47 protein-coding genes (1 of these 47 running past the window's edge) are annotated in these 57,671 nt (G+C 67.5%); 19 read left to right on the plus strand and 28 right to left on the minus strand.

Annotated features, from left to right (window positions below):
* The 5 genes from A5711_RS00115 to A5711_RS00135 all read right to left on the minus strand — a co-directional run.
* The coding region (locus A5711_RS00115) for a non-ribosomal peptide synthetase (protein ID WP_156744688.1) at positions 1-4,115 on the minus strand (4,115 nt) is incomplete at its 3' end.
* Complete coding sequence (gene mbtD, locus A5711_RS00120; protein WP_067942862.1) at positions 4,112-7,102, minus strand: mycobactin polyketide synthase MbtD; 2,991 nt, start codon at positions 7,100-7,102, stop codon at positions 4,112-4,114. The genes A5711_RS00115 and mbtD, both read right to left, overlap by 4 nt.
* Positions 7,102-8,418, minus strand: a complete 1,317-nt coding sequence (locus tag A5711_RS00125; RefSeq protein WP_197520717.1) for a polyketide synthase — start codon at positions 8,416-8,418, stop codon at positions 7,102-7,104. Before A5711_RS00125 ends, mbtD begins: the two co-directional genes overlap by 1 nt.
* The gene (locus A5711_RS00130) at positions 8,411-9,175 is read right to left on the minus strand and encodes a thioesterase II family protein (RefSeq protein ID WP_067942865.1); all 765 of its coding nucleotides are present in this window, start codon (positions 9,173-9,175) and stop codon (positions 8,411-8,413) included. Before A5711_RS00130 ends, A5711_RS00125 begins: the two co-directional genes overlap by 8 nt.
* On the minus strand, positions 9,172-12,684 hold the full coding sequence (locus tag A5711_RS00135; RefSeq protein WP_067942931.1) for a non-ribosomal peptide synthetase: 3,513 nt from the start codon (positions 12,682-12,684) through the stop codon (positions 9,172-9,174). The genes A5711_RS00130 and A5711_RS00135 overlap by 4 nt, the downstream gene beginning before the upstream one ends.
* Before the next feature lie 97 nt (positions 12,685-12,781).
* Between A5711_RS00135 and A5711_RS00140 the strand changes: the two genes are divergently transcribed.
* A complete protein-coding gene (locus tag A5711_RS00140; protein WP_067942866.1) occupies positions 12,782-14,434 on the plus strand; it encodes a (2,3-dihydroxybenzoyl)adenylate synthase in 1,653 nt (550 codons plus the stop codon).
* 2 nt (positions 14,435-14,436) lie between these two features.
* Here the strand turns inward: A5711_RS00140 and A5711_RS00145 are convergent, their stop codons facing one another.
* Both A5711_RS00145 and A5711_RS00150 read right to left on the minus strand, forming a co-directional pair.
* Complete coding sequence (locus A5711_RS00145; RefSeq protein ID WP_067942868.1) at positions 14,437-15,054, minus strand: TetR/AcrR family transcriptional regulator; 618 nt, start codon at positions 15,052-15,054, stop codon at positions 14,437-14,439.
* A gap of 88 nt (positions 15,055-15,142) precedes the next feature.
* Positions 15,143-15,889, minus strand: a complete 747-nt coding sequence (locus tag A5711_RS00150) for a maleylpyruvate isomerase family mycothiol-dependent enzyme (RefSeq protein WP_082975609.1) — start codon at positions 15,887-15,889, stop codon at positions 15,143-15,145.
* A gap of 891 nt (positions 15,890-16,780) precedes the next feature.
* Here A5711_RS00150 and A5711_RS00155 point away from each other — a divergent pair.
* From A5711_RS00155 to A5711_RS00190, 8 genes are all read left to right on the plus strand, one after another.
* Positions 16,781-18,172: a condensation domain-containing protein gene (locus A5711_RS00155; protein WP_067942870.1), complete on the plus strand. Its 1,392-nt coding sequence runs from the start codon at positions 16,781-16,783 to the stop codon at positions 18,170-18,172.
* A gap of 71 nt (positions 18,173-18,243) precedes the next feature.
* Positions 18,244-19,590, plus strand: coding sequence for a hypothetical protein (locus A5711_RS00160; RefSeq protein ID WP_067942936.1), 1,347 nt, complete (start codon positions 18,244-18,246; stop codon positions 19,588-19,590).
* On the plus strand, positions 19,590-20,840 hold the full coding sequence (locus A5711_RS00165) for a hypothetical protein (RefSeq protein WP_067942872.1): 1,251 nt from the start codon (positions 19,590-19,592) through the stop codon (positions 20,838-20,840). Before A5711_RS00160 ends, A5711_RS00165 begins: the two co-directional genes overlap by 1 nt.
* A 68-nt stretch (positions 20,841-20,908) precedes the next feature.
* The gene (locus A5711_RS00170; RefSeq protein ID WP_082975607.1) at positions 20,909-21,919 is read left to right on the plus strand and encodes an alpha/beta hydrolase; all 1,011 of its coding nucleotides are present in this window, start codon (positions 20,909-20,911) and stop codon (positions 21,917-21,919) included.
* A 3-nt stretch (positions 21,920-21,922) separates the two neighbouring features.
* Entirely contained in the window at positions 21,923-22,765 is an 843-nt protein-coding gene (locus A5711_RS00175; RefSeq protein ID WP_067942875.1) for an SDR family NAD(P)-dependent oxidoreductase, read from the plus strand.
* Positions 22,766-22,789: 24 nt separating this feature from the next.
* Complete coding sequence (locus tag A5711_RS00180) at positions 22,790-23,710, plus strand: reductase (protein WP_067942878.1); 921 nt, start codon at positions 22,790-22,792, stop codon at positions 23,708-23,710.
* Complete coding sequence (locus tag A5711_RS00185; RefSeq protein WP_067942880.1) at positions 23,707-25,209, plus strand: NAD(P)/FAD-dependent oxidoreductase; 1,503 nt, start codon at positions 23,707-23,709, stop codon at positions 25,207-25,209. Before A5711_RS00180 ends, A5711_RS00185 begins: the two co-directional genes overlap by 4 nt.
* A 3-nt stretch (positions 25,210-25,212) precedes the next feature.
* Positions 25,213-26,154, plus strand: a complete 942-nt coding sequence (locus A5711_RS00190) for a MerR family transcriptional regulator (RefSeq protein WP_067942882.1) — start codon at positions 25,213-25,215, stop codon at positions 26,152-26,154.
* On the opposite strand, the gene A5711_RS26665 is transcribed toward A5711_RS00190, so the two are convergent.
* The 3 genes from A5711_RS26665 to A5711_RS00200 all read right to left on the minus strand — a co-directional run bounded on the left by A5711_RS26665 (position 26,151) and on the right by A5711_RS00200 (position 29,056).
* Positions 26,151-26,339, minus strand: coding sequence for a hypothetical protein (locus A5711_RS26665; RefSeq protein ID WP_156768161.1), 189 nt, complete (start codon positions 26,337-26,339; stop codon positions 26,151-26,153). The genes A5711_RS00190 and A5711_RS26665 overlap by 4 nt on opposite strands.
* 179 nt (positions 26,340-26,518) lie before the next feature.
* On the minus strand, positions 26,519-27,535 hold the full coding sequence (locus A5711_RS00195) for an acyl-ACP desaturase (protein ID WP_067942883.1): 1,017 nt from the start codon (positions 27,533-27,535) through the stop codon (positions 26,519-26,521).
* Positions 27,536-27,703: 168 nt separating this feature from the next.
* Positions 27,704-29,056 (minus strand): salicylate synthase, encoded by a 1,353-nt coding sequence (locus A5711_RS00200; protein ID WP_067942885.1) that lies wholly within the window; start codon positions 29,054-29,056, stop codon positions 27,704-27,706.
* A gap of 433 nt (positions 29,057-29,489) precedes the next feature.
* Between A5711_RS00200 and A5711_RS00205 the strand changes: the two genes are divergently transcribed.
* The 3 genes from A5711_RS00205 to A5711_RS00215 all read left to right on the plus strand — a co-directional run bounded on the left by A5711_RS00205 (position 29,490) and on the right by A5711_RS00215 (position 32,670).
* Complete coding sequence (locus A5711_RS00205) at positions 29,490-29,702, plus strand: hypothetical protein (protein ID WP_067203288.1); 213 nt, start codon at positions 29,490-29,492, stop codon at positions 29,700-29,702.
* Positions 29,703-29,991: 289 nt separating this feature from the next.
* A complete protein-coding gene (locus A5711_RS00210) occupies positions 29,992-31,227 on the plus strand; it encodes a sodium-dependent bicarbonate transport family permease (RefSeq protein WP_067942887.1) in 1,236 nt (411 codons plus the stop codon).
* 225 nt (positions 31,228-31,452) lie between these two features.
* Positions 31,453-32,670 carry a sodium-dependent bicarbonate transport family permease gene (locus A5711_RS00215; RefSeq protein WP_067942889.1) on the plus strand — a complete coding sequence of 406 codons (1,218 nt, stop codon included), beginning with the start codon at positions 31,453-31,455 and terminating at the stop codon, positions 32,668-32,670.
* Positions 32,671-32,673: 3 nt separating this feature from the next.
* Here A5711_RS00215 and hemW read toward each other — a convergent pair whose 3' ends face one another.
* Complete coding sequence (gene hemW / locus A5711_RS00220) at positions 32,674-33,846, minus strand: radical SAM family heme chaperone HemW (protein ID WP_067942891.1); 1,173 nt, start codon at positions 33,844-33,846, stop codon at positions 32,674-32,676.
* Here hemW and A5711_RS27965 point away from each other — a divergent pair.
* From A5711_RS27965 to A5711_RS00230, 3 genes are all read left to right on the plus strand, one after another.
* Positions 33,845-34,108 (plus strand): Ms4527A family Cys-rich leader peptide, encoded by a 264-nt coding sequence (locus tag A5711_RS27965; protein WP_369806053.1) that lies wholly within the window; start codon positions 33,845-33,847, stop codon positions 34,106-34,108. The two genes, hemW and A5711_RS27965, sit on opposite strands and share 2 nt — an antisense overlap.
* A 108-nt stretch (positions 34,109-34,216) precedes the next feature.
* On the plus strand, positions 34,217-35,884 hold the full coding sequence (locus A5711_RS00225) for a nitrite/sulfite reductase (RefSeq protein ID WP_067942893.1): 1,668 nt from the start codon (positions 34,217-34,219) through the stop codon (positions 35,882-35,884).
* Entirely contained in the window at positions 35,881-36,624 is a 744-nt protein-coding gene (locus A5711_RS00230; protein ID WP_067942894.1) for a phosphoadenylyl-sulfate reductase, read from the plus strand. Before A5711_RS00225 ends, A5711_RS00230 begins: the two co-directional genes overlap by 4 nt.
* Before the next feature lie 12 nt (positions 36,625-36,636).
* On the opposite strand, the gene A5711_RS00235 is transcribed toward A5711_RS00230, so the two are convergent.
* The 5 genes from A5711_RS00235 to A5711_RS00255 all read right to left on the minus strand — a co-directional run bounded on the left by A5711_RS00235 (position 36,637) and on the right by A5711_RS00255 (position 40,997).
* Positions 36,637-37,731: a sulfate/molybdate ABC transporter ATP-binding protein gene (locus A5711_RS00235; protein WP_067942896.1), complete on the minus strand. Its 1,095-nt coding sequence runs from the start codon at positions 37,729-37,731 to the stop codon at positions 36,637-36,639.
* A 20-nt stretch (positions 37,732-37,751) separates the two neighbouring features.
* Positions 37,752-38,564, minus strand: a complete 813-nt coding sequence (gene cysW, locus A5711_RS00240; protein ID WP_067942898.1) for a sulfate ABC transporter permease subunit CysW — start codon at positions 38,562-38,564, stop codon at positions 37,752-37,754.
* A complete protein-coding gene (gene cysT / locus A5711_RS00245; protein ID WP_067942900.1) occupies positions 38,561-39,442 on the minus strand; it encodes a sulfate ABC transporter permease subunit CysT in 882 nt (293 codons plus the stop codon). The genes cysW and cysT overlap by 4 nt, the downstream gene beginning before the upstream one ends.
* Positions 39,439-40,470, minus strand: coding sequence for a sulfate ABC transporter substrate-binding protein (locus tag A5711_RS00250; RefSeq protein ID WP_067942902.1), 1,032 nt, complete (start codon positions 40,468-40,470; stop codon positions 39,439-39,441). Before A5711_RS00250 ends, cysT begins: the two co-directional genes overlap by 4 nt.
* Positions 40,471-40,802: 332 nt before the next feature.
* A complete protein-coding gene (locus tag A5711_RS00255; RefSeq protein WP_067942940.1) occupies positions 40,803-40,997 on the minus strand; it encodes a hypothetical protein in 195 nt (64 codons plus the stop codon).
* Between the two features lie 270 nt (positions 40,998-41,267).
* Here A5711_RS00255 and A5711_RS00260 point away from each other — a divergent pair, with 270 nt between their 5' ends.
* Positions 41,268-43,304 carry a glycoside hydrolase family 15 protein gene (locus A5711_RS00260; RefSeq protein WP_067942905.1) on the plus strand — a complete coding sequence of 679 codons (2,037 nt, stop codon included), beginning with the start codon at positions 41,268-41,270 and terminating at the stop codon, positions 43,302-43,304.
* Positions 43,305-43,314: 10 nt separating this feature from the next.
* On the opposite strand, the gene A5711_RS00265 is transcribed toward A5711_RS00260, so the two are convergent.
* From A5711_RS00265 to lepA, 4 genes are all read right to left on the minus strand, one after another.
* Positions 43,315-44,025, minus strand: coding sequence for a sensor domain-containing protein (locus A5711_RS00265; protein ID WP_197520718.1), 711 nt, complete (start codon positions 44,023-44,025; stop codon positions 43,315-43,317).
* A gap of 200 nt (positions 44,026-44,225) precedes the next feature.
* A complete protein-coding gene (locus A5711_RS00270) occupies positions 44,226-44,963 on the minus strand; it encodes a sensor domain-containing protein (protein ID WP_231987394.1) in 738 nt (245 codons plus the stop codon).
* Positions 44,964-45,001: 38 nt separating this feature from the next.
* Positions 45,002-45,721 carry a sensor domain-containing protein gene (locus A5711_RS00275; protein ID WP_067942942.1) on the minus strand — a complete coding sequence of 240 codons (720 nt, stop codon included), beginning with the start codon at positions 45,719-45,721 and terminating at the stop codon, positions 45,002-45,004.
* Positions 45,722-45,729: 8 nt separating this feature from the next.
* Positions 45,730-47,613, minus strand: coding sequence for a translation elongation factor 4 (gene lepA, locus A5711_RS00280; protein WP_067942910.1), 1,884 nt, complete (start codon positions 47,611-47,613; stop codon positions 45,730-45,732).
* 93 nt (positions 47,614-47,706) lie between these two features.
* On the opposite strand from lepA, the gene A5711_RS00285 reads away from it, so the two are divergent.
* Positions 47,707-48,306 (plus strand): type II toxin-antitoxin system PemK/MazF family toxin, encoded by a 600-nt coding sequence (locus A5711_RS00285; RefSeq protein WP_067942911.1) that lies wholly within the window; start codon positions 47,707-47,709, stop codon positions 48,304-48,306.
* A gap of 130 nt (positions 48,307-48,436) precedes the next feature.
* Here the strand turns inward: A5711_RS00285 and A5711_RS00290 are convergent, their stop codons facing one another.
* Positions 48,437-48,865 (minus strand): CBS domain-containing protein, encoded by a 429-nt coding sequence (locus tag A5711_RS00290; protein ID WP_066952803.1) that lies wholly within the window; start codon positions 48,863-48,865, stop codon positions 48,437-48,439.
* Between the two features lie 192 nt (positions 48,866-49,057).
* Here A5711_RS00290 and A5711_RS00295 point away from each other — a divergent pair, with 192 nt between their 5' ends.
* The gene (locus tag A5711_RS00295) at positions 49,058-49,897 is read left to right on the plus strand and encodes a ribonuclease Z (RefSeq protein ID WP_067942913.1); all 840 of its coding nucleotides are present in this window, start codon (positions 49,058-49,060) and stop codon (positions 49,895-49,897) included.
* 3 nt (positions 49,898-49,900) lie between these two features.
* On the opposite strand, the gene A5711_RS00300 is transcribed toward A5711_RS00295, so the two are convergent.
* From A5711_RS00300 to A5711_RS00315, 4 genes are read right to left on the minus strand one after another with little or no spacing between them, the layout of a single operon-like run.
* Entirely contained in the window at positions 49,901-50,575 is a 675-nt protein-coding gene (locus A5711_RS00300) for a hypothetical protein (protein WP_231971970.1), read from the minus strand.
* 25 nt (positions 50,576-50,600) lie between these two features.
* On the minus strand, positions 50,601-51,440 hold the full coding sequence (locus A5711_RS00305) for a transglutaminase family protein (RefSeq protein WP_067942915.1): 840 nt from the start codon (positions 51,438-51,440) through the stop codon (positions 50,601-50,603).
* Positions 51,440-52,417, minus strand: coding sequence for an alpha-E domain-containing protein (locus A5711_RS00310; protein ID WP_067942917.1), 978 nt, complete (start codon positions 52,415-52,417; stop codon positions 51,440-51,442). Before A5711_RS00310 ends, A5711_RS00305 begins: the two co-directional genes overlap by 1 nt.
* Positions 52,417-54,099, minus strand: a complete 1,683-nt coding sequence (locus tag A5711_RS00315; protein ID WP_067942918.1) for a circularly permuted type 2 ATP-grasp protein — start codon at positions 54,097-54,099, stop codon at positions 52,417-52,419. Before A5711_RS00315 ends, A5711_RS00310 begins: the two co-directional genes overlap by 1 nt.
* Positions 54,100-54,236: 137 nt before the next feature.
* On the opposite strand from A5711_RS00315, the gene rpsT reads away from it, so the two are divergent.
* Positions 54,237-54,497, plus strand: coding sequence for a 30S ribosomal protein S20 (gene rpsT / locus A5711_RS00320; protein ID WP_066952793.1), 261 nt, complete (start codon positions 54,237-54,239; stop codon positions 54,495-54,497).
* A 9-nt stretch (positions 54,498-54,506) separates the two neighbouring features.
* Here the strand turns inward: rpsT and holA are convergent, their stop codons facing one another.
* The 3 genes in view from holA to A5711_RS00335 are tightly spaced (at most 26 nt apart) and all read right to left on the minus strand, a layout consistent with a single transcriptional unit that may run on beyond the window.
* Positions 54,507-55,475, minus strand: a complete 969-nt coding sequence (gene holA / locus A5711_RS00325) for a DNA polymerase III subunit delta (RefSeq protein ID WP_067942920.1) — start codon at positions 55,473-55,475, stop codon at positions 54,507-54,509.
* Positions 55,476-55,501: 26 nt separating this feature from the next.
* On the minus strand, positions 55,502-57,094 hold the full coding sequence (locus tag A5711_RS00330; protein WP_067942922.1) for a ComEC/Rec2 family competence protein: 1,593 nt from the start codon (positions 57,092-57,094) through the stop codon (positions 55,502-55,504).
* A gap of 5 nt (positions 57,095-57,099) precedes the next feature.
* Positions 57,100-57,671, minus strand: partial view of a ComEA family DNA-binding protein gene (locus tag A5711_RS00335; protein ID WP_067942924.1) — the 3' portion only. It continues 280 nt past the right edge of the window; the window shows 572 of its 852 coding nt (coding positions 281-852); its start codon lies off the right edge, out of view — the gene reads right to left on this strand; it ends in the stop codon at positions 57,100-57,102.

Below are 57,671 nucleotides of genomic sequence, written 5' to 3' on the forward strand. Positions count from 1 at the left end.
ACCAGGATGTTGACGAAAAACCCGATCAGCTGGTCCAATTCGGCCTCGGTGCGCCCGGCGACCGGGGTGCCCAGCGGAATGTCCAGGCCACCGCCCGCCTTGTGCAGAACCACGGCGACCGCCGTTTGCAGCAGCATGAACTCGGTGATGCCCATCTCGCGCGACAACTCGGCGAGCTTGTGTCGGGTGGCCGCGTCGATACGGAAGTCGACCGATTCGCCCGCACCGCTGGGCACCGGTTGACGCGGGAAGTCGGGACGCATCCCGGTGTCCTCCGGCAGCCCGGCCAACTGCCGGGTCCAGTACTCCCGTTGCTCCGCGGCGACGGCGGACTCCTGGCCGCTCGCATCACCCAGGAATGCCCCCTGCCACGCCGCGAAGTCGGCGTACTGCACCCGCAACGGCGCCCAGGCCGGGGCTTCCCCGGCGCGCCGGGCCCGGTACGCGGTCATCACGTCGGCGAACAACACCCCCGCCGACCAGTGGTCGGAGGCGATGTGGTGGACGACCAGCGACAGCACGTGTTCGGCGGGGTCGTCGGCGGTGTCCAGCACCGCAACCCGGACCGGCAGCTCGCGGTCCAGCTCGAAGCAGTACCGGCGCTCGGCGTCCAGCTCCCGCTGCAGCCAGGCTTGATCGGGCCCGGTTGCGCGGCGCACGGAAACCTCACCCGCGGGTCCGACCACCTGGTAGGGCACCCCGTCCAGCTCCACGTAGGAGGTGCGCAGGATCTCGTGCCGCGAGACGACGTCACCGACGGCGGCGATCAGGGCGTCGATGTCCCATGGCCCGGTCAGTTTCGCGGCGAAGGGAATGTTGTTGACCCAGCTGGGCCCGTCGACGCGGTAGGCGAACCAGCTGCGGAGTTGTGAGGCCGACAGCGGCATCGGCTCGTCATGGTCGGTCGCGACCAGCCTGGGCCGCGACTGCCTGAGCTCACCGGCACTCAGCTGGTCAACCCGTTCCGCCAGCAAGCCCACGGTCGCGAGCTCGAAGACGTCGCGGATGCCGAGCTCCACTCCGCAGTCCGAGCGGATCGCCGTGACCAGTTTGGTGGCCACCAGCGAGTGGCCGCCCAGGTCGAAGAACGAGTCGTCGACCCCAACCCGGTCGTGGCCGAGCAGCGCGGAAAACAGTGCGGCGATGCGGTATTCGGTCGGAGTCGCGGGGTCGCGGTATGCGGCCGCGGCCGCGATCTGCGGCTGGGGCAACGCGGCCCGGTCGATCTTGCCGTGCGCCGTGATCGGGATTTCGTCGAGCGCCACATAGGCGGCCGGCGTCATGTAGTCCGGCAGCGCGGCGGCCACCCGGGCGCGGATGCGCTCGACCTCAACGGTTTCCGGGCCACCGCCCTGGGCCGGCGTGACGTATCCCACCAGGCTCTTGCCCAAGCGCGGCAGGTCCATGGCCAGCACCACCGCTTGCCCGACGCTGGGGTCGACCGAGATGGCGGCGGCGATCTCGCCCAGCTCGATACGGAAGCCGCGGATCTTCACCTGCTCGTCGGCGCGACCGACGAACTCGATATCCCCGTCGGCGTTCCGGCGGGCCAGGTCACCGGAGCGGTACAGCCGCCGGCCTGGGGTGAACGGATCGGCGACGAACCGTTCGGCCGTGAGTGCGGGTCTGCGGTGATAGCCGTGGGCGACATGCGTTCCGCCCATGTAGATCTCGCCGATCACGCCCACGGGAACCGGCCGCAGCGCGTTGTCGAGGAGGTGTACCTGGGTGTTGATCTTCGGGCGCCCGATGGGTACCACCCGGGTGCCTTGGGCGCCTTCGACCGGGTAGCTGGTGCAGTTGACGACGGTCTCGGTCGGTCCGTAGAAGTTGTACAGCAGCGCGTCGAAGGTGGCGTGGAACTTGTCGGCGATCTCGCCCGGCAGGGCCTCCCCGCCGATCGGCACGCGCCGCAGGGTGCGCCACTGGCTGACCCCGGGCAGAGATAGGAACAGCCCGAGCAGTGACGGCACGAAATGCATTGAGGTGATGCCCTCGCGGCTCAACAGATCCGTCAGGTAGCCGATGTCGCGCAGCCCGTCGGGCCGCGGAATCACCAGGCGCGCACCCATGATCAACGTTCCGAAAATCTCACCCATGGACACGTCGAAGCTGGGCGAAGCGACCTGCAGCAGCCGGTCGGTCTCGTCGACGCGGTACTCGTCACCGAACCAGACGAAGTACTCGGCGATGGGCGCATGGGGCACCGGCACGCCCTTGGGCAGGCCGGTCGAACCCGAGGTGTAGATCAGGTAGGCGGTGTTGTGCGGGCCCAGCGGCCGCACCAGTTCGGTAGGCGCTCCAGCCGGGTAGCGCGACAGCCCGGTGACGGGCTCGCGCAGCACCAGCTTGGCGTCGGCGTCGCCCAGGATGAAGGTCAGCCGATCCTCGGGATAGGTGGGATCCACCGGCAGGTATACCGCTCCCGCCTTCAGCACGCCCAGCGCGGTGATGACCAATTCGGGTGACTTGTCCAGCAACACCGCGACCCGGTCCTCGGTGCCGATGCCCTGCTCGATCAGCCAGTGCGCCAAGCGGTTCGACTCTTCGTCGACCTCCCGGTAGGTGTACTCGCGGCCCTCGTAGACCACGGCGACGGCATCGGGTGACAGCGCCGCACGACGGGTGACCAGCGCGGGCAAGGTGGAGGCCGGGGTATCGAACTCGGCACCGGTCGATGCCCAGCGCAACCACTCGGCGTCGTCGGTGTCCATCAGCGTGCACGCCGACAGCGCTGTGTCGGGGTCCGCCAGGGCGCTGTCGAGCAGCACCGCGTAGTGCCGCAGCAGCTGCTCCACCAGTCGGTGATCCAGCACCTCGACCAGGTACTCGGCTTCGACCAGCCCACCGTTCGCACGATCCAGCTCGATCATGAAGCTCAGTGGCAGCTGGTTGAAATGACCGCGCAACTCCCCTCGCTCACACCGCACCCCGGGCGGGCAGAAGCCGGCGCCATCGGGCTCGCGCTGCCCGAAGCTCACCCGGGTCATCCGGTCGGCGCCATGCCGGCGATCGGGATTGGACTCGCGTACCAGCCAGTCCAAGTCGGCACGCGAATGGGCGAAGGCGCCAACCGCGCTGTCCCGGGTTTGGACCACCAGCTGCCGGAACGTCTGGCGCGGCTCCGGTCGCATCCGGATCACCACGGTGTTGCCGTAGTAACCGATGGCCGATTCCGTCCCGATGCCGCGGTTGAGCACGGGCGCGGCGATCAGGAAGTCCGTTGACTGGGTGTAGCGATGCACCAGCGCGGCGAAGGCGGCCATCAGGACCATGTACGGGGTGGCGCCGCTCTCGCGCGCCAGCGCCGCGGCCCGATCGACGGTGGCCGCCGGCAACCGCGTAGTAGCGCGTTGGGCACGCCAGGTGCTTGGCACCACCGAACCGTTGGGGCCCGGAAGCTCAAGCGGCTCGGGCAGATTCGCCATCAGGGGCCGCCAGTATGCGAAGTCCGCGGCATGATCCGCGGCTTCGTCCGGCGGAGGCGCAGTTATCGCGGGTTCACCGCCGAATCCGACCGGATCGGTGTACGCGCGAGTCAGGTCGGCGAAAAACGGTGTCCACGAGGCGTCGTCCCAGGCGATGTGATGGGCGGTGACCAACAGCATCAGCTCGTCGGCGGACAAGCGGGCCGCGGTGACCCGCAGCGGCGAATCCTTGACCAGGTCGAAGGGCCGGCGGAAATCGCGCTGCGCCAGCACATCCAGCCGCAACCGCCGGGCCTGGTCGGTCAGGCCCGACAGGTCGTGTTCGGCCCACTCGGGCCGCAACTCCTCGTGGATGACCGGATACGGGTCGCCGTCCGGTCCGGTGTCGTACGTCGTGTGCAGTACCGGGTGCCGCGCCGCCACGGCGTCGACCGCGCTGCGCAATCGGTCGATGTCCACCGTGCCGGTCACGCGATAGGAGACACAGACGTTGAGCAGCGCGCTGTCGGGGTCCACCGACTGCACGAACCACATCCGGTGCTGGCCGACGGACATGCGCGGCTGGTCGTAGGTGGCCACGGGTGCCGAGACGCCGGGACTGGCCAGGCCGCGTTCGGCGATCTTGCGGCGCAACAATTCCAGACGTTCGTCATCGAGACGGGCGCCGGCTCCGGTGGTGTCCGTCACGCTGGGAGTCCAACCTTTCTGGTTTCGCGATCGTCGAGCGTTGCGCCGTCGCGCAGCGCATCGATCATTTCGTTGAGGGTGATCCCGCCGAGCATGCGAGCGACCGGGACGGAGCTTCCGACCGTCCGGCGCAGCCGCTTACGCAGATCGAGTGCGAGCAACGAGTCCACTCCCAGGTCGATGAGCGGTGCGCTCGGGTCGATCGATACCGAATCGTCCAAATGCAATGTCGCGGCGAGTTCGGTGCGCACCACCTCGGCCAGTGGCTTGGCGGCGGAGGCGTCCGCTGCCCCGTCGTCGCCTCTTTGTGTGTCGAACGGCATTGGCATGCCCTGGCTTTCGAAGAACACCGCGAGCCGGTCGAGGTCGGCGTCGAAGATCAACGGATCGCCGTCGTATCGGCACAGGCCCGCCTCGATCGCCGGGTCAGGAGCCATCGCCACCAGGCCGGAGCGTTGGGTGCGGGTGATTTCGTCGCCCGTGACCACGCCGGCGGCCTGCCACAGCCCCCACCGGATCGCCACGCTGTCGCGACCCCGGGCGCGCAGCTGAGCGACCAACACGTCGAGCATCCGGTTGGAGGCGGCGTAAGCCGCGTGGCCGTAACCGCCCCACACGCCGAACACCGACGAGCAGGCCAGGATCCGGCAATCGGGCCGCAGCGGCCACACTTCGGCCAGCAGCGCCAGGCCGCGGACCTTCGCCGCGCACACCGCCGCCACGCCGGCTCCGGTCAGCTCGGAACGCGGCCGGGCCTCGGCGATGCCCGCGGTGTGGATCAGCAGCGACGCGCCGTTTCCCGCGTGCGCGGCGGCGGCCGCCGCCAGGGCGGCCGGGTCGGTGATATCGCACCGCGTGGCGCGCACCTCGGTGGCGTGGTTCGCGGTGAGCCGGCGCAGCGTGTCTTCATCGATACCGTTGCGGCTCAACAGCGTGACCGTCCGTGCGCCGCGCTCGATGCAGTACCGCGCATACTGCAGGCCGATGGCTCCGCTGCCGCCGGTGATCACCACGTTGTCCAGCGCGTCGGCGTCCAGCGGCCGCTTGGTCGCCGAATCGCGGCACTTCCGGAAGGTGCGCACGTAGTGTTCCGTCGATTCGCGGCCCCGCAGCGCCACCTCCGCCGGCTCACCGAGCAGCGCGTCGACGGCGGCGCGGGCCGTGCCGGCATCGACGTCTCGGCCGGGCAGGTCGAGATGTCCGAAGGCCTGGTCGGTGAATTCGAAGCCGACGCTGCGGTGCATCGCGGCCAGCGCCGCCTGTGCCGGGGACGCATCGGCGTCATCCGCATCGATGGTTTCGGCGCGGGCGGTCAGCAACCAGACGGCCCGGCATCGCGGGCCGATCAGGGCGGCGTAGTCGGGTAGGCCCGCGTCCGCCCGCGCGGCGATCTGCTCGATCGCCGCGGTGGCATCGGCCTCGTCGAGTTCGGGCGCGATGATCGCGAGGATCTCCGCGGCGTCCGGCGACACCGCCCGGCAATCGCCCCGCGCCGCAACGGCATCCATCATTAGGCGGACCAAGGCGCCGTCCGTGGCATCGACGGCGACAATGCCGATGTCCGCCCCCGCCGCGCCCGGTCGCGTCTCGTGGCGCCAATCCTCAGCGGCGACGGTGAGCGCCGGGACCTCGCCAGCGTCGATCAGCGGTTCGGGCGCCGCCCACAGGTGTACCGCCCGCATCGGCGCATTCGGGAATCCGCGCAACGGCGGCCGGATACCGCCGGGAATCGCGTTGGTCCAGTGGCAGCCTGGGTCGGCCGCGGCCACGGTGGCGATGTTCGACGCCAGCGTGTCGGTGATGGCCCGTTCGCGATGACCCGAGCCGACGGCCACGGTCGTCCGCTCGTCGATCAGGTCCGCGAGCGGATACAGCAACGCGGGGTGCGCGGACAACTCGACGAACCCTGTGGCGCCGAGCCGTTGGGCCGTCGCCACCGCCCGGTCGAAACGCACGGTGTTACAGAGGTTGTCATACCAGTACCGAGAGAAGTCCACCTCGCCGCCGACTTCCGCCCCGAAGGTCGAGCCGACGAACCGCACCGGACTGTCCCGGAACGCCGAGCGGGGAACCAGCTCGGCCAGGGCGGTGCGCAGCGGCCGCAGCACGCTGGTGTGGCCCGGATAGTCCACCGTCAGTTGGTGGGTGAAGACGCCGCGTTGCCGGGCCAGGCACACGGCGGCCGCGACGGCGTCATGGTCTCCGGACACCACGGTCGACGAGGGCCCGTTGACCGCCGAAACCTCGAGCCAGCCCGCGGTTTCGCCGATCAGGGACTGCGCCTCGTCCACGCCGGCGCCGAGCACCGCCATGGCGTAGCGACCGGCCAATTGGCCGACGATCGTGGCGCGGGCCCCGACCAACGCGACCGCGTCCGGCAGTGTCACCGTTCCGGCCACGTACGCCGCCGCGACCTCGCCGAGGCTGTGGCCGACGGTGATCGCGGGGAGCACGCCGTGGAATCGCCATTCGTGGGCCAGGCTGACCGCGTGGGTGAACTGCGCTCCCTGGATTTCGGTGCGCGACCAGTTGCTGTCGAGTTCCCCGGTCAGGTAGGGCAACGGTGAGGGCAGCCCGGCGGCGCGGAACGCCCGGTCGCATCGGTCGGCCTCGGCCCGGTACGCCGGAAGTCGTTGGTATGCCTCGGCGCCCATCGACTGCCATTGATTGCCCTGGCCGGGAAACACGAAGGCGACGCACGGCGCAAGGTTGCTCGAGGATTGGGTGACCAGCGGGTGCTCCTCGCCGCGGACGAGCGCGGTCAGGCCGGCGACCAGCTCGGCGCGGCCGGCCGCCCGAACCACCGCGCGGTGCCGCCGCACCCGGCGAAGCCGCAGCAGCGTGGACGCCACCGCCGCGGTGTCCGCGTCCGCGCCCGTCCCGCCCAGGTAGTCCAGTATCGCCCGGGCGTCCAGGCCGATCAGCTCTTCGTCGTGCGACGAGAGCAGCACGGGTACGCGGCCGTCGGGCAAAGGGGAGGTCAGCATCACGCGACCTCGGGGAGCGCGACGATCACGTGCGCGTTGGTCCCGGCGATGCCGAACGCCGACGTCGCCGCGATCCGCCGGCCGCCGGCGGCGGCCCACGGGGTCAGCGAATTCGCCAAGCGCAAACCCTGGCTGTCCCAATCTATTTCCGGACTTGCCTCCGCGGCATGCAGGGTCGGTGGGATCGCCCCGTGCTCGGCGGCGACGATAACCTTCGCCAGCCCGAGCGCACCGCTGGCGGCCAGCGCGTGGCCGACGTTGGATTTGACCGAGCCAAGCAGGGGGCCGGCACCGGACGTCGTGTCCCCGTAGGTTTGTGCCAGCGAACGCAATTCGGTGCGGTCGCCGAGGCGGGTGCCCGTGCCGTGCCCCTCGACCATCCCGACGTCTTCGGGCCGGACCCCGGCCTGCGTCATAGCGCGCCGGAACAGGCGGACCTGCGCGTCGCCGCTGGGGGCGCTCAGCCCGGCGCTGCGGCCATCCTGGTTGACGGCGGTGGCGCGGACCTCGGCGACAACCTGGCGGCCCGCGCGCAGCGCGGCCGATTTGCGTTGCAGCACAAACATCGCCGCCCCCTCGGCCCACACCGTCCCGCTGGCCTGCGCACTGTAAGGGCGGCAGTGACCGTCGTCGGAAAGGGCGTGCTGCTTGGAGAATTCGACGAAGAACCCGGGCGAACCCAGCACGTTCACGCCGCCGGCCAGCGCCAGGTCGCAGTCTCCGTTCTGGATCGAGCGCACCGCGAGGTGAAACGCCGCCAGCGCGGACGCGCACGACGAGTCCACCGTCAGCGCCGGGCCGGCCAATCCCAGTGTGTAGGCGACCCGCCCGGAGATCACGCTGAGCGCGGTCCCGGCGAGCAGGTGACCGCTGTGCTGGGAGAAGTTGGCCATCTGCGGCCCGTATCCGGTGGCCGAGGCGCCGACGAAGCACCCCACGTCGTGCCCGGCCAGGTCGTCGGGGTTGATGCCGCTGTTTTCCAGCGCGCGCCAGGACACCCGGAGCACCACGCGCTGCTGGGGGTCCATGGCGACGGCCTCGCGCGGCGAGATTCCGAAGAACTCCGGGTCGAAGGTGGTTGCGCCGGAAAGAAATCCACCGCGATCGTGGATCTCCTTGAAACCGCTGCGCCGCGAACCCGCGAGTAGTTCGCGGACCTGCCAACCCCGATCGGTGGGGAACGGCCCCAGCGCCTCGCGGCCGTGGGACAGCAGTTCCCAGTACTTGTCGGCGGTGTCGATGCCCCCGGGCGCTTCGACGGCCATGCCGACGATCGCGACCGGATCGGAGGCGCCGGTGAACCCGTTGTCAGACATCGGCATTCACCCGTCGCGCCACGGCATCGATGTGCTCGTCGAGATAGAAGTGCCCGCCGTCGTACAAGAACAACTCGAAGGCTCCGGCGGTGTGGTTCTCCCAGAGCCGCAACGCGGACGGATCGACGCGATGGTCGTCGCGCGCCCCCAGGACGCGGATGTCGGCGCGGATGCGGACGCCGGGGGCACACTCGTAGCGGTTGACCGCTTCGTAGTCGGCGCGCACCGCGGTGGTCAGCAGTTCGGCGAACTCTTCATCGGCGAGCAGTTCGGGGTCGGTGCCGCCGAGATCGGCGATGTCGGCGAGTAATCCGTCGACGGTGGTGGGGAGTTCCGGCATGGCCGCTACGGCCGACGGCGCCGGGCCGGCCGAGACCCACAGGCGCTGCACGGCAACGTCGTGGGATTCGGCGATCCTGGCGAACTCGAAAGCGACGATGGCGCCCATGCTGTGGCCGAACAGCCGCAGCGGCGCCACCCGGCTCCACGGCCCAGCGTCGAACAAACCTCGCGCCAGGTCGTGCACCGTGTCGGGGGCCGGGTGACTCAGCCGGTCCGCGCGCTGCGGATACTGCACGATGTAGGTGTCGCCGCCCGCGGCCAGCGCGGTCGCCAGCACGCGGTAGCTCGCCGCGGCCGCCCCGGCATGCGGAAACACCACGGTCGCGCCGGTGCGCCGGCCGTCGTTGCCGCTGGGCACCCGCTTGATCCAGGAGGCGAACTCGGTTGGCGCACTGAGCACCCGGTCGGAGGTCATCGAGCCGTCCCGGTTTCGCCGGTCTGGTGAGAAGCCGACAGCACCGCGTCGGCGTCCATGTGAATGACTTCCAGGTATAGTTCGGCCACCTGATCCAGGCGCCGGCCGTCCCGCTCCCGGCCGGTAAGCAAATCGGCCAGTGCCGCAACGGTTCTGGTGGCGAAGATGTCGGCGACCATGATGTCGGGGGTGTCCAGCCAGCTCCGGATACGACCCACGGCCTGGGTGGCCAGCACGGAATCGCCGCCCAGGGCGAAGAAGTCGTCCTCGCGCCCGACCCGGTCCACGCCGAGGAGATCACCGAGGAGCGCGGCCAGGGCGGATTCCAGCGGGGTCGACGGGGCGCGGTAGCCCGGCTGCTCGGATCGTGAGACCTCGGCGCCCAAGTCACGGGCGACGGCACGGCGGTCGATCTTGCCGGCATCGGTGAACGGGATGCGGCTCACCAGCGCGACGTGGCGCGGAACCATATGCGCCGGAACGAGTTCGCCCATCAGCTCCCGAACTCGCTCAGCCGTCAGCCCGGCGCCAGCGGAAGCTTCGGGGCAGACCGCGGCGGCCAGCACCTCGGAGCCACCCGGTGCGGGAAGCAGGGCGGCGACCGCTATCGCCACCCCCGGGAGCCGTCGCAACGTGGCCTCGATCTCGCCGAGTTCGACGCGATAGCCGCTGATCTTGATCCGGTGATCGGCCCGGCCGACGAACTCGAGCGTTCCGTCGGGCCAATACCTGGCCAGGTCGCCGGTCCGGTACCACCTGCGTCCCGCGTGCTCGACGAAGCGTTCCGCGGTCAGGTCCGGCCGCCCCCGATAGCCCCGGGCGATGCCACGACCGGAGACCCACAGCTCGCCGGCGACCCAGTCGGGGCAGTCGTCGCCCGCGTCGTTGACGACGCGGCAGGCGTTGTTCGGCAGCGGCACCCCATAGGGCAGGGCGGTCCAGTCCGCCGGCAGGGCGCCGGGATCGTCGACCTCGAAAATGGTGTTGTGCACCGGTGTTTCGGTCGCTCCCCCCAGGCCGGCGAATCGCAGGTTGGGTGCCTCGGCCTTCAGGCGGCGCGCCACCTCCGGCCGCACCCAGTCCCCTCCGGTGGGGATGACCCGCACCGAGGACAGCCTTCCTTGTCCGACTTCGATCAGCATCTCCAGCCAGCCCGGCATGAAGTGCAGCACGGTGACTTGGTGGGTGTCGATGAGCCGGGCCCAGGAGTCGGGGTCACGGCGCTGCGCCTCGTCGACCACCACGATCGACCCACCCGTGCGCAAGGTGACGAAGATGTCCATCACCGAGATGTCGCCTTCGAGCGTGGAGAGGGCCAGGCACCGGTCCGCGGGACCGATCTCGAAGTGGCGGGCGATGAACTCCACCGTGTTCATCGCGGCATCGTGGGTCACCTCAACGCCCTTGGGCTCGCCGGTCGATCCGGAGGTGAACAACACATATGCGAGGCCATCGGGATCGACTCTTGCCGAGATGTTTTCGGCGACAATGGGCGGTTCGCGGAGGATGTCGGCGAGGGTCAGCTCGGGCACCGGCAGTGCCAGCCGCTGCCCGCCGCAGACCAGGGCCAAGCACACCGCGCCGGTTCCCAGGATGCGTTCCGCGCGGTCGCGCGGCTGGTCGGCGCCGATCGGCAGGTAGGCCGCGCCGACGCTCAGGATGCCCAACAGCGCCGGCACCTGCTCGGCGGTCTTCGGCCCCATCACCGCGACCGTGTCGCCCGCGCCGACGCCGGCCGCGCGCAACGCGGCGGCCACCGCCAGTGCCTGGTCGCGCAGCTGCCGGTAGCTCAGGTCACCGGAACTGGCGAAGATCGCCGGCGCGTCGGGTCGCCGCTCGGCTTGCCGAAAGAACCCGTCGTGCAACGCTTCTCCGCTGGGTTCGGCGGTGCGGCCATCGACCGCGTCGCGCACGGCGCGCTGCGCGTCGGGCAGCGGCGACGGTCCCGGTGCGTCCCAGTTGTCGTCGGCGGAAGCCAGCCTGAGCAGTTCGTCGATGTGGTAGGCGAACATGGCGTCGACGACGCCCGGGGCGAAGATGCCCTCGCGCACATCCCAATTCACCAACACGCCGCCGTCGAACTCGGTGACCTGGGCGTCGAGCAGCACCTGCGGGCCCTGGGAGATGATCCACGCGGGTGTCCCGAATTGATCGGTGACCTCGGGGCTGAACAGCGCGCCGAGTCCCAGCGCGCTGGTGAAGACCACCGGTGCCAACACCTGGGTGCCGCGATGGCGGCTGAGGTCCCGGAGCACCGACAGCCCGGGATAGGCGGAGTGGGCGGCGGCGGTCCGCATGGCCTCCTGCACCGCCCGCGCCCGCGCCGCCGCTGTTCGGGTCCCCGCGAGGTCGACGTCGAGCAGCAATGAGGAGGTGAAGTCGCCGACCAGCGAGTCGACGTCGGGGTGCAGCGGCCGGCGCCCGAACAGCGGCACGTTCAGCAGGAACCGCGAGGTGGTCGACCAGCGGGCCAGGGTGTTGGCAAAGGAGGCGGCCAGCGTCATCGCCGGGGTGACCCCGCGGGCCTGGGCGCGGGAGAACAGGGCGTCGCGGGTGCGCGGGTCCAGCCAGTGCCAGAGCCGGGTGCTCGTCCGCGAACCGCGGTCGCCGGTGAAGGGCAGGGCCGGCGGGTCCGGCAGCTGCGGGATGCGCTGCGCCCACCAATCACGGGCGGCGTCGCGGTCCGGCTGCGGCCGCGCCTCTTCCGCCTCGATCACGCGGCGGTACTGCCGGTAGGTGTAGGTCAACGCGGGCAGGTCGCGCCCGAGGTACAGCGCGGCCAGGTCGGCCATCAGGGTCCGGTAGCTCATCGCGTCGGCGGCCTGCATGTCCAGGTCGACGTGTAAGCGCGAACGTTCACCCGGCAGGCGCGTCAATGCCAGCTCGAACACCGCTCCGTCGAGCTGCTGGTGCGATTTGGCGTTGCGGATCGCGGCCAGTCGCCGATGCGCTTCGTCGCCATCCTGCCGGCGCAGATCCTCGACGGCGACCGGGAATTCGTCATCGGTTGCCACGATCCGCTGCGTGCCGTCGGGCAGGAACCGCACCCGCAGCATCGGGTGGCGCCGGGCCAGCGCCGTGGCCGCGGCGCGCAGGCGTTCGGGATCGATGGCGCTGCCGTCGAACTCGACGTAGAGGTGACCGGCCACCCCACCGAGCTGCTGGTGGTCCTGGCGGCCGACCCACATCGCGTGCTGCATCGGGGCCAGTGGGAACGGCTCACCCGCGTCGCCCGCCGGTTGCGCGGGGAGGCGTTGGTCGGCGGGATCGGCCGGCGAGTCCGCGCCGACCAGCGCGGTCCACGCCTCGACGGTCGGAGTTTCGGCCAGCGTGGCGAAGTCCACGGCGATGCCCGCACGGCGCCACCGGCCCGCCAGGGTCATGATCCGGATGGAGTCCAGGCCTTGGCCAATGAGGTTGGTGCCGGGGTGAATGTCGTCGACACCGACGCCGAGCAGTTCGGCCACCTGCGCCCGGATGTCTTCCGAGCGCGCCGAGGCACGCACCACGAACCCTCCCTGGATTAGCACAGGCTGCCCTAAGTATCGTTGGTTACCCTATCCTTACTCACGAAGCGCCGCTACTACGCCCCCGGTTTAAGGACCCATGACCACGAAGACACCACCGTCCCTGGCCGGGCCCCTCGAAGGGTTCGTGCCGTTCCCCGCCGATCGGGCCGCGGCCTATCGGGCGGCCGGTTACTGGGCGGGCCGCACGCTGGACAGCATCCTGAGCGACGCGGCACAGCGTTGGCCCGACCGAACGGCCGTGCTCGACGCCGCGGACGGTGCGGCCCTGAGCTATGCCCAGCTCGACGCGCGCGCCGGCCGTGCCGCCGCAGGATTGCACGCTCTGGGCATCGCACCGGGCGACCGGGTGCTGCTGCAACTTCCGAACGGTTGCCAGTTCGCGGTGGCGCTGTTCGGGCTGTTGCGCGCGGGCGCCATCCCGGTGATGTGCCTGCCCGGCCACCGGGGCGCCGAATTGGGGCACTTCGCCGCCGTCAGCCAAGCCGCCGGATTGGTGATCGCCGATGCGGCAAACGGTTTCGACTATCGCGCCATGGCGCGCGAACTCGTCCACGACCACCCGACGCTCGAGCACGTCATCGTCGACGGCGACCCCGGCCCGTTCACCTCATGGACACAACTCTGCGATCGGGCCGCCGCCCCACCCCGGGTGCCGGCACGCGATCCGGGATCGCCCGCGCTGCTGCTGGTTTCGGGCGGCACCACCGGGACGCCCAAACTCATCCCCCGAACCCACGACGATTACGTGTTCAACGCGACCGCCAGCGCCCAGCTGTGCCGGCTCACGGCCGATGACGTCTATCTGGTGCTGCTCTCGGCCGGCCACAACTTCCCGCTGGCGTGTCCCGGGCTGCTCGGCTCGATGACCGTGGGCGCCACCACCGTGTTCGGGACCGACCCCAGCCCCGAGGCCGCCTTCGCCGCCATAGAGCGCCACGGCGTCACGGTCACCGCCCTGGTTCCGGCCCTGGCCAAACTGTGGGCGCAGGCGTGCGAGTGGGAGCCGGCAACACCGAAGTCCCTGCGGCTCTTGCAAGTTGGCGGCGCCAAGCTGGAGGCCGACGACGCCCGACTGGTCCGCGCCGCGTTGACCCCGGGGCTGCAGCAGGTGTTCGGGATGGCGGAGGGACTGCTGAACTACACCCGCCCCGGCGATCCGCCCGAGCTCACCGATTTCACCCAGGGGCGGCCGCTGTGCGAGGCCGACGAATTGCGCATCGTCGACCCCGACGGCGAACCGGTGGAACTGGGCGAGGAAGGCGAGCTGCTGGTACGAGGCCCGTACACGCTCAACGGCTACTACCGCGCCGAGCGCGAGAACCAACGGTGCTTCGATCCCGACGGCTTCTTCCGCAGCGGTGACCTGGTCCGGCTCCGCCACGATGGGTATCTAATGGTCACCGGGCGGGTCAAGGACGTGATCTGCCGCGGCGGCGAAACCGTCTCCGCCGCGGACCTCGAGGAGCAGATGCTCAGCCACCCGTCGATCTTCTCAGCGGCAGCGGTGCCGTTGCCCGACCCGTATCTTGGCGAAAAGATCTGCGCGGCGGTCGTTTTCACTGGGCCGGCAATGACTCTGGCGGAACTGAACGCATACCTCGACGGGCGTGGGGTGGCCGCCCACACTCGGCCCGACGCGCTGGTGCCGATGACAACACTGCCCACCACACCGATCGGCAAGGTCGACAAAAAGGCGATCGCCGGCCAGATCTCGGCCCTGCCGAGGTGACCTCAGCCGATGTGCTTGGCCCGCAATGCTTCCAGGATCCTGTCCATCACCGCGCCGGCATCCGCCCTTGCCTGGCGATGATCGTCCGCGCGGGCAATGTAGAGCGTTGCCTCGCGCAACGCCCCCATGACGGTCAGGGCCGTGGCCTCGACGGGTTGGGGCGGGATGCTGCCGGACTCGATGGCGTCGGTGAGCAGCGCCGTCACGAATCCGATGTTGTATCGGTGCCCGATGTCGCTCCAGCGTTCCCAACCCAGCACCGCCAGCGCTTCCAGCAAAACGATGCGCTGGATCTCCGGCTCGGCACACGCGTCCAACCACAGGCCCGCGCACAGCCGCATGATCTCAACCGGATCGGATTCCCCCGCGGCCACGACGGCCTCCCCCATCCGCGCGGCCATCTCGCCCTCCACTTGCTCGAACACCGCCGCGAATAGCTCTGTCTTGTCGGCGAAGTGGTGGTACAACGCGCCGCGCGTCACCCCGGCGTCGCGCACGATCGTCTCCAGGGACGCCTCGGCGAATCCCAACGATGCGAACAGGGGCCGGGCGGCGCCGATCAACGCGCCGCGCGTATCCGCGGCGCGCTCCGCCTGCGTACGGCGACCGTCCTGCGCCATGCGACCCTCACCTTTCACACCCACGTATGCATGTCATACATACCGCATGAAGGTCGCGGGGTGCGATACCCGCGGGAGACAGCGTCGTTCAGAACACTCTTAGCTGACGGATGATCTCCAAAGCGGACGGGTCCCCCTCGGCCTGAACGCCGAGGCTTTCCCACGCACCGCGTTGGGTTATCCATCGCACGAACGCTTCCGAATCGGACGTGATACGCGCGCCCACATCACCCTGGGCGCCGAGGCGCAGGGTCCGGGCGCACAACCCGTCGAGGCGGACCTCGGCACCGACGCGTAAATCGTTGAGCAGGTGGGTGTTCTGCTGCGGCAGCGCCGCTTCGATCCAGTCCAGCGTGGGGGCAAGCCGTAGCTCGTCGACGGGCGGCGGATCCGACCGCAACGGTCCGTCCGGGGCGAACAAGTCGTACCGAAGGTGGATGAAGGACTCGAAGACAAAAGTCGTGGGCACGACGGAGGCCGGATAGGTCCCGACGTCGCCGATCGGTATCTCGATATCTTGGCCCTCGACCGCGGCGAGGACGTCCAACCCGCGCGAACTGACCGACTCGTAGTCGGCCACGACCTCCGCCGGGGTCATGGAACGGCGGGACTCGACGTAAAGGTCGGCCGCGCGTTCGGCGGGCAGGCCGCCGGGATCGGGCAGCGTCGACGGATCGACAGCCAACCAGTAGCTACACGCCATGTGCGACACCAGATCCTGGACCGACCAGCCAGCACACCCACTGTCCTCCGCCCACATCGAGTCAGGCATTTGCGCGCAAACCTTAAGAACGGTTGCGCGTTCCTCCGCTATCGCGTCGAGCGTGGCCGTCATGAACTCATCCCCTTTCATACATACCGTATGTATGAACATACACGCTGTATGTATGGCGTCAAGTGATCATCGGGGGGGTTTGTTCGGGTTGGCGACTTGCGACTTCACGCCGAGCGTCACGCCAGCGTGGCGCTCGGATTACGACGTTCTGAAAGGCGCCGCCCTTCATCCCCCGACTTCCGCGCGCGGCGAGACCCCCGAGTTCGGCCAATCCCCCTGATCAGCAGGTCATTTCGCACAACACTGACCGTCTACCGCGAAAGCCGTTGGCGTCAGCCAACACTGACGGCCGCGCAGGACCCCTTTCGGATTTTGGATAGGCGATCGCACGCTGGATGATCGCGACCGAAAAATTCCTTGGCTGGTACTATTCCGCCGTCACCCTGCCTGGGATATGGTGTTCGAGGCGTCGTTTCGGGGGCCTGAAAGTTGCGCGAATGGCATCGCCAAGATAGCGCTCGCTATCGGTGAGTATTCGTCGCGTTGGGTCCGTGGCGTCGAGATAAAGGCTTGTTTGAGCAGTAGTCCGGAGTTAACCGCGCGCCGCATCAAACGAATCCGCGTGCCGGTTGGCTCTTGCACGGCAAGACGATGGCAATCGTGCGGGTCCTGTGAATCCCCGTGCGCTTGTCGGGCTCGAGGGGGACCTTTATGCTTGCGCCGCGCGACGGTCAGCGTGTCGGCCATTCGCCCTGGTTGCCGGCATGCGCGGGGTCAATTCAAGCCAGAGTGAGCCAAATCACTGGTGCGCATTCCACGCAGCTAGTGAAAGGCGCTTTCCGGGTTCGCGAAATAAAACCCGCTCGGCGACTCAGCGTCATACAGCAACTCACGCGCGGGCGCGTTAGGGTCATCCGACTGGCGTCGCCAACTGACGAGGAAAGGTAACGCATGTTCCTGGGCACGGTCGACGACTGGACAGCCGAGGGCACCGTCGTATCTTGGTATCCCACCGCGAACACTTACGCGCGGGCCGCAGAAGCGCAATACCACCCCGCCCCGGTCAGTTACCAGCAGTCCCAGCATCTTCGCTATTACCGACGCCAGGTCGGCCTCGGCCGCGATATCCCTCGGTTGTGCATCGGAGCCTGGGAGATCGGAGGCGTCTGCGATATCGATGCGATGACGCAAGCGCTGAATAGCCACGTGCGGCGACACGATGTCTACCACGATCGGTTTGCCTTCTCCGACAACGACGAAATCCTCCGCTACGTCATTGCCGACCCGGAGAACATCACGCTTGCGCCAACGGATCTCGGGGAAATGGCTCCTCTTCAGATCCGCAAGCTCATCCTCGATACACCCGATCCGCTGCAATGGGACTGCTTCAGCTTCGGAATTGTCCAAGGCGAGGACCGGTTCACCATCTACATCGCCGTCGACCACTTGCGCGCCGACGGTATGTCCGCCGGCGTGATCTTCCTGGACGTTCAGACGGCTTACTTCAGCGCGCTGCAGAACGGGCAGGCCGCGCTGGCGCCCGCAGCCAGTCATCGTGAATTCAGCGCGAAGCAGCGCGCCTACACCGCGAGCCTCGATGACGAATCGCCCGAAATCCAGCGCTGGCACGCCTTCCTTTCGGCGAACAATGGTGCGCTGCCGAGGTTTCCACTGGCACTGGGCGAGCCGTCCGCGGATACCCCGGGAGCCATCGACGTGTTCGAGCTGATCGATGACGATCAGGGCCGGCGTTTCGAGGCCGCGTGCCGCGCCGCGGGAGCACGCTTCAGCGGCGGCGTGTTCGCCTGCGCCGCCCTGGCCGAGCATCGCTTAACCGGAGCGGCCACATATTTCGGACTGACCCCGTTCGATAACCGGCGAGATCCCGCCCACGCCACCGCGGTCGGCTGGTTGGCCAGTTTCGTCCCGCTGGCGATTCCGACCGCCGGCGCGTCATTCGACGAAGTGGTCAGCGCCGCCCAGGCGTCGTTCGACGCCAACGCGGCCCTCGGCGGCGTGCCCTATTACCACCTGCTCGAGACGCCGGCCGGCTCGGCAGGCCACTTCGAGGTTCCCGACCGACCGGTGCCGATGTTGTCCTACATCGACATTCGCAAGCTGCCGTTCGGTGACTACTTCGATGGTTTGCAGGCCGGGATCTGGGGAGACAACCGGCTGTCCGAGACGGTGTGCATGTGGGTCAACCGCATGCACGACGGAACGCAACTGGTGGTTGCTTACCCGGGCACCGACATCGCGCGCGGGTCCGTGCGGCGCTACGTCGAGGCCATGCGCGCCGAGTTCACCCGGGTGGCCGACGCCGGGCCGCACAACCATGCCTGATGCATTCGTTTTCGCCGGCCAAAGGTTTCGGTGCGGGTGGGCCGACGCCCCATGCCCCTCCTAAGTTGCCGGTGATGCGGCTGGCGCTTTTGGACCAGGCCGCGTTCCTACGGCTGCGGGCCACCGGTCAAGGCAGCACGGTGCAATGCACGTGGGTGTACGACCGGGACGTGAACATCGACGAGTTGCGCGCCTTCAAAGACAATCTCGGTGCCGGCCTCCTCGGACGGCGCATCGAGCGCTCACCGCTGCCATTCGGTCGTCATCGCTGGGTGCTCGACGACCATTCACCCGACATCGCGCTGGAGCCGCGACAACCGCGGTCGGCGATCGGCGCGTGGATCGAAAGACGCGCACAGGTACCGGTCGACCCCGAATTCGGCCCTACGTTTCATCTGGGCGCACTGCCGCTGGACGACGGCGGCGCGGCGGTCACGTTGGTGTCATCACACTGCGTCGTCGACGGGCTCGCGGCGATATCGGCGGTAACCGAGGCGGTCAACAAAGAGAGACGCAATCGCGGCTACCCGCAGCCGAATTCACGGAGCCGGGCGCGCGCCGTCTTCGAGGACCTGGCCGATGCGGTGCGTTCCCTGCCGGTGGTCATCCGCGCCCTGATCGCGACCGTGGTGATCCTACTCAAGGCTTCATCCCGTTCCCGGCCTGCGCCCGGGGCGCCCCGGCCCGGTGCGCTCTCTGCGGTCAATGATGAGCCGACGGCACTCCCGTCGGTGACGATCCAGACCGACGCCGCCGCATGGGACGCCCGTGCGCGCAGTCTGAACGGGAGCAGCAACACACTCTTCGTCGCATTCGCGGCCAGGCTGGCACATCGAATCGGCAGGGTGCCTCCAGACGGGAACGCGGTGACGGTGGTGCTCCCCGTCAGCGATCGCACCAGCGACGACGACCGAGCCAATGCACTGACTTCAATCACACTGGCCGTCGATGCCGCGGCGGTGGCCCACGACTTGAGTCGCGTGCGGGCCGATATCAAGAGGATGCTGACGTCGCTGCACCTAAAGCCCAACGAAATGCTCGCGGGATTACCGCTCGTTCCGTTCACACCACGCTGGTTCGTCCGCCACGCCGAAGGCATCGCCATGTCAACCGGCCAACTTCCGGTCGGGTGCTCGAACCTCGGAAGCCTAGATCCCGCCTTTGGCCGCATCGATGGTGCGGATGCAGCCGAGGTCTCCATCCGGCTGGCCGAGCAGGGCATCACGCGCCGCCGCATCGAGGAGACCCGTGGCCAATTGTTCTGCAGCACTGGAACGATCAACGGCAGCCGATTTCTCAACGTCATCGCGTGCCAGGACGGCGCCGGCAACACCGCAGCGGAAGCCCGCGAGCTCGCGTGCAGCGCGCTGGCCGACCTGAAGCTGGGGGCATCAACCGTCTTCGAGGGTCAGATCTGATGGTGGGCCTCGACCTCAGAGCGGCTGAAAGCCGGCGCCACCTCTTGTACGCGGGTGTCGCCGCAGCGATTGCGGCCTGGGCGGCGGCCGTGCTGTGGTTCGCGATCAAGATCGTTCCGCTCGACGTGTACTGGATGTCGTACTACGCGGCCGACTACACGCATGGCTTCGTGCGCCGCGGTCTTGCCGGCGAATTGGTGCGGTTCGTCCCGGGACACTACTTCTCCGCCGCGCTGAGTCTGCGGTGGCTGTCGACGGCGGTGTATCTGGGCGGCCTGGCAACGGTCGCGGGCTTGGTGCTCTTCGGTCACCCGAGGTCTGAACGCAGGCTGCTGGTCGCGATGCTGATTCCGTTGCTGCCCTTCGGAGTTCCGTTCGCGGCATATTCGGCCCGGCCCGACCTGTTCGGGGCGGCGGCGCTGGCGCTGTTCTGCTCGGCGTTGATGTTCGCACGTTCCCGCGCCGTCGCGATGACATGGTGCGCGGCCTACGGTGTCGCGATTGCGGCGTTAGCCCTCTTGCACGAGGCGGTCGGCCTGCAGTTCGCACTGGGGGCCGTGCTGGCGATCGTCGTCCTGGGCGGTGCGCTGAAAGACGCCCAGGCCCTCGGTGTGCTCCTCGCGGTGACACCGGGCATCTGCACGACCGCCGCCGTCGCGGCGTTCGGTCGTCACGACGTCGCCGCTCGGCTGTGCGCGTCCGTCCCCCACCACGTGATGCCCAACCCGTTCGCGACCGTCACGTCGCCAACCACGTTGCTGCGGTATGTCATCGACGGGCAATCGCAGCAAACCGACTACCACGACTGGGTGTGCCGCAATGTGATGCCCAACTACGACAACGGAATCGCGGATGCCATCCGAGCCGTCGGCCACATCGGAATGGTCGGCCTCACCATGTCCCTGGTGTTCGGAGTTGCCGCCGTTGTGGTGACGATGTGGGGGCTCAGCAACATTTCGGGCGTGCCGCTTGCCGCGTTCCTCGACGCGCTGCGGGGCCGGATGGCCTGGGTCGCCGCCGGGTCGGTGTTGATCTTTCCGGTCTTCCTGACCGGCTATGACTGGACCCGGTGGCTGACGATCGTGGCGTTCGACATCGGCGTGGTGTTCGCCCTCTTCGCCTCGCGCAGGCCGGAAATCGGGCATGAGGCAACTCCGAAAACGTTGCGGCTGTTCATCATTCTCGCGATCGCGCTCGCACTCATCCCGGTGGGCGCGGTCCCGGGTTTCGGCGGTCCGCGGATGTTCTGACAGCCCACGGCCAACCGCCGCCAAAGATGCCATTGACTAATGTCACCATTTGTTATTGACTGCGTGACATGGCGGACGGTGTTCCGGCCCGCGGGTCATTGCGGTCCCGTGGCGCGGCGGCGGTAAGTGCTTACACCCTGCGGCCGGTCACGGGCCTGATACCGCCCGAGCGGACATGGGGACTGTGGCTGTCGCGCCAGATCGTCGCCAGGATCATGGGGACGTTCGGGCCCTCGCTGGCGGGCACCCGCGTCGAACACGTCGACACGAAGCTGCCCGACGGGCGCCGCGTCAAGGGTGAATGGGTATACGGACCGCGCACGCCGACCAGCGAGGCGCCGCGATCGTCCACAACCGTGGGAGCCATCTACTACGTGCACGGCAGCGGTTACGCCGTGTGTTCGCCAAAAACCCACCGGCGGTTGACGTCCTGGCTCTCATCCTTGACCGGCTTGCCGGTCTTCAGCATCGATTACCGACTCGCGCCCCGCCACCGCTTTCCCACCGCGGCCGACGACGCACGGGCGGGCTGGGACTGGCTGGTGCAATCTTGTGGAGTATCGCCGAAACAGATTGTGGTCGCCGGAGATTCGGCAGGCGGGCACCTGGCCGTCGACATGTTGCTGCAACCCGAGGTCGCCGCCGACCACCCCGCCGCGCTGGCGCTGTTCTCCCCGCTGTACGACGTCACCTTCGAGCTGTGCCTCGCCCGTGAACGGACGCGTCGCGATCCCGCGATCCGGGCGGCCGACGCGGCTCGCCTGGTCAGCATGTATCACGCCGGAGTGGACCTCACTCACCAGCGGCTGACACTGAATGTGGCTGGGGGCCCGCCCCTTCCGCCGACCCTCATCCAGGCCGGCGGAGCCGAGATGCTTCAGGACGACGCCCGTCAGCTGGCGGCCGACATCCAAGCCGCGGGCGGCCGATGCGAACTGCAGATCTGGCCGCACCAGGTGCACGTCTTTCAGGCACTGCCACGCATGACACCCGAAGCCGCCAAGGCCGTGGCCTACGTCGCGCGGTTCATCGCCCACGCGTTGCAGGATGCGCGCGCCACGACCCAGGAGGTGCTCTGAGGCATGTTGGACAGATTGCTGGGGAGGTCGAAACCCAGCCGCGGCGCGTCGGCGGTGGTGACCGGCGCCGGAAGCGGCATCGGTGCGGCCTTCGCCGTCGAACTCGCCCGTCGCGGCGGCGCGGTCGTCTGCAGCGACATCGACAAAGCCGCCGCCCAACGGACGGCCGACGCGATCATCGAACAGGGCGGCAGAGCCACCGCCATCCGTTGTGATGTCTCGAAACTCGAGGATGTTCAGGCGCTGGCGGACCAGTCACAGGCCTGGTTTTCCGGGCCGCCGACACTGGTGATCAACAATGCCGGTGTCGGTGCCGGCGGCGCGGCCATCGGCGATGCGCCGCTGGATGATTGGCAGTGGACGCTGGGCATCAACCTGTGGGGGCCCATTCACGGCTGCCATGTGTTCACCCCGATCCTGCGGGGCTCGTCGCGCGGCGCCCGGGGCATCATCAACGTAGCCTCGGCGGCCGCATTCGGCGCCGCGCCGGGAATGGCCGCCTACAACGTCAGCAAGGCCGGTGTGCTCTCACTCTCGGAGACCCTGGCCGCCGAATTGGCCGGCACCGGGGTGAAAGTCACGGTGCTGTGCCCGACATTCGTGAAGACCAACATCGTCGAGTCGGGCCGAATCAGCGAGGAATCCAGCCAGCTGGCGAACAGATTGATGCGCTGGACCGGATTCTCGGCGGACAGAGTCGCGCGGATCTGCCTGGACGCACACGACCGCGGCGAGCTGTACTGCATGCCGCAACTCGACGCCAAGATCGGCTGGAATATCAAACGCATGGCCCCGCAGGCCTATACGCGTGCGGCCGGCCTGGTGTCCCGAATCAACCTGCCCTGATCACCCAACGCAAAGGAGCTCCCGATGGCCATCGACATGGAAGCTATGCTCGCCAAGATCAAGGATCGCCAGTGGGCGCTCGCCGACATCGATTGGGACGCGCCCGGCGCCGAAATGATCAGCGATGAACAGCGGCCACAGCTCAAGGCGTTCATGGCCGACCTATGCTGGATCGAGAACATCGGCGCCAGGGGCTTCGCTGCGCTGGCGAAGAAGGCACCCACACCGACCATTGCCGAGATCTACCGTTACTTCCACGCCGAGGAGCAGCGCCACGCCAACGCTGAACTGGCGCTGATGAAGCGCTGGGGCATGCTCACCGACGGTGAGATTCCCGAGCCGAACGTCAACATCCGACTGGCGATCGACTGGCTGGACCGCTGGGCCGACGACATGCCGCTGTCTCTGCTGGGCACGGTCATTCCGATGCTCGAAGTCGCACTGGACGGCGCGCTGTTGAAATTCCTCCTCGATGAGGTGCACGACCCCATCTGCCACCAGGTCTTCGAGAAGATCAACAATGACGAATCACGCCACCTGGTTGTCGATTTCGAAGTCCTCGACATGATCGGGCACGCGAAGACCCGACGGTTGCTGATCGACTTCGTCGGTCACAATGCCACTCCGGGTCTCATCATCGGTGCGATCATGGGCGCACCGCTGATCAACAGGATCCGCAATGAGATCACGGCCATGGGTATGGAGCCGGAGCGGCTTTACCGAGCCGTGAAGAGATTCAAAGAGCTTGGCGATCGCGGCGAACGTACCAGGCGGGTACCGACTTATCGTTTCCTGAGGCGTTACGCGGGAGTGGTCACAAATCCACGCCACCCGTACCACCTGCTGGCGAATTCGATGGTATGGCTCTCCGACCGATACCCGCGGCCCCTGCTTCCGTCGGTACCGACTTGGGTTGGAGAACTCACCCACGAGCCGGCGGCGTGACCATGGCAGGCGACCACACCCACGCGGTGCTCATCATCGGAGCCGGCTTCACCGGGCTGGGAGCAGCGATCCGGTTGGCCGATGCCGGAGTCGACGACATCGTCATCCTGGAACGCGGCGAGCGGGTTGGCGGAACCTGGCGCGACACAACCTATCCGGGTGCCAGCTGCGACGTCCCCTCGCTGCTGTATTCGTACTCGTTCGTCAAGAACCCGACCTGGTCGCGTACGTACTCCCCCGCCGCGGAGATCTGCCGCCACCTCGAAGACATGGCGACCAGATTCGACATCCGCCGCCACATCCGATTCGGCCATGAGGTCAACGGCCTGAGCTTCGACGAAGCTAACGGGGTTTGGACCGCAACCACCCGACGCCGCAAGCGATTCCGTGCGCGCACCGTCGTGCTGGCTTCCGGACCGCTCTCGGACGTCAGCTTCCCCGACATTCGCGGTCTGGACAGCTATCGCGGGCACAAGATTCACAGCGCCCGCTGGGACCACGACTACGATTTCGCGGGCAAGCGGGTCGCCGTCATCGGCACCGGCGCCAGCGGGATCCAGATCATTCCCGAGCTGGTGAAACGCGCCGGCTTCGTCAAGGTGTTCCAACGCACCCCCTGCTGGGTGCTGCCGCGCCTGGACGCCGCCACCCCGCCGGCCGTGCAGGCCCTGTTCACCAAAGTGCCTGCCGCCCAGCAACTTGCGCGGCAGGCCTTGTTCTGGGGTCACGAGGCGAGCGCCACAGCCCTGGTGTGGGACACGCCGTTGACCTCGCTGGCCGCGCGCCTGGGCCGGGCACATCTGCGCGCCCAGGTGAAGGACCCTTGGCTGCGACGCCAACTGACGCCGGACTTCCGGCCGGGGTGCAAGCGCATGCTGGTCTCCAGCGACTACTACCCCGCCCTGCAGCGCGACAACTGCAAGCTCATCGACTGGCCGATCGCCACTATGAGCCCGGCCGGCATCCGCACCAGCGACGGCATCGAGCACCACCTCGACTGCGTCGTCTTCGCCACCGGCTATGACGTCCATCTGACCGGACCGCCGTTCGCGGTCACCGGGCTCGGCGGCCGGTCGCTGGCCGACGAATGGGCCGGTGGCGCACAGGCTTACAAGAGCATCAACGTGCACGGGTATCCGAATCTGTTCGTCATGACCGGACCCAACTCCGGGCCAGGTCACAACTCCCTGCTGGTCTACATCGAGGGGCAGCTGGAGTACGCGGTGCGCGGCATCACCGCCATCCTTGACAACGACCTGCGCTATCTCGATGTGCGCGAGGAGGTCCAGCGCCGTCACAACGACAGCCTCCAGCGCCGCCTCACCAAGACGACATGGATGTCCGGCTGCCGCAGTTGGTACCTCACCAAGGACGGATACAACGGGTCGATGTACCCGGGTTTCGCGACGCAGTATCTTCGGCAGATGAGGGATTTCCGCTACGACGATTACCAGGCGGTGGCGCGCCGCACCCGGGCGCTGGCCACCGCGTCGGGCTGACACATGGCACCGGACCGCCCGCTCCACCGTTCTTCAAGCCCCGAGCCTGGCACCATCGCCAGCGTGCTGCACAACGTGCGGCGCGCGCCCAAGCGCGTTCGGCGCCAATCGCGGGAGTACCGACAGTTGATCGAGACGGCGGTCTCGCAGCTTTTCGACGCGGCGGTCCGCCATCCCCACGGCGTCCCCACGTCCGGTGAGTACCGGATCGATGATCTGGCCCGGCTGGCCGGCACCACCACCCGCAACATCCGCGTCTACCGCGACCGCGGACTGCTCCCCCCGCCGACGCGGGTCGGCCGTATCGCATTGTTCAACGACACCCACCTGACCCGGCTGCGGCTGATCACCTCGATGCTCGACCGCGGATACAACATCGCGCACGTTCGCGAAATGCTCAGCGCCTGGGAGCAGGGCAAGAACCTGGGCGACGTGCTGGGCCTGGAGACGGCCATCGCGGGCCCCTGGACCACCGAGAAACCGGAGACCATGCCACTGGCCGAGGCGCAGCGACTCGTTGACGACCCGGACGCGTTCGAGCGCCTGGTAGCGCTGCACGTCATTCGGGTCGACGGAGCCCAAGCCACCGTCATCCGTCCCAAACTGATCGAGGCGTTCAACGAAATCCGTGGCTACGGAGTCAAATTGGAGAAGCTCGTCGACTTACACGAGCAGATCGTGCCCGAAATCGACAAGATCAGCGACATGCTGGTGCGTGCCGGAGCCGAGCACGTGCTGGACCGCATCAAGCCGGGCGAGCCGTTACCGCCGGATGCCGAGATTGCCGAACTGATCACCATGCTGGTGCGCTTCCGCACTCAGGCCGTGGCGACGGTCACCGCCACGCTCGCGTCGTCGATCGAGTCCAACATCGAGTCACTGGTGGGCCACATACTGGCCGACTACCTCGAGTCCAGCTCCGCGCCGGAATCGGCGTCGGGCTAGGCGATGAGTTTTTCGGGTCGGACCACTTGCGGCGGGGCGGGTGCGACCTGCCTGCCGGGTTCCTGCGCTCGTCGACGGTTGGCAAACCCGTAGATGATGCCCGATTGCGGCGTGGACAAAGCGGCAAGCGTGCCCAGGAGCAGAAACCAGTCTTCTTTGAGCCGGTCGATACGTGCTCTAACCATGAGCTTTCCTGACTTGAACATGCGAGGGGGAAGTGTGGGTTCCCACTGAGCCGCGTTTCAAACTGCCCAATGCTCGAAGTTCAGGAGTTAGCAGGTTCGTTGGCCCCGAAGTGAATCTTTAGAGTGCGAATCAAGCGCCACATCGACGTGGCGGGAGCCTCATCGGCGGAAAATCATCGTCAGTGCCCGCTCAGGGTCAGCGTCCCTTCCGTCTTCAGCACCTTGCTGGCGGTGATCCGCTCGGTCTTGCGGGCCTCACGCTCGAGATAGCGCTGCTTGGATTCGTCGAATTTGTCGGAGGCCTGCTCGAGCTCCTTGACCAACACGGCAAGATCGTCGCGCATGCGCGCGGCCTCCCCGGTGAAGTCTTCGCGTTCGAAGATGCGCCACTTCCTGAGCACCGGCATCACCACCTCGTCGAGATGGATGCGCGGGTCGTAAACACCGCCGACGGCGATGATTACCGCCTTTCGCCGGAATTCGGGCACCGTGAACCCGGGCATCTTGAAGTTGCGCAAGATGCGGTGCACCGACTTCATCGCCTGGTTCGGGGCGATGTCCAAACCCGCTCCACTGACATCCCGGTAAAAGATCATGTGCAGGTTCTCGTCGTGCGACACCCTGGCCATCAGCTGCTCCGCGATGGGGTCTTGAGACGCCTTGCCGGTGTTGCGGTGGGAGACCCGGGTGGCAAGCTCCTGAAACGAGACATACATGACCGCGTCGAACAGACTCTCGGCAAACATGTCACCCTGCTGATTCTGCCCCGGGCTGAAGCCCCGCGTCATTTGCTCGAGCCGCAACTTCTCCAGCTCGACGGGGTCGACGGCGCGGGTGACCACCAGGTAGTCGCGCAACGCCGTGCTGTGCCGGGCCTCCTCGGCCGTCCACCGGTTGACCCATTGCCCCCAGGGGCCGTCCATGCTGAAATTCATCGCGATCTCGCGGTGATACGACGGCAAATTGTCCTCTGTCAGCAGGTTCTGCACCATCGCCACCTGCGCGACGTCGGGGAGCCGGCTGTGTCCGGGCTCCCAATCCTGACCGTCGAGCGTGTAGAAGTTCTTGCCGTCCGACCACGGGACATAGTCATGCGGATTCCACTCTTTGAACATCGTCAGGTGGCGGTTGAGCAGATCCTCGACCACCGGCTCAAGTTCGTGTAGTAGCTGCAGGTTGGTCAGGTCGTTGGACACAAAGCCCTCCAGTTATGTGTGCCGTCAAGTAACGCACAATGTATCTGTGTCATGCGGTTACATGAAGATGACACGCCGGAATCCCGGCCAACTAGGGCCAAAGGTCCCTATGCCGAGTGGGCCACCCCGCCGGAGGTCTCCGACGGGCACGAATCAGTCGCGCACGCGCTACTGGCGCGGAACCAGGTACGGCGCGAGGGTGGAGAGCTTTTCGCAGGTCTCTTCGAATTCACGCTCCGGCGTGGACTCTTCGATGATGCCCGCCCCGGCCCGCAACCATGTCACGCCGTCGCGTTCGTAAGCGGCCCGCAGCGTCAGCGCCGCGTCCAAGCCGCCGTCGGCCGAAAACATCACGACCGCACCGGAATACAGTCCGCGCGGGGCGTCGTCGAGACGCAGGATCGCCTCCATCCCGCCCGCCTTCGGGATGCCAGACGCGGTGACCGCGGGGAAAAGCGCTTCCAGCGCGTCCATCCGGTCGTTCGACGGACCTAGCCGCCCGCTGACCGTGGAGCCAAGGTGCTGCACGCTGCCACGTTCCCGGACCGTCATGAAGTCGGTGACCACCGCACTGCCGGGTTCGGCGATCTCGGCCATCTCCTGCAGCGAGCTTCGCACCGAAATCGCATGCTCGACAATCTCTTTGGAGTTCGATTCCAGGTCGTCGCGGGCCTGTTGGTCGCGGGCCAGACCACGACCCAGCGCCCGCGTACCCGCCAGCGGCTCGGTCACCACGATGCCGTCGTCATGGACAGCCGCGACAAGTTCGGGGCTGTAGCCGACGGCGCGAATTCCCCCCAGCCGCAACAAGAACGATCGCACCGGGGTGTTGTGTCGACGACCCAGCCGGTAGGTGGACGGAAAATCCAGCCGGAAAGGTACCTCTAGACAACGAGACAGGATCACCTTGTGGTAGCGGCCCGCCACAATCTCACCGACGGCCGACGCCACCCGATCGCGGTACCCAGACGGGTCAGCGATGACGTCGACGGCGCGGGCCTGCCGCGCCTCGGGCACGCCGTCGCCCAGCAATCCGAGGACCGCGTCACGATGCGCCGCGGTCGCGCCCCACAGCTGGACCGACTCCCGGTTCACCACGATGCGAGTGCGGGGCCAGAACACGCGGGCCAGCGGGGTTCTTGGCGCCAGCCGCTGCTGCAAACCGTAGCGGTAGACGCCGAACTCGAAGGCGATCCAGCCGAAGAGTTGGTCGGTTTCGAGCAACAGCCTGTCGACGGCCTCGCCCAGCACCGACCCGGGCCGCCCCGACCACCGCTGCCGCTGAACCACGCCGTCGCGGATGACGCGCACCTCGTCGCTGTCCAGCTCGACCATCGCGCGCACACCGCTGGCCAGCACCCATTGACCGCCGCGCTCGTAGAGCAGATATTCCTCGCCGACTTGTTCGGGGAGCAACGCGGCCAGCTCGGCGGCCAGGTCGGCCGGGTCGACGTGCGCGGGAAGGGGGATCGGCGATGACGTGGAGCCGGCGGAACTCGTCTGAACGCTGACCTCGGTCACGGTTAGTAAATGTAGCCTAACCTATCTAGCCGCGCGCAACCGCTCCCCGCGCTCCCCGGCAAATCCGGCCGGCCCGCTAAATCTCGCTGCGAGTCGAAGCACCAGCCACCCCGATGGCGGCGCTGCGCTCAACACCGTGGCTGTCGGGCCGGTCGCCGTTCCCGCAGGTAAAGAGGCGGGGCAGAGCAGGAGTCGCCGGCGCCGCGCACCCACCGGTGCACCTCGACACCCCCAAGACACCCCGAACGTTTCCCCACTGTTTACGTTGTGACGCCACATCGACCGGCCACGGTGACGTGACTTCTCTTAAGATCGAGTCGATCCGTGCAAACCGGCTAGCCCGGGATTCAGTTAGGCGCGGGCGAGCTTCATCGCAGTAGGTAAAGGAGTGGCGCGTGAACTCCTATCTGGACGACTGTTCGCGAGCGACGCCATGTTCGTGATCCGGCTCGCGAACGGCGAAGAGGTCCAGGGCGGCGAGAGTGACGAACTCGAAATCAACCAGGAGACCGGCGTGCTCACGGTTTCACGCGTTGACGGTTTCGAGAAAATCACCACCCATTACTCACCAATGGCATGGCTGTCGGTGACACACCGCCAGAAGGGCGTCGGGGTCCGGCCGTCGGTTATTTCGTCGGCGCGTTGATTCTGAGCTGACCCCACAGCAAATACACAGCACTTTCCCACCAAATTCACGCCTGCCAAACCGACGGCGCGCGTTCGACAACTGGCCAGCCATAGGCTTGTGAGCAGCGGTTTCTCCGCGCACCGGTTCGTCCACAGCGCTGCGACACGCTCGTACTACATGCTTTGCATTCGAGTGGCGGTTTGACACCCACGGGGATAGGTTTTGCTCGGTCGTCGGGATGTTCGTGGTGGCTCCGCTTGCGGACGGTGCTTTCCCTGATCACCGCACTCATCGAGGGAGGCATCGAATGCTGCAAGAGTTCTGGCAGAACTTCACCCATAACCTGTTCAAGCCGCTCCTGCTGTTCTTCTACTTCGGTTTCCTCATCCCGATCCTGAAGGTGCGCTTCGAATTTCCCTATGTGATCTACCAGGGCCTGACCATGTATCTGCTGCTGGCCATCGGCTGGCACGGCGGTGAAGAGCTCGCCAAGATCAGCGCCGGCAGCGTCGGTGGGATCGTGGGCTTCATGGTGTTGGGCTTCGTGCTCAACTTCGTGATCGGCGGGATCGCCTACCTGCTGCTGAATTGGCTGACCTCCCTTCGAAGAATCGACCGGGCGACGGTCGCCGGGTATTACGGATCGGACTCGGCGGGGACGTTCGCCACCTGCGTGGCCGTCCTGACGGCCATCGGCATGGCGTTCAACGCCTACATGCCGGTCATGTTGGCGGTCATGGAGATTCCGGGTTGCCTGGTGGCGTTGTACTTCGTGGCGCGACTTCGCCACCGCGGCATGGACGAGGCGGGCAACATGATCGACGAGCCCGGCTACGTCGCGCCGGTGAGGGTCGGCGTCGGGCCCGGCACCGCGGCCCAGCCCCCGCACGGCCAGAGCCTCGAGGCCGAGCTCGAGCGCGGGATCGAGCAGGAGCTCGAATTTTCCCTGGAAAAGCTCGACCACCCGGACTGGGAGCCCGACCAGAGCCCGACCCGCACGGGCAGCAAGCGGGTGCCGATCTTCTCGCGGGAGCTCTTTCAGGAGGTTTTCCTCAACCCCGGGCTCGTCCTGCTGATGGGAGGCATCATCATCGGCCTGGTCAGCGGGCTGCAGGGGCAGAAGGTGGTCGCCGACGACGACAAGTTCTTCGTCATGGCGTTCCAGGGCGTGCTCTGTTTGTTCTTGCTCGAGATGGGCATGACGGCCTCCCGGAAGTTGAAGGATTTGCGAACGGCCGGCCCAGGTTTCATCCTCTTCGGGCTGCTGGCGCCGAACCTCTTTGCGCCGCTTGGCATCCTGGTCGCCCACATCTACTCCTCGCTCGCCCACGTCGATTTCAAGCCGGGAACCTATGTGCTTTTCGCGGTACTCTGCGGTGCGGCGTCGTATATCGCCGTCCCGGCGGTCCAGCGGCTGGCGATACCGGAGGCCAGTCCCACCCTGCCGTTGGCCGCATCGCTCGGTTTGACGTTCTCCTACAACGTGACGATCGGGATCCCGCTTTACATCGAGGTCAATCGGCTGATCGGCCACTGGTTCTAGTTACGCTCGGCCGGCCGGCCCTGACACCGGCGAATAGTGGTGAGCGACAGTTCCTTTGACCGGCCGGGCGGGACCTGGGTCGACGCCCGAACCAGCTGGTTGTTAATTGTTCGTAAAGACGGTTGGGTCGGCTCGCCGAAGCGCGTGGGTTTCCACTAAGTTCGTGGGCGCCGCGAGTCGCGTGCTGCCGGCCGCTGCGCCGGACTGCGTCGCCAGGAGGCGCCCATGCTCTACGAGTTGTGGCAGAACTTCATCCACAATCTCTTCAAGCCACTGTTGCTGTTCTTCTATTTCGGGTTCCTCATCCCGATTCTGAAGGTGCGGTTCGAGTTTCCATACGTGATCTACCAGGGCCTGACCATGTACCTGCTGGTGGCCATCGGCTGGCAGGGTGGCGAGGAGCTCGCCAAAGTCAAACCGGCCGACATCGACAACATCGCGGGGTTCGTAGCGCTGGGCTTCGTGCTGAATTTCGTGATCGGTGCACTCACCTACTTGTTGCTGCGCTATCTGACCCGGCTGCGGCGGGTCGATAGGGCGACGGTTGCCGGCTACTACGGATCGGACTCGGCCGGCACGTTCGCCACCTGCGTGGCCGTACTGACCAGCGTCGGGATCGCCTTCGACGCCTACATGCCGGTCCTGCTGGCGTTCATGGAGATTCCCGGCTGCCTGGTGGCGCTGTACCTGGTGGCCCGACTGCGGCACCGGGGGATGGACGACTCCGGCTACCTGCCCGACGAACACGGCTACACGGCTGCCGTCAGGGTCGGACCGGGTGCGGCCGCCCAAGCAGAAGGCGTCGACGACCGACTCGAGCGCGGAATCGAGCAAGAGCTGGAGTTATCGCTGGAAAAGCGCGAACATCCCGAGCGGGACGGGGGCACCCCGCAGCGCAGGAATGCCCCGTTGTTCTCGCGCGCGATTTTGCAGGAAGTGTTCCTCAACCCCGGACTCATCCTGCTCGTCGGCGGCATCGCCATCGGTTTCATCGGTGCGCTGCAGGGCCAGAAGGTTGTGCACGACCAGAACGAGCTGTTCGTCGCGGCGTTTCAGGGTGTGCTCTGCCTGTTCCTGCTCGAAATGGGCATGACGGCGTCCCGCAAGTTACGGGATCTCAAACTGGCCGGCAGCGGGTTCATCGTCTTCGGCTTGTTGGCGCCCAATGTCTTTGCGACACTCGGCATTCTGGGCGCCTACTGCTACGCCAACCTCACCGATACACACTTTCAGCCAGGTACCTATGTGCTGTTCGCCGTGCTGTGCGGCTCGGCGTCCTACATCACGCTGCCCGCGGTGCAGCGGCTGGGTATCCCCGAGGCGAGCCCGACCTTGCCGCTGGCCGCCGCGCTGGGCCTGACATTCTCCTACACCGTCACCATCGGGATTCCGCTCTACATCGAAATCAATCACGCAGTCGCGCACTGGTTCCCAAGCAGCTGAGCACTACCCGAGGACGGCGCGCACCACTGCATCGGCCAGCAGCCGACCGCGCGGCGTGAGGACGAATCGATCGACGTCGGATACCAGCAATCCGTCCGCGACCGCCCCTTCGGCGCGCTCGAGTTCGGCGGGGCTCAGCACATCACGCGGAAGACCCTGCCGCAGGCGCGTTTTCAACAGCACGTCTTCGGTGTGCAGGGCGTCGGCGTCCAGTCGCTCGAAACCTCCCACCGGCAGTCTGGGAGCGGCCAGCATCTCCGCGTAGGCGTTGGGGTGCTTGACATTCCACCACCGGGTGGCACCGACGTAGCCATGGGCTCCGGGCCCCGCACCCCACCACTGGCCACCGTCCCAATAGCCGAGGTTGTGGCGGCATTCGCCGCCGGGCCGCGACCAGTTGGACACTTCGTACCAGGCCATTCCGGCCTCGGACAACCGGGCATCGACCAGCTCGTAACGGTGCGCGAGCACGTCGTCGTCCGGAGCCGCCAGCTCGCCACGCCGGACGCGCCGGGCCAGCGCGGTGCCCTCCTCGACGACCAGCGCGTACGCCGACACGTGGTCGACGCCGGTCTCGATCGCCGTGTCCACCGAACGCAGCAGATCGTCGTCGGACTCCCCCGGCGTTCCATAGATCAGATCCAGGCTGACGTGCTCGAAGCCCGCCTCCAACGCTTCGCGCGCGGCGGCGGCCGATCGGTTGGGGGTGTGAATGCGGTCGAGGATTCCCAGCACCCTGGGTGACACCGACTGCATGCCGAGCGACACCCGCGTGTAGCCGGCCGCGCGGATGGCGTCGAAGAAGTCCGGCCAGGCCGACTCTGGGTTGGCCTCCGTGGTGATCTCGGCGTCCGGCGCCAGGGCGAAATGCTCACGCACCATGTCCAACACCGCCGCCACGCGCGCGCCGCCCAGCAGTGACGGCGTACCTCCCCCGACGAACACCGTGTTCACGGTCGGTTCGGAAAGCCGCTCGGCGGCCAGCTTCAACTCGGTCCGCAGCGCAGCCAACCAGGCGTCGGGGTTCACACCGCCCAACTCGGCGGGCGTGTAGGTGTTGAAATCGCAGTAGCCGCAACGCGTTATGCAGAACGGGACGTGGATGTACACCCCGAACGGCCGCCCGGGGACGGGCTGCAGTTCGGGCAGCTCGGCCGTTTCCTCGCGAAGTGCCATGCCAAATGATCCCACGGTGGGCGGTACCCGGCCGCGGCGTCGATCCCGCACTCGACGCTTTCCTGGGTTTTCTCACCGGGACGGCCAGCTTAATCCGAATTGCGCTCACCGTGAGCGGATATTTGACCTGGTGGCACGGCCCCCCGATGGGGCATGGCACAATGGACGCGTGACCGTCGCTCAGCCCAGCCTTCGCATTGCGCTCGTGGCGCGGCGGCACATTGATCTCAAGCGTGTTTGCAGCTGTTGCTGTCTCCCTTGATGTCGTAGACCCGCCCACCTGTACGTCCAGCTGGCATCGGATCTGCGCCGCCGATACCACCGGTGAGCTGCGCCTCTATGCCTGCGATGTCGAGAAGGAGTCCTCCGAATGACCACAGCCCGACAGGCAAAACCTCGTAACGAGGGCCAGTGGGCGCTGGGAGACCGGGAACCACTCAATCCCAACGAAGAGATGAAGCGCGCCGGCGCCCCCCTCGAGGTGCGCGAACGCATCGAGAACGTCTACGCCCAGTCCGGGTTCGACAGCATCGACAAGAGCGACCTGCGCGGGCGCTTCCGCTGGTGGGGCCTCTACACCCAGCGCGAACAGGGTTACGACGGCACCTTCACCGGCGACGAGAACGCCGATCTGCTCGAAGCCAAGTACTTCATGATGCGGGTGCGCTGCGACGGCGGCGCGCTCTCGGCCGCCGCGCTGCGCACGGTCGGCCAGATCTCGACCGAGTTCGGCCGCGACACCGCGGACATCTCCGATCGCCAGAACGTGCAGATGCACTGGATCGAGGTCGAAAATGTCCCCGAAATCTGGCGGCGGCTCGCCGCCGTCGGGCTGCAGACCGCCGAGGCGTGCGGCGACTGCCCGCGCGTCATCCTGGGTTCGCCGCTGGCCAGCGAATCGCTCGAAGAGGTGATCGACCCGACCTGGGCGATCGACGAGATCGTGCGCCGCTACATCGGCCAGCCGGATTTCGCCGACCTGCCGCGCAAGTACAAGACGGCGATCTCGGGCCTGCAGGACGTCGCGCACGAGATCAACGACATCGCCTTCATCGGTGTCAACCATCCCGAGCACGGGCCCGGGCTGGACCTGTGGGTCGGCGGCGGCCTGTCGACCAACCCGATGCTGGCCCAGCGGGTCGGCGCCTGGGTGCCGCTGGACGAGGTGCCCGAGGTGTGGGAGGCCGTGACGTCGATCTTCCGCGATTACGGCTACCGGCGCCTGCGGTCCAAGGCCCGGTTGAAGTTCTTGATCAAGGACTGGGGCATAGCCAAGTTCCGTGAAGTTCTCGAAACCGAGTACCTCAAGCGGCCGCTGATCGACGGCCCGGCCCCAGAGCCGCTCAAGCATCCGATCGACCACATCGGGGTGCAACCGCTCAAGAACGGGCTCAACGCCGTCGGCGCGGCTCCGATCGCCGGACGGGTCTCGGGGACCATCCTGTCGGCTGTGGCCGACCTGATGGACCGGGCCGGCTCGGACCGGATCCGGTTCACTCCGTACCAGAAGCTGGTCATCCTCGACGTAGCCGACGACAAGCTCGACGATGTGCTCGCGGGCCTGGAGGCGCTCGGGTTGCAAACCAAACCGTCCCAGTGGCGCCGCAATCTGATGGCCTGCACGGGGATCGAATACTGCAAGTTGTCGTTCGCCGAAACCCGGGGCAAGGCCCAGGCCTTGGTGCCCGAGCTGGAACGCCGGCTCGAGGACCTCAACTCCGTGCTCGACGTACCGGTCACCGTCAACATCAACGGTTGTCCGAACTCGTGCGCGCGGATTCAGGTGGCCGACATCGGCTTCAAGGGTCAGATGGTCGATGACGGCCATGGGGGCTCCGTCGAGGGTTTTCAGGTGCACCTGGGCGGCAGCCTCGGGCTGGACAGCGGATTCGGGCGAAAGCTGCGTCAGCACAAGGTCACCAGTGACGAGTTGGGCGACTATATCGACCGGGTGGTACGCAACTTCATCAAAAACCGCAGTGCGGGAGAACGGTTCGCGCAGTGGGCTATTCGGGCAGATGAGGACGATTTGAGATGAGTGAACGGGCAACGAAACGGACCGAAGCCGAACTGCGGGAGCTGGCGGCGCGCGGCGCCACGGAGCTCGAGGGCGCCAGCGCGAGGGAGGTGTTGCTGTGGACCGATAAGCATTTCGGCGGCATCAACGGGCCCCGCGGCTGGGCCACCTGCAACTACGTGTTGACCTCCAGCATGCAGGAGGCCGTGCTGATCGATCTGGCTTCCAAGGTTCGGCCGGGTGTCCCGGTGGTTTTCCTGGACACCGGCTACCACTTCGCCGAAACCATCGGAACGCGGGACGCGGTCGAGTCGGTCTACGACATCCACGTTCTCAACATCACCCCCGAGCAGACGGTGGCCGAGCAGGACCAGCTGATGGGAAAGAACCTCTTCGGGCGCGACCCGGGCGAATGCTGCCGGTTGCGCAAGGTCGTGCCGCTGCGCCGGGCCCTGAGCGGATACTCCGCCTGGGTGACCGGGTTACGCCGGAGCGAAGCGAAGACCCGCGCCAACGCCCCGGTGATCGGCTTCGACGAGGGCTTCAAGCTGGTGAAGATCAACCCCTTGGCGACGTGGACCGACGAGGACATGCAGAACTACATCGACGAGCACGGCGTACTGGTCAATCCGCTTGTCTACGACGGCTATCCGTCGATCGGCTGCGCTCCGTGCACGGCCAAGCCGCTCGCGGGCGCCGACCCGCGCAGCGGGCGCTGGCAGGGGCTGTCGAAAACCGAGTGCGGGCTGCACGCCTCGTAACGGAGCCGGGCCTTACGCCGACGTCAGCGTGGCTTGATCTTCGCCGGCGCCGGCGGGGCGGCCGTCGCCGTTGTCCGTCGTGTTGACGGCAAGCGATGGAATTCGGGTCGCCCGCACGTAGACGGTGTCCCCCTCGCGTAGGGCCAGGGCTTCGGCGTCGCCGCGGGTGATCTGGGCGGTGAACGCGCCACCGGTGGCGGCGCTGGTCAACTCCACCCGCACCTCGAAGCCGAGCACGACCACGCGGTCGACGCTGGCGCGCACCACCCCGATCGACTCTGCGGTGCCATCGCCGCCCGCGATGGCCATTTCGGGGTTGCGACCCACCCGGATATCGTGCGGGCGAACCAGATTGCCGTTCAGTGTTGAGACCGCCCCGAGGAACGACATCACGAAGGCGCTCGCCGGTGCGTCATAGACCTCGGTCGGCGATCCCACCTGTTCGATACGACCGTGGTTCAACACGGCAATGCGGTCGGCGACGTCCAGCGCCTCCGCCTGGTCATGGGTGACCAGGACAGTGGTCACGTGCACCTCGTCATGGAGGCGCCGCAACCACGCGCGCAGGTCCTCGCGCACCTTGGCGTCCAGCGCGCCGAACGGCTCGTCGAGCAGCAGCACCTGCGGGTCGACCGCCAGCGCCCGCGCGAGCGCCATCCGCTGTCGTTGACCGCCGGAGAGCTGATTGGGATAACGGTTCTGAAACCCGGTCAGCCCCACCACTTCCAACAGATTGTCGACCTTGGCCTTGATCTCCGCCTTGGGGCGCTTGCGAATCTTCAGGCCGTAGGCGACGTTGTCGCGAACGGTCAGGTGCTTGAACGCGGCGTAGTGCTGGAATACGAATCCGATACCCCGCCGCTGCGGCGGCACCCGCGTGACGTCGTGCCCGTTGATGGTGATCGTCCCGCTGTCGGGCTGATCGAGCCCGGCGATGGCCCGCAACAGGGTCGACTTGCCGGAACCGCTGGGGCCCAACAGTGCCGTCAGCGAGCCGGAGGGCACCACGAAGTCCACGTTGTCCAGGGCCACGAAGTCGCCGTAGCGCTTGTTGGCATTGCGCACGACGATGGCTTGGTCGGCGGACCGGCTGGCGTTTTCTGTCATATTCGAATCCCCATGTCAGGCTACCTGGCCGCTCTCGCCCGGCGGATGTCCAAAATCACTTGGAAGATCAGGACCAACACCGCGACGCCCATCAACAACGTCGACAGCGCGTAGGCGCCGTACTCGGCACCACGGTTGTACCGATCCGAGACCAGCAAGGTCAGGGTTTGCGACTTCCCCGGGAGGTTCGACGACACGATGATGACCGCGCCGTATTCGCCTAGGGTGCGGGCGACGGTCAGCACGATGCCGTAGGTCAGACCCCACCGGATCGAGGGGAGGGTGATCCGCCAAAAGGTCTGCCACCAGCCCGATCCCAGGGTCGCCGCCGCCTCCTCCTGGTCGGTCCCCAGTTCGTGCAGGACCGGTTCCACCTCGCGCACGACGAACGGCAGGGTGACGAAGATGCTGGCAAGGACGATGCCGGGCAAACCGAAGATGATCTTGAACCCGAGGTCCTTTTCGACGAAGCCGAATGCGCCGGCCGAGCCCCACAACAGGATCAGCGCAACGCCGACGATGACCGGCGACACGGCGAAAGGCAGATCGATGACCGCCTGCAGCACACCCTTGCCACGAAACCTATTGCGGGCGAGCACCAAAGCGGTGGGAATGCCGAAAACCACGTTCAGCGGCACCACTATGGCGACCACCAGCAAGGTCAGGTTCAGCGCCGAGATCGCCGCGGGAGTGCTCACCCAGTCGAAGAACTGGCCGAAGCCCGGCCGAAACGTCCGCCACAGGATCAGGGCAACCGGAACGACCAGCAAGACGAAAAGGTATGCAAGCCCGACGAAGCGGATCAGGTATCGAACCCTGGGCGATGACGTCACGCCGCCAACTCCTGACGCTTGGCGGCGCGGCCGCCCACGATCCGCAGAATGAACAGCACCACAAACGAAATCGACAGCAAGACGATGGATATCGCGGCGGCACCCGTGCGGTCGTCGTTCTCGATGAGGGTGCGTATCCACTGCGACGACACTTCGGTCTTGCCCGGAACCGCGCCACCGATCAGGACCACCGACCCGAACTCGCCGATCGCTCGTGAGAAGGCGAGGCCCGCGCCGGACAGCAGGGAGGGCGTCAACGACGGCAGCACGACCGACGTGAAAACCTTTGCGCCGCTTGCACCCAACGACGCGGCCGCCTCTTCGGTCTCGCGATCGATTTCCAGCAGCACCGGCTGCACGGCGCGCACCACGAACGGCAACGTGACGAAGGCCAGCGCCACGGCCACGCCCCACGCCGTGTGCTGCAGGTGCAGGCCCACCGGGCTGTTGTTGCCGTAGAGCGCCAGCATCACCAGGCTGGCGACGATGGTGGGCAGCGCGAACGGCAGGTCGATGATCGCGTCGACGAGCCGCTTGCCGAAGAAGTCGTCCCGCACCAGCATCCAGGCGATGACCAGGCCGAACACCAAATTCACCAACGTGACCCCGGCGGAGATGGTCAGGGTCACCCGGAACGACTCCAACGCGGCGTTCGACGTCACCGCCAACCAGAAGGCGTGCCAGCCACCGCCGGCGGCCTGCCAGGCGATGGCCGCCAGCGGCAACAGCACGATCACCGAAAGCCACAGCGTTGCCACTCCCACCCGCAGCGACGTGGTACCCGACCAGCGAGAACGCCCGGGATTCGCTTGGCGGTGCCCGGCGTCACCGGCCGGGTGACCGAGCTCGGGCGGGCCGGGCGTGATCGCGGTCGTCATCCGGTGGCCTGCGTGTAGATCTTGGTGATGCTGCCGGTGGTCTTGTCGAACAGCTGCGGGTCCACCGCGCTCCAGCCACCGAGGTCGGCAATCGTCCACAGTTTCGTCGGCGCCGGAAACTGATCACGGAATTCGGCGGCAATGGCCGGGTCGACCGGCCGAAAGCCGGCCTGCCCCCACACCTTCTGCGCCGTGGCCGTGTATTGAAAGTTCTTGAAGGCGACCGCGGCGTCCAGGTGCGGGCTGGTGGTTACCACCGCAACCGGATTGTCGATTTTGAAAGTCTGCGGCGGGTTGATGTGCTCAACCGGTTTGCCTGCACGCTCGGTGGCGATCGCCTCGTTCTCGTAACTGATCAACACATCCCCGCTGCCCTGAACGAAAACATCGGTGGCCTCCCTCCCCGAACCGGGCCGCAACTTGACGTGTTCGTGCACCAGCTTGCTGATGAAGTCGACGCCGGCCTGGGTGTTGCCGCCGCCTTCGCTCTTGACGGCGTACGGTGCGAGCAAATTCCACTTGGCCGACCCCGAGCTCAGCGGGCTGGGCGTGATGACCTCCACTCCCGGGCGCAGCAGGTCGTCCCAGTCTTTGATGTTTTTCGGGTTGCCTTTACGCACCACCAGGGTCACCACCGATCCGAACGGAATTCCCTTGGTGGCGTCGGTATTCCAATCTTTGGACACCTTGCCGGCCTTCACCAATCGCGTGATGTCCGGTTCGACCGAGAAGTTCACCACGTCGGCCGGCTTGCCGTCGACTACTCCGCGCGACTGGTCGCCCGAGGCGCCGTAGGAGGTGATCACCTGAATGCCCTTGCCCTCCTCGGCGGCATTGAAGGCGGGGATGACCTTGCTCCAGCCGGGTTCTGGGACCGAATAGGCCACCAGCGTGATGCTGGTGCGCGCGTTGGTTGGGCCGCCCCCGCCCACGACGTCACTGGCGCCGCCACTACATCCCGAGATGACTGCGACGATGAGGGCGAGGGCACTCACCGGCCGCCAGCGCGAAACGATGTCGTGGAGCATTCGGGCCTTCCAATACGGGGACTTGGGTGATAGCGGTCCCGTTGCTGCGGAAAGGCGCCTAAACGACTGGGAGGCCTGACGAACCCCATACCAGACCGCACACGGGATTGGCGGTCAGCGACAACAGTGCACGAAGACATGGCGTTCCACGACACCGGATGTCACGTGCATGGCGGGAAGCCTAACAGGAATCGGGAGGCCCGCCACCGCTCGCGTCGCCATGCCGGCGCGCGGCGCGAAGTCGCACACTCAATGCGTTAGCCACCACGCGACGATCACCAGCACCACGAGCGAGACCAGAATCAACGTCACGTGTGACCGGGGCATGGGCGTTACCCTGGCGCCGCACCGGCGTGGCGGGCGCGGCGCATCAGGGTGATGCTTTTGCCGAGCAGGCCGTCGAGCAGTCCCGCCGTCACCGCGGCCACTACCAGCACAACCGGCATCACCACCATGGCCTGGAGTACGAAAGCGAGCCCGGAAAGCCACAGCTCGTTGCCGTCCCACCAATTCAGGAATGCGGTCACGAAGCTCACCCTATTCGGCCCTGCAGCCGAAAACCAACGTGCGCGGTCCGGCCCCGTCGGCGGCGGCCGAGCGGGCACGGTGCCGGCCCGCGCCCGGGTAGACGTCACGGTGATCGAAAAGCGGGCCCCGACACCGCGGCGAGTGCTCGCCTGCCGCGTCGCGATCGGCGGGCTTCCGGAGCGGTTGGCTCGGCGCCGCGGGTCATCCGAAGTTGCGCCACGTCGGCGAAAGAATGGACGCCGGGCCGGTCAACAGATGATGATGTCGGGATGGTCCTGCACGCCCAGCCCGACGACCAGCCCGCCGACGCCATGCCCGAGGAGGCATTTCAAGCGGACACGGCGGCCTTACCTTCGCCCATCGACTTCAGCGCGCCGGCTCCGCTGGCCTCGAGCGGGGCACTGCGGAACCCGTTCCCGCCGATCGCGGACTATGCGTTCTTGTCCGACTGGGAGACGACCTGCCTGATCTCGCCGGCCGGCTCGGTCGAATGGATGTGCGTGCCGCGCCCGGACTCGCCCAGCGTCTTCGGCGCCATCCTGGACCGCAGCGCCGGCCATTTCCGGCTCGGCCCCTACGGCGTCTCGGTGCCCTCGGCGCGGCGCTACCTGCCCGGCAGCCTGATCATGGAGACCACGTGGCAGACCCACACCGGGTGGCTGATCGTGCGCGACGCGCTGGTGATGGGGCCCTGGCACGACATCGAGCGCCGGTCCAGGACCCACCGCCGCACGCCGATGGACTGGGACGCCGAGCACATCCTGCTGCGAACGGTGCGCTGCGTCAGCGGCACCGTCGAGCTGATGATGAGCTGCGAACCCGCGTTCGACTATCACCGCGTGGGCTCCACCTGGGAATACTCGGCCAACGCATACGGCGAGGCGATCGCGCGGGCCACCAAGCAGCCCGACGCCCACCCGACCCTGCGGCTCACCACCAACCTGCGGATCGGGCTGGAGGGCCGCGAAGCCCGCGCCCGCACCCGCATGAAGGAGGGTGACGACGTATTCGTCGCCCTGAGCTGGACCAAGCACCCGGCGCCGCAAACCTACGAAGAGGCCGCCGACAAGATGTGGCAGACCACCGAGTGCTGGCGGCAATGGATCAACATCGGCAACTTCCCCGACCACCCGTGGCGCGCCTACCTGCAGCGCAGCGCGCTCACGCTGAAGGGGCTGACGTACTCGCCCACCGGGGCACTGCTGGCGGCCGCCACCACCTCGCTGCCGGAAACGCCACAGGGCGAACGCAACTGGGACTACCGCTACGCCTGGGTGCGCGACTCCACGTTCGCGTTGTGGGGGCTTTACACGCTCGGGCTGGATCGGGAAGCCGACGACTTCTTCGCGTTCATCGCCGACGTCTCCGGCGCCAACAGCAACGAGCGGCACCCGCTGCAGGTGATGTACGGCGTGGGCGGCGAACGCAGCCTGGTGGAAGAAGAGCTGCACCACTTGTCCGGTTATGACCACGCCCGACCGGTGCGCATCGGCAACGGGGCCTACGACCAGGTCCAGCACGACATCTGGGGCTCCATCCTCGATTCGTTCTACCTGCACTGCAAGTCCCGTGAGCAGATCCCGGAGAGCTTGTGGCCGGTGCTCAAGAAGCAGGTGGAAGAGGCCATCAAGCACTGGCGGGAGCCCGACAGGGGCATCTGGGAGGTCCGCGGGGAACCGCAGCACTTCACCTCGTCGAAGGTGATGTGCTGGGTGGCGCTCGACCGCGGGGCCAAGCTGGCCGAGCGGCAGGGCGAGAAGAGCTATGCCCAGCAGTGGCGAGCCATCGCAGAGGAGATCAAGGACGACATCCTGCAACACGGGGTGGACTCCCGCGGGGTGTTCACCCAGCGCTACGGCACCGACGCGCTCGACGCCTCGCTGCTGCTCGTGGTGCTCACCCGCTTCCTGCCCCCGGACGACCCCAGGGTGCGCAACACCGTGCTGGCCATTGCCGACGAACTCACCCAGGAAGGCCTGGTGCTGCGCTATCGCGTGGAGGAGACCGACGACGGGCTGTCGGGCGAGGAAGGCACGTTCACGATCTGCTCGTTCTGGTTGGTCTCGGCGCTGGTGGAGATCGGCGAGGTGGCGCGCGCCAAGCGGTTGTGTGAGCGGCTGCTGTCCTACGCCAGCCCGTTGCACCTCTACGCCGAGGAGATCGAGCCCCGGACGGGCCGGCACCTGGGCAACTTCCCGCAAGCGTTCACCCACCTGGCGCTGATCAACGCGGTGGTGCACGTGATCCGCGCCGAGGAGGAGGCCGACGGCTCCGGGATGTTCCAGCCCGCCAACGCGCCGATGTAGCACACCGGCCTCAGCCCAGCGCGCTCACTTTGTCTCGCATGACTTGCGCGATGTCGAGGGCCCTGGCGTTCGTGTCACGCGGCGCTTCCTGCGATGCGCCCGATGAGTCGACGAAGTCAACCTCGACTTCGATGAGGCAATTGTCCCGCACCCCAACGGCCCGCTCGGCGGGGAGGGATGGGGGCGAGAACGACGGCGGTGTGTTCCATTGCGTCGAAATGGTAGCCGCGACAACGGAAACGGCACTTTGCACGTGGGAAATCTTCACTTCCAGCGGCAGGCTTCCGCCCGAAAGGGGGACCGTCTTCCCATCGCATTCGCGCCACTGCCTGGCGAACGTCGCGAACACGGCGTAGGCGTCGGCGGCCGTGGGCATGCTGAGGGCCGCCTCTTGCACCCTGGTCACCGCCGCGCCGGACGCGGCGGGCCGCCATGTTGTGAGCGCGACAGCTCGCACGTTGGCGGCCCGATAAGCGCCCGCCTGCATCATCACCGCGACCCCGAGGCAGCCCTCGCCCCCCTGTGATGGCTCACCGCCCAACATCTCGGCGCCCCCGACAAGCGGCGGGGAGCCAGGGTCGAGCTCCACCGGCTCCCTGACAACGCGGGATAGCGCGCTCTTGCCGAGAAGCACCCGCTCGAGGGTCTGCCCGTCGAGGAATCGCGACGTGCGGTTCGCCGGTGGCCGCGCCGCGCCACCGACCGTGGTGGAGCAGCCCATGGCCGAGATCAGAACGACCGAAAGCGCTGCGGCGCACCAACGTCGTCGCCGGGATACCCCACTGCAGCAAATACTTTCCATGCGCTTCTCGGCTACCTCCCACTTCGCCCGAGTTTAGGCTTGAGGGCACGGCGAACCCGTCGGCCACGCGTGAGCACAGCTCAACCCCAGACAAGTCCCAGGTTGGTGGCAGCTGCCGGTCAGCTCAGCCCGCTGACCTTGTCCATCATCGCGTGCGCGATGATGGCGCTGCGGTGCACGTCGCCCGACCCCTCATCCGACGAGCGCGTCGAATTGAAAAATGCCACTTCGACTTCGACGAGACAGTTCCCCCGCACGCCGATGGCGCGTGCCTCGGGCCTGGGTCCGCTCGACGGCAGGCCCGGCAATTGGGTATCGATCGAAATGGTCGCGGCCAGAACCGATTCGGAGAGTCGCACCTCGGAAATGGTGTCCGCGAAGACGATCGCGGGGCGGTCGGTGATGATGCTCGGGCGTCCGATGGTCACGGTGGTGCCGTCGCAGTCGCGCCACTGCTGTGCAAACTGTTGGAACAACGTGGCGGCCCCGGCGGCGCTGGAGAGGGCGACCACACCCTCGGCGACGCTGATGATCTTCGCCGGCCCGCGCTGGTTCCACCACGTCTCCCGCGCCGCATTCTTGACGTCGCCGGATCGATATACGTCCTTCACCATCATCGACGCGACACCCACGCAATTGGCGGGCGAGACCGCACCGAAGGCCGGCGGCAGCACCTCGGGACCGCCGAAGCGCGCCGGGAGGTCGTTTTTGCTTCCGAAGGACTGGCCCAGCAGCTTCGACAGCTCGGCGTCGTCGAGGAGCACCTGCTTGACCGGTTGCCCGGTGACCGGATGGGGCTTCAGATTCGGCGCTGGCCGCGCGGTGCCGTCGACGGTGCAGCCGGTGGCGAGCGCCACGGCGGCCAGGCAGGAGAGGACGATTCGGGCGGTTCTCATCAGTTGCTGCTCGAGACTTTTCGCAACATCACCTCGACGAGATCGACCGCCCTGCGGCCGGCCTGCACACGCGGACCGTCGGCTACTTTGACGTCGGCGATGACGTCGCCCTTGACGCCCACGGCTCGCTCGAGCGGGCACGGCGGAGCGTGATGGTTGTCCCACGCGACAACGGTCGCCGACAGTACCGGCCCGTCGACGCGGGTGTCGGTCACCTTCGAGTACAACTCGGTGTTGCTCGAGTCGTGGGTGTATATGGTGACCGTGGTGCCGTCGCAGCGTTGCCATTGCTCGACAAACGACGCGAAGAGCCGTTGCGCGTCGGCCGTGGCTGCCAGCTTGATCGCCGCCGCCGTTGCGCTGGACACCGCCACGCCGGAGTCGTAATTCCAGTAGTTCTGCGTCGCGGCCGCATGCACGTGGCCAGGTTCGTAGACGATGCGCATCGCCGGCGCGACGACCCCGAGGCATTGGATCGGTGCGGCGCCACCGCTGTCGCGGATCCCGTTGGGCAGCAGGTCAATACCACCCACCTGCGCCGGGCTGTGCGGCGGCAGCTCGTTCCCGACGGCTGCGCTGACCTCCGCGTCGTCCGGCAGGACTTGCTCGAGCGGCAGGGCGGCGGCGCCGAGATGACCGGCGCGCACGGGTGTGCCGTTGACGGTCGTGACGCATCCCGTGCTCAGCAGACCGATACCCACCATGACAACCGCTCGCATCGGCACGGCTACTTCTTGCCCTTGTCGCCGGCGGCGTCCGTGGACAGGGCCGCGACGAAGGCCTCCTGCGGCACATCGACCCGTCCGATGGTCTTCATCCGCTTCTTGCCTTCCTTCTGCTTTTCCAGCAGTTTGCGTTTGCGGGTGATGTCTCCGCCGTAACACTTGGATAGCACGTCCTTGCGGATCGCCCGGATATTCTCGCGCGCAATGATTTTCGATCCGATTGCCGCCTGCACCGGCACCTCGAACTGCTGGCGCGGAATGAGCTCTTTCAGCTTGGTGGTCATCTTATTGCCGTACGCCGAAGCCCCATCCTTGTGCACGATCGCAGAGAACGCGTCGACGGCCTCGCCCTGCAGCAGGATGTCGACCTTGACCAGTTGGGCCTCTTGCTCGCCGGCCTCCTCGTAGTCGAGGCTGGCGTAGCCGCGGGTGCGCGACTTCAGCGAGTCGAAGAAGTCGAAGATGATCTCGCCGAGCGGCATCGTGTAGCGCAGCTCCACCCGCTCGGGTGACAGGTAGTCCATGCCGCCCAACTCGCCGCGGCGCGACTGGCACAGCTCCATGATGGTGCCGATGAACTCGCTGGGCGCGATGATGGTGGTCTTCACGACGGGCTCATACACCGTGCGCACCTTGCCTTCCGGCCAGTCCGACGGGTTGGTCACCACGATCTCGCTGTCGTCCTCTTTGATGACCCGGTAGACGACGTTGGGCGACGTAGAGATCAGATCCAGGTTGAACTCGCGCTCCAGACGTTCGCGGGTGATCTCCATGTGCAGCAGGCCCAGAAAGCCGCACCGGAACCCGAAGCCGAGCGCCACCGACGTTTCCGGCTCGTAGGTCAGGGCCGCGTCGTTGAGCTGCAGCTTGTCCAGGGCGTCGCGCAGATCCGGGTAATCGGAGCCGTCCACCGGGTACAGGCCCGAGTACACCATCGGCTTGGGCTCGCGATACCCGGTGAGGGCCTCGGTGGCGCCGTGCCGGGCCGTCGTCACCGTGTCACCGACCTTGGACTGGCGGACGTCCTTCACACCGGTGATCAGGTAGCCCACCTCGCCCACGCCCAGGCCCTCGCTGGGCTTGGGTTCGGGCGAGACGATGCCCACTTCGAGCAACTCGTGGGTGGCGCCGGTGGACATCATCAAGATGCGCTCCCGCGGGACGATCTTGCCGTCCATCACCCGGACGTAGGTCACCACGCCGCGGTAGATGTCGTAGACGGAGTCGAAGATCATCGCGCGGGTGGGTGCGTCGGCGTCGCCTTGGGGATGCGGCACCAGCCGGACCACCTCGTCGAGAAGGTGAGCCACGCCCTCGCCGGTTTTGCCGGACACCCGCAGCACGTCGTCCGGCTCACAGCCGATGATGTGTGCGAGCTCTGCCGCGTAGCGGTCCGGGTCGGCCGCGGGCAGGTCGATCTTGTTGAGCACCGGGATGATGGTCAAGTCCCGATCCAGGGCCAGGTACAGGTTGGCCAGCGTCTGCGCCTCGATGCCCTGGGCCGCGTCGACCAGCAGCACCGCGCCCTCGCAGGCCTCCAGCGCCCGCGACACCTCGTAGGTGAAGTCGACGTGGCCCGGGGTGTCGATCAGGTGCAGGACGTAATCTTGGTCCCCGACTTTCCACGGCAACCGGACGTTCTGCGCCTTGATGGTGATCCCGCGCTCCCGCTCGATGTCCATCCGATCCAGGTACTGGGCCCGCATCATCCGCTCGTCGACGACGCCGGTGAGCTGAAGCATCCGGTCCGCCAGCGTGGACTTGCCGTGATCGATGTGGGCGATGATGCAGAAGTTCCTAATCTGCGCCGGCGCGGTGAAGGTCTTGTCGGCGAAACTGCTGATGGGAATCTCCTGGTCTGAACACGATTGCGGCCGCCTGAACACCGGCCCATTGGTATGTCCAGGGTATCTAGGCGGGGTGCCCGAGACCTACTTGGACACAATCGCACCCGCGCGATGCGCGTCTATGCTGCGAATATGGCGTCGGCCCGCAAATCCCAGTGGAAGACGTTCCAGCGGTTCGCGGAAAACCTGGTCTTCGATCGGGCCCCGCGACTGGCCCGGCACGTGCAGAACTCGCAGACCGTGCTGCGCGAACTGCAGCACGCCGTGAAGATCACCGCGAACGTCATCGCGGCCGCCGCGCCGCAACCGCCCGCGGTCACCGCGGGCCGCCCGGTGACCAGCACGAGCTTCCCGACCGCGCAGCGCGCGCGCAAGCTGGTCTACGCGCCCGACCTCGACGGCCGGGCCGATCCCGGCGAGATCGTCTGGACCTGGGTGGTTTACGAGGACGACCCCACCCGGGGTAAGGACCGGCCCGTGCTCGTGGTCGGTCGTGACCGCCGCGTCTTACTGGGGTTGATGGTGTCCAGCCAGGAACGCCACGCCGAGGACCGGGACTGGATCGGAATCGGTTCCGGCGCCTGGGATTACGAAGGCAGGCCTAGCTGGGTTCGGCTGGACCGGGTGCTCGACGTCCCCGAGGAGAGCATTCGCCGCGAGGGCGCGATCCTGGACCGCGAGATCTTCGAAGTGGTGGCCCAGCGGCTACGCGCGGACTACTCCTGGAGCTAGTCGCCCAGCGTGTAACCACGGCGAAAGAATGGCCGCATTTTCGCCCTGAATGCACGCTCGGCGAGTCGGGCAGTCAGCCCCGCTCGGCGACGATGCACGCCGTGAAACGGCGTGAGGAGAAGCCGCGCAGTCAGCCCTGCGTGATGTAGGACTGCAGCTGCTGCTGTTCGGCCTCGAGCTCTTCCATCCGGGTCTTAACCACGTCGCCGATGCTCACGATGCCGATCAGCTTCTTGCCGTCCAGCACGGGCACATGCCGCACCCGGTTCTTGGTCATCAGCACGCTCAGGGAGTCGACGGTGTCGGCTTTCGTGCAGGTGGCGACGGTGGTGGTCATGATCTTCGAGATCGGGCGCGACAGCACGCTGGCGCCATGGGTGTGCAGCTCGCGCACCACGTCGCGCTCGGAGACGATGCCTACGACGCCCTCGTCGCCGACGACGACCATGGCGCCGATGTTCTGCTCGGCGAGCCCGGCGAGCAGCTCTTTCACCGTCGCCTCGGGGTTGATGGTCACCACCGCCGCGCCTTTGTTCCGCAAGACGTCTGCTATCCGCATCAAAGGCCTCCAGCTGGTTGTGATCCGCTTCACAACAGGCTACGGCTTACTCGTGCGGCGCAAAAGCCACGACGAGAAGCGGTAGCCGATCCGTGTCCATACCCTGACGTCGCCGTTCGAAACGAGGACGTCCGACCGGTCGGATCCCCCGAATGGGCCACTGCGGCGGGCCGCGGCTTGCAAGATAGGGCCATGATCGAGATCACGCTGCTGGGGACCGGGAGCCCGATCCCCGACCCGAACCGGGCCGGCCCGTCGACTCTGGTGCGGGCCGGCGGGCAGGTGTTTCTGGTGGACTGCGGGCGTGGGGTGTTGCAGCGCGCGGCGGCCGTCGGCGTGGGCGCCGCCGGATTGTCGGCGCTGCTGATCACCCATCTGCACAGCGACCACATCGGGGACCTCGGCGACCTCCTGATCACCCGCTGGATCAGCACCTTCGCACCGGACCCGGCGCCGCTGCCGATCATCGGGCCGCCCGGGACCGCGGAGACGGTCGAGGCGACGCTGCACGCGTTCCGCCACGACATCGAGTACCGGATCGCTCATCACGCCGACCTGAACGCCCCACCGTCGGTCGAAGTCCACGAATGCACCGAGGGGGCGGTGTGGGACCGCGACGGCGTGTCGATCCGGGTGGCACCCACCGATCACCGACCGGTGGCCCCGACCATCGGGTTCCGCGTCGACTACGGCACGGCGTCGGTGGTGCTCGCCGGGGACACGGTGCCCTGCGCCGGCCTCGACGGGCTGGCGGCCGGCGCCGGCGCTTTGGTGCACACCGTGATCCGCAAGGACATCGTCGGCAACATCCCGCAACAGCGGCTCCAAGACATCTGCGACTACCACTCGTCGGTCGAGGAGGCGGCGGCAACCGCGGCCCGCGCGGGGGTGGGCACGCTCGTCATGACGCATTACGTGCCCGCGCTGGTGCCCGGCCAGGAAGAGCAGTGGCGGGCCCTGGCGGCTTCGGCGTTCGACGGGCGGATCGAGCTCGGCGACGACCTGCATCGCGTCGAAATCGACGCGCCGTAACGGTCAATCCGCGATGTCGTTGCGGCGCAACGGCAGCAGCGCCGCCGCCAGCACCAGCCAGCACAGCGCCGACACCCTGGCAACCGGCAGGATCACGCCCAGGGCCGGCCAGACCAATACCGCCGTCGCCGCTTCGGCGAGGGCGGCGATTCCCAGGCCGGCCCAGGCCACCGGGCTCGGCAGCAAGCCCCGGCTCAGGGCGGGTCCCGCGATCCCGGCGACCATCAGGCCCAGGGCCACGATGTGTCCCGGGCCGCCGACCAGAAACACCAGCAGGTACAGCGCGTCGACCACCGTCGCGTCCCCGGCGACTTCGGGCCGCGACAGCGGCCAGGCCAGCAGGCCGCACAGCCCCAGCGCGCCAGCGGCCAGGACGCCTCCCGTGAGCGCGACCGCGGCTCCCGGCCCGGCAGCGCCGAGCCGGCGCAGCCGGACGCTGACCGTCGCCGTGTAGGCCGCCAACGGGATCGACGACGCAAACGTCGCCACGGCGATGACGCGCACGGCGACCGGCTCCGCACGGACGTAGGCCGCCACCGCGGCCGCCGGACCGTACGGCAGCGGCATCACACCGCCCAGGGCGATCCCGACGGCGATCCCGCCGAAGAGCACCGCGACACACAGCGCGGACAGCAGCAGCAACGAGGGACCACCGCGGTTAGGCGCAGTGTCGTTCATGGCGTGAACGCTATGCCCGCGCCGGCTAAGCCAGCCGGGTGACCTCCACGACGACGTCGAGATCGGTCGCCCCCTGACCGGAGTAAATGCCTTTCAGGGGAGGGACGTCGGTGTAGTCGCGGCCGGCGCCCACGCCGACGTATTGCTCGGAGATCTCTGTTCCGTTGGTGGGGTCGTAACTCCACCAGCCGCCCGTCCACGCCTGAATCCACGCGTGGCTGCGCCCGTCCACGGTGTCCCCGACCACGGCGTCGCGCTTGGGATGCAGGTAGCCCGACACGTAGTACGCGGGAATCCCCATGGCCCGCAACAACATCAGCGACAAGTGCACGAAGTCCTGGCAGACACCCCGACCCGCGTTCAACGCGTCCAGCCCCGACGAGTGCACGCTGGTGGTTCCCGGGAGATAGTCCAGTTCGCCGCGCACCCATTCGCTCGCGGCCGGGACGGCCTCGGCGGGCTGGTGCGACTTGGCGATCTTCTTGGCCACGGACGCAACCTTTTTGCTCGCCGGGGTATGCCCGGTGGGGCGAAGCAACTCGTCGAACCGGTCGATCACCGCCTCGGACTTGAGCTCACCCCAGCCGACGTCGGTCACCGGCGGTTCCGGCTGCTCGGTTTCCACCACCGACGACGACGTCACCGTTAGGTCGGTGTGCGGCGCGTGCAGATCGAATGCCGTTACGGCGGTGCCCCAATAGTCGATGTAGCGATAGGACCGGGTCGCGGGGATTGTCTCGACGCGATTGAGGATGACGTTTTGCCTGGTGTTCGACCGCGGGGTCAACCGCGCTTCGTTGTAGGACGCGGTCACCGCCGACTGGTAGGCATACCCGGTGGTGTGCACCACCCGCAGCCGCCACATCAGCCGTCCCCTTTGCGGCTGACCAGCCGGCCGCGATCGCCGGCATCCGACCACGCCACCCACGGGGTGACGTGAAAGTACTGCACCGACAACGCTTCTCCGACGTCGTGGCAGGTTCGCTGCAGGCCCGCCAGGCGAGTCTCCAGGGACTCCAGCAGTACACCGGGTTGCACGAATTCGAGTTCGCTTCGGGCCTGCCCGAGCAGCCGCTGCGCCTCCCCGGTGGCGCCGATCCGGCTCTGCCGGGAGTGCAGCAGTTCGTCGAGGTTGTGTTCGGCGAGCCGCAGGGAATAGAACACCGAACGCGGGAACAACCGGTCCAGCAACATGAATTCGACCACCCGCCCGGCGTCCAGCACGCCGCGATAGGTGCGCAGGTAGGTGTCATGCGCACCCGCCGAACGCAACAGCGTCACCCACGCCGGGGACGAAGCGCTGTCGCCCACCCGCGAAAGCAACAGCCGCACCGTCATGTCCACCCGCTCGATCGCACGGCCCAGCACCATGAAGCGGTACCCGTCGTCGCGGGACAGTGTCGAGTCGGCCAGGCCGGCGAACATCGCCGCCCGGCCCTCGATGTAGGACAGGAACTCATGGGGCCCAAGGCGTTTCGCGGCACGCTCGCGTTCGGGCAGGGCGTGATAGGTGGTGTTGAGGCACTCCCAGATCTCGCTGGACGTCACCTCGCGCGCCGACTTGGCGTTCTCCCGCGCCGCCGTGATGGCGTCGACGATCGAACTTCCCCCCGAAGCGTTGGTGCTGAAGGCCACCAGGTCGGTCAGCGACCAGACGTCGAGGTCGTGGTGCGGGGGGTCGATGCCGAGCACCCGCAGCAGCAGCCGGGACGCCTGGTCCGGGTCGACGCTGGACTCCTCGAGCAATTGGTGCAGCATTACGTCGAGGATGCGCGCGGTGTCGTCGGCGCGTTCGACATAGCGACCGATCCAGAACAGCGCCTCCGCGTTACGGGCCAGCATCAGCGCTTCGCCCGCCGTTGTTGCCGCTGAAACTGCTGTTCCTGCGGGGATTCCGTGGGTTGCGTCTGGGTCTGCGCGAATCGCTCCGCGCCGTCCAGCACCGGGTCGGACATCGACTCGGGCAGCGAGCGGACGACTTCCGCCGCGCCGAGCTCGTGATCACCGCCCGAGGTCCGCGACGCCAGCACCCAGGTGTCCTTCGAGCCACCGCCCTGGCTCGAGTTGACCACCCGCGAGCCCTCGACCAGGGCCACCCGGGTCAGGCCGCCGGGCAACACCCAGACGTCGTCGCCGTCATTGACCGCGAACGGCCGCAGGTCGACATACCGGGGCGCCAGCGTGTTCCCGATCTGCGTCGGCACGGTCGACAGTTCCATCATCGGCTGGGCGATCCAGCTGCGCGGATCGTCGCGAACCTTCTTGGCGACTGTGGCTAACTCCTTCTCGGAGGCTTCCGGCCCGAACACGATGCCGTAACCCCCGGACCCCTCGACCGGCTTGAGGACCAATTCGTCGATCCGGTCCAGCACCTCTTCGCGTTCGTCGTCGAGCCAGCACCGATACGTCTCGACGTTGGCCAGCAGCGGCTTCTCCCCCAGGTAGTACTCGATCATCGTCGGCACATAGGTGTAGACGAGCTTGTCGTCGCCCACACCGTTGCCGATGGCGCTGGAGACGACGACGTTGCCGGCGCGGGCGGCGTTGACCAGGCCGGCCACCCCGAGGACCGAGTCGGCGCGGAACTGCAGCGGGTCCAAGAATGCGTCGTCAATGCGCCGGTAGATGACGTCGACCTGCACCTCCCCCTCCGTGGTGCGCATGTAGACCTGGTTGTCGCGGCAGAACAGGTCGCGACCCTCGACCAGCTCGACCCCCATCTGGCGGGCCAGCAGCGAGTGCTCGAAGTAGGCCGAGTTGTAGACCCCGGGAGTGAGCACCACCACGGTCGGGTCGGCCTCGTTGGTGGCCGCGGAATTGCGCAACGCGCGCAGCAGGTGCGACGCGTAATCGTCGACCGCACGCACGCGGTGGGTGGCGAACAGATTCGGGAAGACCCGCGCCATGGTCCGACGGTTCTCCATGACATACGACACCCCGGAGGGCGAGCGCAGGTTGTCCTCGAGGACGCGGAAGTTGCCCTTCTCGTCGCGGATCAGGTCGATGCCGGCGACGTGGATGCGGACGCCGTTGGGCGGGACGATGCCCATCGCCTCGCGGTGGAAATGCTCGCAGGAAGTGATCAGGCGGCGCGGGATGATGTCGTCGTTCAGGATCTCCTGATCGCCGTAGATGTCGTCGAGATACATCTCGAGCGCCTTGACGCGCTGGATGATGCCGCGCTCCAACCGGCTCCACTCGGCGGCCGAGATGACCCGCGGAACCAGGTCGAGCGGAAAAGGCCGCTCCTGACCCGACAGCGAGAAGGTGATGCCCTGGTCGATGAAGGCGCGACCCAGCGCTTCGGCGCGGGCCTTCAGGTCCGAGGCGTCCGATGGCGCGAGCTCGGCGTAGATGCCCTTATAGGGGCCCCGAACGGAGCCGTGGGCGTCGAACATCTCGTCAAACGCCATCGAATAGATGTCGGAGGACGTGTTGTAGCCGCCGAAAATGCGCTCGGCGCGCGCGGCGCGCAACCCCCGCCCGGTTTCCTCGAGCTGGCTCGGAAGACTCACTTTTAAGATGCTGCCTCAAATTGACGTTATGGCAGGCCACGGGTTCCCGTTTTGGGAGAAAACGTAACCGACTGATAACCTGGGCAGTCGCTGTGGTGACATCCGGCGCCCCCAACAAACGTCGAAGCGGAGAAGGAACTAGAAGCGTGGCCAACATCAAGTCGCAGCAGAAGCGCAATCGCACCAACGAGCGCGCCCGACTGCGCAACAAGTCGGTGAAGTCGTCGCTTCGCACCGCCGTCCGCGCGTTCCGTGAGGCCGCCCACGCCGGCGACAAGGAGAAGGCCTCCGAGTTGCTGGCCGCGACCACCCGCAAGCTGGACAAAGCGGCCAGCAAGGGCGTGATCCACAAGAATCAGGCGGCCAACAAGAAGTCGGCCCTGGCGCGCGCGCTCAACAAAATCTGACCCGCCCGCTCATCGGTTCCGGTTCGCGGCCAGCTCGGCCACCGTCCTGACCGCCGATTCCAGCGCATAGTCGGCGTCCGCCACCGCACCTTTGACGTTCGCGTTGAGCGCCGCCACCACCTTCATCGCGGCCGCGACGCTGTCGCGCGACCAATACCGAGCCTGTTTCTGGGCCTTCTGCACCCGCCACGGCGGCATCCCCAGTTGCGACGCCAGCCGATAGGGATCGCCTGACAGCGGAGCGACCCGCCCGATCGTGTGGACCGCTTCGGCCAGCGCGTCGGCCAGCACCACCAGCGGCTCCCCGCGCATCATCGCCCACCGCAGCGCTTCGGCCGCCCCCGCGACGTCGCCGGCCACCGCCTTGTCCGCGATGTCGAACCCCTTCACCTCGGCTTTGCCGCTGTGATAGCGGCGGACCGCGGCGGCATTCACGACCCCGCCCGTGTCGGCGACCAGCTGCGAGCACGCGGCCGCCAGCTCCCGCACGTCGGAGCCGACCGCGTCCAGCATGGCGATCACGGTCTCCTCGTCGACCTTGACGCGCAGCGCACGAAACTCCTTGCGGACGAAGTCAATTCGCTCGCTGACCTTGGTGATCCGCGCGCACGGGTGCAAGACGGCGCCCAGTGACTGCAACTCGGTGGCCAGCGCCTTGGCCCGCCCGCCGCCCGAATGCACGACCACCAGCATCGTGCCCAGCGGGACGTCGGCCGCGGCCGAGGCGATCACCGCGGCCGCCTCCTTGCCCGCTTCGCCTGCGGACTCCAGCACGACGATGCGCTCGTCCCCGAACAGCGACGGGCTCAGCAGCTCGGCGAGCTCGTAGGTGCTGACGTCACCCGCCCGCATTCGGCTGACCGGAACGTCGTCGATCCCGGCCCGCTGGCGCGCCGCCCGCAGTACGTCGGCCACCGCCCGCTCGACCAGCAGCTCCTCGTCTCCCAGGACCAGGTGCAACGGCGAAACCTCTGTCACCCCACGATGGTGTCACGACGGACCGACTACGCCGCCCCGGGATCCATCACCGTCGACACCCACCAAGCCAGCGCGCAGAGGGCGGCCGTCAACGCGCCCAGGCCGACCGCGGCGCCAAACCAGCGCCGGCCGCGCAGCCTCGTGACCGCCACGACGATCAGCGCGGTCACCCCGGCGACCAGCACCACTCCCGGCACCCCGGACGGAACGGGCAGCGTCGCACTGGGCGCGCCCGCCGACCAGTGCGCCACCCGCACCACCCACCACAGTTCGGGACCGGTGAAACGGACCAACACGTGCGCGCCGGGCGGCCACACCACGCTGAGCACGGCGGCCGCGCTGCCGAGCACGGTGATCGGCGCGATGACCGGCGCCGCCGCGAGGTTGGCGCCCACCGCCACCAGGCTGACCCGCCCGGAGATGCCCGCCACCAGCGGGGCGGTCACGACATGCGCGGCCGCGGCGATCGCCAGGGCGTCGGCCAGCGGCTTGGGGCAGCCTCTCCCCACCAGGCGGCGCGACCAGGCCGGCGCGATCACGACCAACGCGGCCGTCGCGACCGCCGACAGCGCGAAGCCGACGTCGACGGCCAACTGGGGGGCCAGCGCCAGCAAGACCAGCACCGCGGCGCAAAGCGCCGGAATGGCTTGCCGCCTGCGCGAGGACAGCAATCCCGCCAGCCCGATGGCGCCCATCACGGCCGCCCGCAACACGCTCGCCGTCGGTTCCACGACGATGACGAACGCGATCAGTGTCAGGGCAGCCAGCACGACCGCCGCCCGTGGACCGATCAGGCGTGCGGTGAACAGCACGGCCGCACACACGATGGTCACGTTGGCGCCCGACACCGCCATCAAGTGCGTCATCCCGGCCGCGCGAAAGTCCCGGTCGGTCTCGGCGGGAACCGCCGAGGTGTCGCCCAGCACCAGGGCGGGCAGCATCGCCGCCTGCTCGACGGGCAACGCACCGCGAACCGCGGTTTCGAACCTGTCGCGCACCGTGTGCGCCGCCCGATGCACGGCGCCGGCGGTGCCCAGAGTCGGGCGGCCCGACGCGTTGAGCACAGCGACGGTGAGGTCGCGGCGGGTCGGGCGGCTGATCCGGGCGGTGAACCGCAGTGGCCGACCCACCATCAACCCGTCGCCATCCGACGCGAAATCCGGTGCGCGCGCGAAAACGACCACCCGCCCCGAGATCTGCGCGTCGCGCAGGCGCTGCAGCGTGGCGCGAAACATGAGCCGGCCGCGGCCCAACGACACCGGGCTCTCCGTTGGGGTGACCGTCACCGGGGCGGCCGTCCCGAACGCCGCGGTGATCGGGTGGCGATCGACCGCCTCGGCGCGCAACGCGACCGCGAAGCCGAACCCGGCGCCGGTGACGCCGACCGCGACCAGGCCGGCGCTGACGGCCCGATGCCTCCCGGTCTCCCCTCGCCGGCGCGCGGCGCGCCAGACCAGCGTGCCGGCGGCGGCGACCAACAACAGGCAGGCCTGCGCGATCACCCGGCCGATCGGCCACCAGATCCCGGCGGCGGTCACCACCCAGCAGGTGAGCGCGGCCGGCACCAGGCGCGCGTCAACGCGTGCCGCGCCCGGTTCGGCGAGGTCGGAATCGTGCACGGGGGTCAGACACGGACCAGGGCGCGCAACTTCTCCAATCGCGCGGGCCCGATGCCGTCGACATCGGCGAGCTGGTCGACGCTGGTGAATTTGCCGTTCGCCTGCCGCCAGGCCACGATCGCGGCGGCCGTGACCGGCCCGACGCCGGGCAGGGCGTCCAAGTCGTCCACGGTCGCGGTGTTGAGGTCGAGCACCTCACCCGCCTTCTGCTTGCCCGGCCCCGCTCCGGTCCGCGGTGGCGGTGGCTTGGACGTCGGTGTCGTACCGGAGGCCACCGAGCTTCCCAACGCCGCCGACCGTCCGGGGACGGGCGAAAGCCCGACGACGATCTGCTCGCCGTCGCCGAGCGGACGCGCCATGTTCAGCCCGACGGTGTCCGCGCCGTTGACCGCGCCGCCCGCGGCCTGCAGCGCGTCGGCGACGCGCGCCCCGGGCGCCAGGGTGACCAGTCCGGGGCTATGCACCAGGCCCACCACGCTCACCACCACCGGCCGGTCGGGGCCGGCGCTGGGGTTCGCCGACGATTTGGGGCTCGCCGTCGACGCCTTCTCGACCGGCGGCAATTTGGCCGACATCA

It is taken from the genome of Mycobacterium sp. E2238, assembly GCF_001672665.1.
Classification (GTDB): Bacteria; Actinomycetota; Actinomycetes; order Mycobacteriales; family Mycobacteriaceae; genus Mycobacterium.

What these genes read in the sequence shown, in the direction of transcription:
- A5711_RS00140 (WP_067942866.1), top strand. Translation starts at nt 12,782, where the DNA reads ATGACCACGAAGACACCACCGTCCCTGGCCGGGCCCCTCGAAGGGTTC.
- A5711_RS00250 (WP_067942902.1), bottom strand. Translation starts at nt 40,470, where the DNA reads ATGCTCCACGACATCGTTTCGCGCTGGCGGCCGGTGAGTGCCCTCGCC.
- A5711_RS00175 (WP_067942875.1), top strand. Translation starts at nt 21,923, where the DNA reads ATGTTGGACAGATTGCTGGGGAGGTCGAAACCCAGCCGCGGCGCGTCG.
- A5711_RS00310 (WP_067942917.1), bottom strand. Translation starts at nt 52,417, where the DNA reads ATGCTGGCCCGTAACGCGGAGGCGCTGTTCTGGATCGGTCGCTATGTC.
- A5711_RS00210 (WP_067942887.1), top strand. Translation starts at nt 29,992, where the DNA reads ATGCTGCAAGAGTTCTGGCAGAACTTCACCCATAACCTGTTCAAGCCG.
- A5711_RS00165 (WP_067942872.1), top strand. Translation starts at nt 19,590, where the DNA reads ATGGTGGGCCTCGACCTCAGAGCGGCTGAAAGCCGGCGCCACCTCTTG.
- A5711_RS27965 (WP_369806053.1), top strand. Translation starts at nt 33,845, where the DNA reads ATGCCAAATGATCCCACGGTGGGCGGTACCCGGCCGCGGCGTCGATCC.
- cysT (WP_067942900.1), bottom strand. Translation starts at nt 39,442, where the DNA reads ATGACGACCGCGATCACGCCCGGCCCGCCCGAGCTCGGTCACCCGGCC.
- A5711_RS00290 (WP_066952803.1), bottom strand. Translation starts at nt 48,865, where the DNA reads ATGCGGATAGCAGACGTCTTGCGGAACAAAGGCGCGGCGGTGGTGACC.
- A5711_RS00275 (WP_067942942.1), bottom strand. Translation starts at nt 45,721, where the DNA reads ATGCGAGCGGTTGTCATGGTGGGTATCGGTCTGCTGAGCACGGGATGC.
- A5711_RS00265 (WP_197520718.1), bottom strand. Translation starts at nt 44,025, where the DNA reads ATGGGCTGCTCCACCACGGTCGGTGGCGCGGCGCGGCCACCGGCGAAC.
- A5711_RS00145 (WP_067942868.1), bottom strand. Translation starts at nt 15,054, where the DNA reads ATGGCGCAGGACGGTCGCCGTACGCAGGCGGAGCGCGCCGCGGATACG.
- A5711_RS00150 (WP_082975609.1), bottom strand. Translation starts at nt 15,889, where the DNA reads ATGACGGCCACGCTCGACGCGATAGCGGAGGAACGCGCAACCGTTCTT.
- A5711_RS00300 (WP_231971970.1), bottom strand. Translation starts at nt 50,575, where the DNA reads ATGAACGACACTGCGCCTAACCGCGGTGGTCCCTCGTTGCTGCTGCTG.
- A5711_RS00285 (WP_067942911.1), top strand. Translation starts at nt 47,707, where the DNA reads ATGGCGTCGGCCCGCAAATCCCAGTGGAAGACGTTCCAGCGGTTCGCG.
- A5711_RS00190 (WP_067942882.1), top strand. Translation starts at nt 25,213, where the DNA reads ATGGCACCGGACCGCCCGCTCCACCGTTCTTCAAGCCCCGAGCCTGGC.
- A5711_RS00305 (WP_067942915.1), bottom strand. Translation starts at nt 51,440, where the DNA reads ATGTGGCGGCTGCGGGTGGTGCACACCACCGGGTATGCCTACCAGTCG.
- A5711_RS00205 (WP_067203288.1), top strand. Translation starts at nt 29,490, where the DNA reads ATGTTCGTGATCCGGCTCGCGAACGGCGAAGAGGTCCAGGGCGGCGAG.
- A5711_RS00130 (WP_067942865.1), bottom strand. Translation starts at nt 9,175, where the DNA reads ATGACCTCCGACCGGGTGCTCAGTGCGCCAACCGAGTTCGCCTCCTGG.
- mbtD (WP_067942862.1), bottom strand. Translation starts at nt 7,102, where the DNA reads ATGCTGACCTCCCCTTTGCCCGACGGCCGCGTACCCGTGCTGCTCTCG.
- A5711_RS00180 (WP_067942878.1), top strand. Translation starts at nt 22,790, where the DNA reads ATGGCCATCGACATGGAAGCTATGCTCGCCAAGATCAAGGATCGCCAG.
- A5711_RS26665 (WP_156768161.1), bottom strand. Translation starts at nt 26,339, where the DNA reads ATGGTTAGAGCACGTATCGACCGGCTCAAAGAAGACTGGTTTCTGCTC.
- A5711_RS00235 (WP_067942896.1), bottom strand. Translation starts at nt 37,731, where the DNA reads ATGACAGAAAACGCCAGCCGGTCCGCCGACCAAGCCATCGTCGTGCGC.
- A5711_RS00125 (WP_197520717.1), bottom strand. Translation starts at nt 8,418, where the DNA reads ATGTCTGACAACGGGTTCACCGGCGCCTCCGATCCGGTCGCGATCGTC.
- A5711_RS00170 (WP_082975607.1), top strand. Translation starts at nt 20,909, where the DNA reads ATGGCGGACGGTGTTCCGGCCCGCGGGTCATTGCGGTCCCGTGGCGCG.
- A5711_RS00230 (WP_067942894.1), top strand. Translation starts at nt 35,881, where the DNA reads ATGAGTGAACGGGCAACGAAACGGACCGAAGCCGAACTGCGGGAGCTG.
- A5711_RS00295 (WP_067942913.1), top strand. Translation starts at nt 49,058, where the DNA reads ATGATCGAGATCACGCTGCTGGGGACCGGGAGCCCGATCCCCGACCCG.
- A5711_RS00155 (WP_067942870.1), top strand. Translation starts at nt 16,781, where the DNA reads ATGTTCCTGGGCACGGTCGACGACTGGACAGCCGAGGGCACCGTCGTA.
- A5711_RS00225 (WP_067942893.1), top strand. Translation starts at nt 34,217, where the DNA reads ATGACCACAGCCCGACAGGCAAAACCTCGTAACGAGGGCCAGTGGGCG.
- A5711_RS00260 (WP_067942905.1), top strand. Translation starts at nt 41,268, where the DNA reads ATGGTCCTGCACGCCCAGCCCGACGACCAGCCCGCCGACGCCATGCCC.
- A5711_RS00215 (WP_067942889.1), top strand. Translation starts at nt 31,453, where the DNA reads ATGCTCTACGAGTTGTGGCAGAACTTCATCCACAATCTCTTCAAGCCA.
- hemW (WP_067942891.1), bottom strand. Translation starts at nt 33,846, where the DNA reads ATGGCACTTCGCGAGGAAACGGCCGAGCTGCCCGAACTGCAGCCCGTC.